Annotated in this window: 49 protein-coding genes and 5 pseudogenes; 32 read left to right on the top strand and 22 right to left on the bottom strand. The window is 65.1% G+C overall.

Features of this window, described 5'->3' with window-relative positions; all coding sequences use genetic code 11:
• Both eno and BLT64_RS20695 read left to right on the top strand, forming a co-directional pair.
• Positions 1 to 285: pseudogene (gene eno / locus BLT64_RS20700) on the top strand (phosphopyruvate hydratase); the annotation flags it as partial.
• A 79-nt stretch (positions 286 to 364) separates the two neighbouring features.
• Positions 365 to 1,743, top strand: a pseudogene (locus BLT64_RS20695) (aldehyde dehydrogenase family protein).
• A gap of 1,106 nt (positions 1,744 to 2,849) precedes the next feature.
• Here BLT64_RS20695 and BLT64_RS20685 read toward each other — a convergent pair.
• Positions 2,850 to 2,957, bottom strand: a pseudogene (locus tag BLT64_RS20685) (transposase); the annotation flags it as partial.
• Here BLT64_RS20685 and BLT64_RS27850 point away from each other — a divergent pair.
• Positions 2,905 to 3,165 carry an AMP-binding enzyme gene (locus tag BLT64_RS27850; protein ID WP_371862673.1) on the top strand — a complete coding sequence of 87 codons (261 nt, stop codon included), beginning with the start codon at positions 2,905 to 2,907 and terminating at the stop codon, positions 3,163 to 3,165. The pseudogene BLT64_RS20685 and the gene BLT64_RS27850 overlap by 53 nt on opposite strands.
• Positions 3,166 to 3,231: 66 nt before the next feature.
• On the opposite strand, the gene BLT64_RS20675 is transcribed toward BLT64_RS27850, so the two are convergent.
• On the bottom strand, positions 3,232 to 4,620 hold the full coding sequence (locus BLT64_RS20675; protein WP_011747386.1) for an amidohydrolase family protein: 1,389 nt from the start codon (positions 4,618 to 4,620) through the stop codon (positions 3,232 to 3,234).
• A gap of 112 nt (positions 4,621 to 4,732) precedes the next feature.
• Here BLT64_RS20675 and BLT64_RS20670 point away from each other — a divergent pair, with 112 nt between their 5' ends.
• Positions 4,733 to 5,599, top strand: coding sequence for a LysR family transcriptional regulator (locus BLT64_RS20670; RefSeq protein ID WP_011747387.1), 867 nt, complete (start codon positions 4,733 to 4,735; stop codon positions 5,597 to 5,599).
• A 359-nt stretch (positions 5,600 to 5,958) separates the two neighbouring features.
• On the opposite strand, the gene BLT64_RS20665 is transcribed toward BLT64_RS20670, so the two are convergent.
• The 4 genes from BLT64_RS20665 to BLT64_RS26550 form a co-directional block, all read right to left on the bottom strand.
• The gene (locus tag BLT64_RS20665; protein ID WP_011747389.1) at positions 5,959 to 6,954 is read right to left on the bottom strand and encodes a type I glyceraldehyde-3-phosphate dehydrogenase; all 996 of its coding nucleotides are present in this window, start codon (positions 6,952 to 6,954) and stop codon (positions 5,959 to 5,961) included.
• 63 nt (positions 6,955 to 7,017) lie between these two features.
• Positions 7,018 to 7,665, bottom strand: a complete 648-nt coding sequence (locus tag BLT64_RS20660; protein ID WP_164901603.1) for a (Fe-S)-binding protein — start codon at positions 7,663 to 7,665, stop codon at positions 7,018 to 7,020.
• Between the two features lie 316 nt (positions 7,666 to 7,981).
• The gene (locus tag BLT64_RS20655) at positions 7,982 to 8,524 is read right to left on the bottom strand and encodes a flavin reductase family protein (protein ID WP_011747391.1); all 543 of its coding nucleotides are present in this window, start codon (positions 8,522 to 8,524) and stop codon (positions 7,982 to 7,984) included.
• A gap of 228 nt (positions 8,525 to 8,752) precedes the next feature.
• Positions 8,753 to 9,061 (bottom strand): hypothetical protein, encoded by a 309-nt coding sequence (locus tag BLT64_RS26550; protein ID WP_139171648.1) that lies wholly within the window; start codon positions 9,059 to 9,061, stop codon positions 8,753 to 8,755.
• Positions 9,062 to 9,095: 34 nt separating this feature from the next.
• Here BLT64_RS26550 and BLT64_RS27670 point away from each other — a divergent pair, with 34 nt between their 5' ends.
• Positions 9,096 to 9,386 carry an aspartate/glutamate racemase family protein gene (locus BLT64_RS27670; RefSeq protein ID WP_081465056.1) on the top strand — a complete coding sequence of 97 codons (291 nt, stop codon included), beginning with the start codon at positions 9,096 to 9,098 and terminating at the stop codon, positions 9,384 to 9,386.
• Between the two features lie 32 nt (positions 9,387 to 9,418).
• Here BLT64_RS27670 and BLT64_RS20645 read toward each other — a convergent pair whose 3' ends face one another.
• Positions 9,419 to 10,294: an AraC family transcriptional regulator gene (locus tag BLT64_RS20645; protein WP_041529811.1), complete on the bottom strand. Its 876-nt coding sequence runs from the start codon at positions 10,292 to 10,294 to the stop codon at positions 9,419 to 9,421.
• Positions 10,295 to 10,466: 172 nt separating this feature from the next.
• On the opposite strand from BLT64_RS20645, the gene BLT64_RS20640 reads away from it, so the two are divergent.
• Positions 10,467 to 11,222 carry an SDR family NAD(P)-dependent oxidoreductase gene (locus BLT64_RS20640; protein WP_011747394.1) on the top strand — a complete coding sequence of 252 codons (756 nt, stop codon included), beginning with the start codon at positions 10,467 to 10,469 and terminating at the stop codon, positions 11,220 to 11,222.
• Positions 11,223 to 11,242: 20 nt separating this feature from the next.
• Here BLT64_RS20640 and BLT64_RS20635 read toward each other — a convergent pair whose 3' ends face one another.
• Together BLT64_RS20635 and BLT64_RS20630 are read right to left on the bottom strand one after the other, a co-directional pair.
• Positions 11,243 to 11,740: a hypothetical protein gene (locus tag BLT64_RS20635; protein ID WP_011747395.1), complete on the bottom strand. Its 498-nt coding sequence runs from the start codon at positions 11,738 to 11,740 to the stop codon at positions 11,243 to 11,245.
• A 140-nt stretch (positions 11,741 to 11,880) separates the two neighbouring features.
• A complete protein-coding gene (locus BLT64_RS20630; RefSeq protein WP_011747396.1) occupies positions 11,881 to 12,306 on the bottom strand; it encodes an organic hydroperoxide resistance protein in 426 nt (141 codons plus the stop codon).
• A 119-nt stretch (positions 12,307 to 12,425) separates the two neighbouring features.
• Here BLT64_RS20630 and BLT64_RS20625 point away from each other — a divergent pair, with 119 nt between their 5' ends.
• From BLT64_RS20625 to BLT64_RS20590, 8 genes and pseudogenes are all read left to right on the top strand, one after another.
• Positions 12,426 to 12,869 carry a MarR family winged helix-turn-helix transcriptional regulator gene (locus BLT64_RS20625; RefSeq protein ID WP_011747397.1) on the top strand — a complete coding sequence of 148 codons (444 nt, stop codon included), beginning with the start codon at positions 12,426 to 12,428 and terminating at the stop codon, positions 12,867 to 12,869.
• Positions 12,870 to 12,897: 28 nt separating this feature from the next.
• Positions 12,898 to 13,038: pseudogene (locus tag BLT64_RS27765) on the top strand (methyltransferase domain-containing protein); the annotation flags it as partial.
• A 230-nt stretch (positions 13,039 to 13,268) separates the two neighbouring features.
• Entirely contained in the window at positions 13,269 to 14,051 is a 783-nt protein-coding gene (locus BLT64_RS20615) for an IclR family transcriptional regulator (RefSeq protein WP_041530117.1), read from the top strand.
• 224 nt (positions 14,052 to 14,275) lie between these two features.
• Positions 14,276 to 15,424, top strand: coding sequence for an aminotransferase class V-fold PLP-dependent enzyme (locus BLT64_RS20610; protein ID WP_011747400.1), 1,149 nt, complete (start codon positions 14,276 to 14,278; stop codon positions 15,422 to 15,424).
• Positions 15,425 to 15,494: 70 nt separating this feature from the next.
• Positions 15,495 to 16,382: an amino acid ABC transporter substrate-binding protein gene (locus BLT64_RS20605; RefSeq protein WP_011747401.1), complete on the top strand. Its 888-nt coding sequence runs from the start codon at positions 15,495 to 15,497 to the stop codon at positions 16,380 to 16,382.
• Positions 16,383 to 16,438: 56 nt separating this feature from the next.
• A complete protein-coding gene (locus BLT64_RS20600) occupies positions 16,439 to 17,200 on the top strand; it encodes an amino acid ABC transporter permease (RefSeq protein WP_011747402.1) in 762 nt (253 codons plus the stop codon).
• The gene (locus BLT64_RS20595; protein ID WP_011747403.1) at positions 17,197 to 17,889 is read left to right on the top strand and encodes an amino acid ABC transporter permease; all 693 of its coding nucleotides are present in this window, start codon (positions 17,197 to 17,199) and stop codon (positions 17,887 to 17,889) included. The genes BLT64_RS20600 and BLT64_RS20595 overlap by 4 nt, the downstream gene beginning before the upstream one ends.
• A gap of 14 nt (positions 17,890 to 17,903) precedes the next feature.
• Positions 17,904 to 18,656, top strand: coding sequence for an amino acid ABC transporter ATP-binding protein (locus tag BLT64_RS20590; protein ID WP_011747404.1), 753 nt, complete (start codon positions 17,904 to 17,906; stop codon positions 18,654 to 18,656).
• Positions 18,657 to 18,796: 140 nt separating this feature from the next.
• Here the strand turns inward: BLT64_RS20590 and BLT64_RS20585 are convergent, their stop codons facing one another.
• The gene (locus BLT64_RS20585; protein ID WP_232290495.1) at positions 18,797 to 19,390 is read right to left on the bottom strand and encodes a DUF1697 domain-containing protein; all 594 of its coding nucleotides are present in this window, start codon (positions 19,388 to 19,390) and stop codon (positions 18,797 to 18,799) included.
• 84 nt (positions 19,391 to 19,474) lie between these two features.
• On the opposite strand from BLT64_RS20585, the gene BLT64_RS20580 reads away from it, so the two are divergent.
• From BLT64_RS20580 to BLT64_RS20545, 7 genes and pseudogenes are all read left to right on the top strand, one after another.
• The gene (locus BLT64_RS20580) at positions 19,475 to 20,623 is read left to right on the top strand and encodes an ABC transporter ATP-binding protein (RefSeq protein WP_011747406.1); all 1,149 of its coding nucleotides are present in this window, start codon (positions 19,475 to 19,477) and stop codon (positions 20,621 to 20,623) included.
• Positions 20,614 to 21,582 (top strand): ABC transporter substrate-binding protein, encoded by a 969-nt coding sequence (locus BLT64_RS20575; RefSeq protein WP_011747407.1) that lies wholly within the window; start codon positions 20,614 to 20,616, stop codon positions 21,580 to 21,582. The genes BLT64_RS20580 and BLT64_RS20575 overlap by 10 nt, the downstream gene beginning before the upstream one ends.
• 5 nt (positions 21,583 to 21,587) lie before the next feature.
• Positions 21,588 to 23,315 carry an ABC transporter permease gene (locus tag BLT64_RS20570; RefSeq protein WP_011747408.1) on the top strand — a complete coding sequence of 576 codons (1,728 nt, stop codon included), beginning with the start codon at positions 21,588 to 21,590 and terminating at the stop codon, positions 23,313 to 23,315.
• A complete protein-coding gene (locus tag BLT64_RS20565; protein ID WP_011747409.1) occupies positions 23,303 to 24,421 on the top strand; it encodes an MBL fold metallo-hydrolase in 1,119 nt (372 codons plus the stop codon). The genes BLT64_RS20570 and BLT64_RS20565 overlap by 13 nt, the downstream gene beginning before the upstream one ends.
• The gene (locus BLT64_RS20560) at positions 24,354 to 24,938 is read left to right on the top strand and encodes a protein-tyrosine phosphatase family protein (protein ID WP_041529813.1); all 585 of its coding nucleotides are present in this window, start codon (positions 24,354 to 24,356) and stop codon (positions 24,936 to 24,938) included. The genes BLT64_RS20565 and BLT64_RS20560 overlap by 68 nt, the downstream gene beginning before the upstream one ends.
• A 340-nt stretch (positions 24,939 to 25,278) precedes the next feature.
• Entirely contained in the window at positions 25,279 to 26,265 is a 987-nt protein-coding gene (locus BLT64_RS20550; RefSeq protein ID WP_011747412.1) for a serine hydrolase domain-containing protein, read from the top strand.
• A 174-nt stretch (positions 26,266 to 26,439) separates the two neighbouring features.
• A pseudogene (locus BLT64_RS20545) lies at positions 26,440 to 26,580 on the top strand (VirB8/TrbF family protein); the annotation flags it as partial.
• A 416-nt stretch (positions 26,581 to 26,996) separates the two neighbouring features.
• Here the strand turns inward: BLT64_RS20545 and BLT64_RS20540 are convergent.
• The 7 genes from BLT64_RS20540 to BLT64_RS20510 form a co-directional block, all read right to left on the bottom strand.
• Positions 26,997 to 28,502, bottom strand: coding sequence for a GMC family oxidoreductase (locus BLT64_RS20540; RefSeq protein ID WP_011747414.1), 1,506 nt, complete (start codon positions 28,500 to 28,502; stop codon positions 26,997 to 26,999).
• Positions 28,503 to 28,509: 7 nt separating this feature from the next.
• Positions 28,510 to 29,607, bottom strand: coding sequence for an ABC transporter ATP-binding protein (locus tag BLT64_RS20535; protein WP_011747415.1), 1,098 nt, complete (start codon positions 29,605 to 29,607; stop codon positions 28,510 to 28,512).
• Positions 29,608 to 29,612: 5 nt separating this feature from the next.
• Positions 29,613 to 30,491, bottom strand: a complete 879-nt coding sequence (locus tag BLT64_RS20530; RefSeq protein ID WP_011747416.1) for a carbohydrate ABC transporter permease — start codon at positions 30,489 to 30,491, stop codon at positions 29,613 to 29,615.
• Positions 30,481 to 31,377 carry a carbohydrate ABC transporter permease gene (locus tag BLT64_RS20525; protein ID WP_011747417.1) on the bottom strand — a complete coding sequence of 299 codons (897 nt, stop codon included), beginning with the start codon at positions 31,375 to 31,377 and terminating at the stop codon, positions 30,481 to 30,483. Before BLT64_RS20525 ends, BLT64_RS20530 begins: the two co-directional genes overlap by 11 nt.
• An 83-nt stretch (positions 31,378 to 31,460) precedes the next feature.
• Positions 31,461 to 32,714: an ABC transporter substrate-binding protein gene (locus BLT64_RS20520; protein WP_011747418.1), complete on the bottom strand. Its 1,254-nt coding sequence runs from the start codon at positions 32,712 to 32,714 to the stop codon at positions 31,461 to 31,463.
• Between the two features lie 68 nt (positions 32,715 to 32,782).
• Positions 32,783 to 34,090, bottom strand: coding sequence for a histidinol dehydrogenase (gene hisD / locus BLT64_RS20515; RefSeq protein WP_011747419.1), 1,308 nt, complete (start codon positions 34,088 to 34,090; stop codon positions 32,783 to 32,785).
• A gap of 113 nt (positions 34,091 to 34,203) precedes the next feature.
• Positions 34,204 to 36,006, bottom strand: a complete 1,803-nt coding sequence (locus BLT64_RS20510) for a thiamine pyrophosphate-binding protein (RefSeq protein WP_011747420.1) — start codon at positions 36,004 to 36,006, stop codon at positions 34,204 to 34,206.
• A gap of 152 nt (positions 36,007 to 36,158) precedes the next feature.
• Here BLT64_RS20510 and BLT64_RS20505 point away from each other — a divergent pair, with 152 nt between their 5' ends.
• The 4 genes from BLT64_RS20505 to BLT64_RS20490 all read left to right on the top strand — a co-directional run bounded on the left by BLT64_RS20505 (position 36,159) and on the right by BLT64_RS20490 (position 40,233).
• Positions 36,159 to 37,001 carry a helix-turn-helix domain-containing protein gene (locus tag BLT64_RS20505; RefSeq protein ID WP_011747421.1) on the top strand — a complete coding sequence of 281 codons (843 nt, stop codon included), beginning with the start codon at positions 36,159 to 36,161 and terminating at the stop codon, positions 36,999 to 37,001.
• Positions 37,002 to 37,124: 123 nt separating this feature from the next.
• Entirely contained in the window at positions 37,125 to 37,820 is a 696-nt protein-coding gene (locus BLT64_RS20500) for a hypothetical protein (protein WP_041529815.1), read from the top strand.
• Between the two features lie 19 nt (positions 37,821 to 37,839).
• Complete coding sequence (locus BLT64_RS20495; RefSeq protein ID WP_011747423.1) at positions 37,840 to 39,207, top strand: aspartate ammonia-lyase; 1,368 nt, start codon at positions 37,840 to 37,842, stop codon at positions 39,205 to 39,207.
• A gap of 24 nt (positions 39,208 to 39,231) precedes the next feature.
• Complete coding sequence (locus BLT64_RS20490) at positions 39,232 to 40,233, top strand: glycoside hydrolase family 3 N-terminal domain-containing protein (RefSeq protein WP_011747424.1); 1,002 nt, start codon at positions 39,232 to 39,234, stop codon at positions 40,231 to 40,233.
• 20 nt (positions 40,234 to 40,253) lie between these two features.
• On the opposite strand, the gene BLT64_RS20485 is transcribed toward BLT64_RS20490, so the two are convergent.
• Together BLT64_RS20485 and BLT64_RS20480 are read right to left on the bottom strand one after the other, a co-directional pair.
• On the bottom strand, positions 40,254 to 40,613 hold the full coding sequence (locus tag BLT64_RS20485; RefSeq protein ID WP_011747425.1) for a hypothetical protein: 360 nt from the start codon (positions 40,611 to 40,613) through the stop codon (positions 40,254 to 40,256).
• Between the two features lie 37 nt (positions 40,614 to 40,650).
• A complete protein-coding gene (locus BLT64_RS20480; protein ID WP_011747426.1) occupies positions 40,651 to 42,240 on the bottom strand; it encodes a GMC family oxidoreductase in 1,590 nt (529 codons plus the stop codon).
• 191 nt (positions 42,241 to 42,431) lie between these two features.
• Between BLT64_RS20480 and BLT64_RS20475 the strand changes: the two genes are divergently transcribed.
• Positions 42,432 to 43,313, top strand: a complete 882-nt coding sequence (locus BLT64_RS20475; RefSeq protein ID WP_011747427.1) for a sugar phosphate isomerase/epimerase family protein — start codon at positions 42,432 to 42,434, stop codon at positions 43,311 to 43,313.
• A gap of 25 nt (positions 43,314 to 43,338) precedes the next feature.
• Positions 43,339 to 44,499 carry an MFS transporter gene (locus BLT64_RS20470; protein WP_011747428.1) on the top strand — a complete coding sequence of 387 codons (1,161 nt, stop codon included), beginning with the start codon at positions 43,339 to 43,341 and terminating at the stop codon, positions 44,497 to 44,499.
• 117 nt (positions 44,500 to 44,616) lie between these two features.
• Here BLT64_RS20470 and BLT64_RS20465 read toward each other — a convergent pair whose 3' ends face one another.
• On the bottom strand, positions 44,617 to 45,054 hold the full coding sequence (locus BLT64_RS20465; RefSeq protein WP_011747429.1) for a MurR/RpiR family transcriptional regulator: 438 nt from the start codon (positions 45,052 to 45,054) through the stop codon (positions 44,617 to 44,619).
• Positions 45,055 to 45,173: 119 nt separating this feature from the next.
• Positions 45,174 to 46,076, bottom strand: a complete 903-nt coding sequence (locus BLT64_RS20460; protein ID WP_011747430.1) for a LysR family transcriptional regulator — start codon at positions 46,074 to 46,076, stop codon at positions 45,174 to 45,176.
• Between the two features lie 433 nt (positions 46,077 to 46,509).
• On the opposite strand from BLT64_RS20460, the gene BLT64_RS20455 reads away from it, so the two are divergent.
• The 5 genes from BLT64_RS20455 to BLT64_RS20435 all read left to right on the top strand — a co-directional run bounded on the left by BLT64_RS20455 (position 46,510) and on the right by BLT64_RS20435 (position 51,963).
• Complete coding sequence (locus BLT64_RS20455) at positions 46,510 to 47,868, top strand: MFS transporter (RefSeq protein ID WP_011747431.1); 1,359 nt, start codon at positions 46,510 to 46,512, stop codon at positions 47,866 to 47,868.
• A 79-nt stretch (positions 47,869 to 47,947) separates the two neighbouring features.
• Entirely contained in the window at positions 47,948 to 48,481 is a 534-nt protein-coding gene (locus BLT64_RS20450; RefSeq protein WP_011747432.1) for a 4-vinyl reductase, read from the top strand.
• Between the two features lie 69 nt (positions 48,482 to 48,550).
• Entirely contained in the window at positions 48,551 to 49,537 is a 987-nt protein-coding gene (locus tag BLT64_RS20445; RefSeq protein ID WP_041530121.1) for a dipeptidase, read from the top strand.
• Positions 49,538 to 50,215: 678 nt separating this feature from the next.
• Positions 50,216 to 50,971 (top strand): FadR/GntR family transcriptional regulator, encoded by a 756-nt coding sequence (locus BLT64_RS20440; protein WP_011747434.1) that lies wholly within the window; start codon positions 50,216 to 50,218, stop codon positions 50,969 to 50,971.
• Entirely contained in the window at positions 50,968 to 51,963 is a 996-nt protein-coding gene (locus BLT64_RS20435; RefSeq protein WP_011747435.1) for an MDR family oxidoreductase, read from the top strand. The genes BLT64_RS20440 and BLT64_RS20435 overlap by 4 nt, the downstream gene beginning before the upstream one ends.
• Positions 51,964 to 52,016: 53 nt before the next feature.
• On the opposite strand, the gene BLT64_RS20430 is transcribed toward BLT64_RS20435, so the two are convergent.
• Positions 52,017 to 52,262: AMP-binding enzyme (locus tag BLT64_RS20430; RefSeq protein WP_437438288.1), on the bottom strand; the 246-nt coding region annotated here is incomplete at its 5' end.

Below are 52,262 nucleotides of genomic sequence, written 5' to 3'. Positions count from 1 at the left end.
GCGGGCGCCCGCGTGCTGCCGGTGCCGATGATGAACATCATCAACGGCGGCGAACATGCCGACAACCCGATCGACATCCAGGAATTCATGATCATGCCGGTGGCGGCGGAGAACATCCGCGAAGCCGTGCGCATGGGCTCGGAAGTGTTCCACACGCTGAAGAAGGAGCTGTCCTCGGCGGGTCTGGCGACGGGCGTCGGCGACGAGGGCGGCTTCGCCCCGAACCTCAGCAGCACCCGCGATGCGCTGGACTTCATCCTCAAGGCCATCGAGAAGGCCGGCTACATCCGCCATCGCATCGCTGGATCGACTGGCGTTCGATCGCATTGCAGCTTGAATCCAGCAGGAGAAAATCATGAAAGACATGAACGAAATCCAAGGCAACCTGATTGGTGGCGAATGGCTGTTGGAGGGTGAGTGCCGCCCCAACGTGAACCCGTCCGATACGCGCGACATCATCGGGCGTTTTGTCTGCGCGGGCCGCTGGTCCGCAGGCCCGGCATGACTTGCTTGATGCCGTCGGCACCGAATTGCTGGCGCGCAAGGAGGAGATCGGCCGCCTTCCTGCACGGGAGGAGGGCAAGACCCTGCCCGAGGCGATGGGCGAGACCATCCGCGCGGGCCAGGTCTTCAAGTTCTTTGCCGGAGAGGCGCTGCGCGTCACCGGTGATTGCCCAGCAGTCGGTCCGCCCCGGCATCGACGTCGCCGTCACCAGAGAGCCTGTGGGCGTCGTCGCCCTGATCACGCCATGGAACTTTCCGATCGCCATCCCGGCCTGGAAGATCGCGCCCGCGCTTGCCTATGGCAATTGCGTAGTGTTGAAGCCCGCCGAACTGACGCCGGGCTGCGCCCATGTGATCGCGCAGCTTCTGCACAAGCATGGCTGCCCGGCCGGTGTCTTCAACCTGGTGATGGGGCCGGGATCGATCGTGGGCGACGCCCTCGTGTCGCATCCGGGCATCGACGCGGTGTCCTTCACCGGCTCGGCCGCGACCGGACCGCGCATCGCCGCGACATGCGGCACCCTGCGCCGGAAGGTGCAGCTCGAGATGGGCGGCAAGAATCCGATGGTCGTGATGGACGATGCCGACCTGCAGACCGCGGTGCAGGCCTGCCTGAATGGCGCCTTCTTCTCGACCGGACAGCGCTGCACGGCGTCTTCGCGGCTGATCGTGCGGAAAGGCATCCACGATGCCTTTGTCGAGAGGCTTGGCCGCGAAATGCGGGCCCTGCGCGTCGGGGATGCCCTCCAGACGGATACCCAGATCGGGCCGGTGGTCGATCAGCGCCAGCTTGATTCCAACCTTGCCTATGTCGAGCTGGCCCGAAGCGAAGCTGCCGAGGTGCTTGGCGGCGAGCGGCTGGAACTGGACAAGCCCGGCTTCTACCAGGCTCCGGCCTTGTTCCTGAAAACGACGAATGACGCCCGCATCAACCGGGAGGAAATCTTTGGTCCCTGTGCCTCCGTCATCCGGGTCGAGGATTTCGACGAGGCCCTGACCACCGCCAACGACACGGAGTTCGGCCTTTCAGCCGGGATCTGCACTGGCAGCCTGAAGCACGCCTCGGAGTTTCGCCGCAGGGTCGAGGCGGGGATGGTCATGGTGAACCTTCCAACCGCAGGCGTCGACTATCATGTGCCGTTCGGAGGGCGTAAGGGCTCGTCCTTCGGTCCGCGGGAACAGGGTCGCTATGCTGCCGAGTTCTACACGGTGATGAAGACAGCTTATCAGCTCGCCTAGATGCCGTAATGGGCCCGCGCTCCTCTGGTGGCCAAATAGGGGCAGATTGTTCTTGAGACAAAGGTGGTGAGTGAGCCGGAGGCATTGTCCCGGCAATTTGCCGAACTCGGGCAGCCGATCATCAGGCCCGGCCTCGCGGCGGGGGCCCTACGGAGCAAGGCCAATGGGGCCCTGCTCCTTGAGGTCCAGTCGCTGGGACGAGAGCCTGACAAGGTTGGAAGTAGTGCTGTGAACGCTACGGCAAATCACGCTGCCTGGATTGACCTGTCGGCTCTGGATCTGATGGCATGATGTGGCAGCCCACATGCTGACTACGGACAGCAGCATGATCCTGACGGCGAGATGATCACTCGAAGGGACTTGACGAACAAAGGCCCATTGCAGAAGCACCAACTCGCACATCGAGCCGTAGTGCATCGTCGTCGTCCCCGAGGCGCGGGTCGAAGCCATGCCGGCCAGCGTCTCATGCGCGCCCAGATTGACCGGGAAGAACAGCCCCGAGGCGCGCAGTTCAGCGCCATGCGGATGTTGGGATTGACGAACAGCGAATCGCCGCTTCGCCCCGGGTCTCGATCTCCGGCAGGCCGAGGGCCTTGCCGCTCTGTCACCTGGGTTCGACCATTGGGTTTGTCGCTATTCCGGCAATGTAATGCTCATGTGGCCAAGGATCCCGTAGGCTGCCAGCCACCCTGATGCAAAGGCAAGTATTTCTGGAATCTTGCCCCGCAGCCACCGCTGCCGTAGGTTTCTGAATATTCTATTGTAATCAAATTGTTAGCATGAAGAAAGCGGCCTTGCTTATCTTGAAGCATGCAGAATATCGGCCGTTCGCCTGCCAGATCAGCTCATGTGACGGCGGATTGTATGGCGAGCGGGTACCCTTTTTTGCAAAGCGGCCATAGGCGGTTCGGTCCAGATGCCGCAGCAACGGCAATCGGGAAGTTCGGGCGCACCGGCCACGAACACATGCTCAGCCGGTTGGTCCACGGCTGCATCGACAGTATCGCTGACGGTTCAGTATTCTCGGCCGCGATGCCGGGAGGCCCGCTGGTATGTGGAACGCGGCAGGGTATGTTGACAACCAGCGCCTTCAGGTGGCGGCCTCATGTGCCGAAACCGGTCGCAGCCCAGTCCAGCCCGACAAGCCGCAGGAGGCTCTCGATGAACCCGGTCGTTTGCCGGATCTCCATGCCAAAGAGCACCTGTATTGAGAGGCGCGTGGGCGAGGGGGTGACGGCGGTTGTCGTCCCGACCGGCCGCTTCGCCCTGACCCGGACCGATGTGCTGGCCCCGCTGGAAGGGCGGCTGGTGAGGTTCAAGCAACCCAAGCGCGTGCTGTTCGTGGACGAGTTACCGCGCAGCGCCATGGGCAAGGTGCAGAAGAACCTGCTGCGCGACCGCTTCGCCGGGCTTTGCGACTAGGGGGCCGGTCGTGCAGGCGGGCAGGAAATGGGGCAGGGCGGCGATGGCCGCCCCGCCTGTCGCGGGTCAGGCTTGGGCGACGCCGCCGTAGACCAGCCGGCCCTTGTGGAAGGTAGCGCTGCGGGCCGAGCGCCGGGCTACCGCCTCGGCCGAGCAACTGGCCTCGGCCAGCGCGAATTCCGCCGCATCGCCGGGTTTCGGCCAGGCGCGGTCGCCCGCATCGTCCAGCGGCAGCACGTCGCCGGTGGCGATGGCCATGGCGCGGGTCAGGCCGAACTCGTCGCGCACGCCGTAAAGCTGTGCGCAGAGATTGGCCTTTTCCAGCATGTCGCCGGTGCCGAAGGGCGACCAGTGGTCGATCACGCTGTCGGTGCCGGTCATCAGAGCCACGCCCTTTTCGCGCAGGCGCGGCAGGGGCATGGTCAGCGCCCCGATGGGCACGGTCGAGATCACCGTGACGCCCTGCTCCGCCATGCGCTCGGCCAGCGCGTCCAGTTCGGCCTCGGGCAGCGTTCCCAGCGCGAAGGCGTGGCTCAGGTTCAGCCGGCCCTTGAGTTGCGGGGTGCGCTCGACCGTCTCGACCATGTAGTTGATCGCGGCGGTGCCGGAGGGGCCGGTTTCGTGCAGGTGGATGTCCACCGCCTTGTCGTGGTCCAGCGCGATCTGGAACATCGCGTCCAGCGACTGCTCCATCGCGCCGTCCACGTTGGTCGGGTCCAGCCCGCCGACGAATTGCACGCCCATGGCCATCGCCTCGCGCATCAGCCCGTCCACCTTGGAATGCAACAGGCCGTGCTGCGGGAAGGCCACGATTTCGCATTCGAAGCGGTCGCGGTGCTTTTCCAGCGCAAGTTGCAGATGCTCCAAGCTTTTCAGCCCGCTGACCGGGTCGATGTTGCAATGGCTGCGCGCCACGGTCGTGCCTTGCGACAGCAGCAGATCGATCAGCGCCTCGGCCCGCTGCTGCGAGGTGGGCAACAGCTTCGGCAGCAGGATTTCCTCGCGCGCGATCATGTCCATGATCGTCTTGCCCTGCCGGGGCAGCGGCGCCTGCCACGGCCCGCCATAGAAGGTCTTGTCCAGGTGGATATGCATGTCGCGAAAGGCCGGCAGCGCCAGCTTGCCCCCGGCCGAATAGCGCGGGACGTCCGGCGTCAGCGCGGCGCCTTCCTCCAGGATCGCCTGGATGCTGCCGTCGCGGATTTCCAGCGTATGCAGCGCGGTGCGAGTGGCGGTGATGTATTCGCCCTCGCGCTCGAAGCCGTTTTCAAGCCGGACCTCGGTCAGGTAGTAATGCGTCTCGGCGATCTCGCCGGTCAGCGCCAGTTCCTCGGCGGCCCCGGCGGCGGCTCCTGCGGCGCTGGCGGCTCCCATGCCCATCACGGCCGATGCGGTCATCAGCCCCCCGGTGCCGCACAGGAAGGCGCGGCGGCTGTGGCGGTGCTCGGTGTGCAAATGCGTTTCCTCCCGAATGTCGTCTGTCCTGCGTTCTGGATAAGCGCGACCGGGATCATCTGGAAATTAAATGTTCAGATGATAAACATCGTGAAATCGAATGGAGTCCGGGATGCTCGATCCGCGCCTGCTGCGCGCCTTTGTCGCCATCGTCGATAGCGGCAGCTTCACCCGCGCCGCGGAACGGCTGCACATGACGCAATCCACCATCAGCCAGCAACTGGCCCGGCTGGAGGATGCCGCGGGCCATGCCCTGATCGACCGTGCCGCGCGCCCGGTGCTGCCGACCCCGCAGGGCGAGCGGCTTCTGGGCTATGCCCGGCGCATCCTGGCCCTGCAGCAAGAGGCGGCGGCGGCGCTTGGCGATCCCAGCGGCACCAGTTCGATCCGGCTGGGCCTGCCCGAGGACATCTTCAACCCCGAGATGTGCGGGATCTTTCGCGACTTCACCCGGCAGTTCCCGCAGATCCGGCTGGACGTGACCGTCGGCCTCAGCCGCGAGTTGATGCGCCGCTATCGCGCGGCCGAGCTGGACATCGTCGTGGTCAAGGAGCCCGCTCCCGACAGCGATTGCCGGGCGCATTTTACCGAGGCGATGGCCTGGTTCGAAAGCGCCCTCCTGCCGCGCGACTGGCAAGACCCGGTGCCGCTGGTGGTGTTCCCGCCCGGCGGGCTTTACCGCGACGCCATGTTCGCGCGGATCGAACGCGAGCGGCGGCGCTGGTATGTCGCCTTTTCCGGCAGCAGCCTGCCCAGCGTCATCCTGGGCGTCGAGGGCGGGCTGGGCATCACGCTTCTGCCGGTCGCGGCGGTCTCGGGCGCGCGGCTGCGGCGCTGTGACAGTTTCGGCGGCGAGCCGGCCATGGTGGTGTCGATCTATTCCTGGGAAAGCGCCGGTTCCATCGGCCGGCTGATCGGCGAGATGACCGGCCTGCTGTCCGAGCGGCATCGCCGCAGCCTGGCGGCGGCCGGCAGGTGATCGCCGGTCAGCCGGTGCCCCCGCATCCGCCACCCCGCCTGCCGCGCCATCGCCGAAATATTGCCGCCGCATTTCCCGAGCAGCCAGCGCAGCGCGGCGTTTCGTCGGAGAGGGGCGGGCGATCTCGTCCGGCAGGTCAACTGCTGGCCGATGGCATCCGCAATGCCTTGCCCGGCATCGCTCATATCCTCGGTGACGCTCGTAGCGTCAGTCCGAAGATCTGATCCATGGGGCAAGGTTTCACGCAGCAATTGCGCGCCGACGTTTGCCGACTGCATTCAAGGTGCGATAGCGGATACGCGACAATGGGCAAGCGGGCGGAGTGCGTGAACTCCGCCTGTTGTGTCCTTCCGCTCATGTCAGCGGTGGCCCATCAACCGAGCCACGTCGAGCATCCGGTTGGAAAAGCCCCATTCGTTGTCATACCAGCCGAACACCCGCGTCAGCCCGCCCGCCACCGAGGTCTCGCGCCCCGAGACGACGATGGATTCCGGCCGCGCCCGCAGGTCGCTGGAGACCAGCGGCCTTTCCGTCCAGCCGAAGACCGGCGAGCCCTCGGCCGCGGCCCTCAGCGCCGCGTTCACCCCGGCCACATCGGTCGGGCGCGCGCTGGCGAAGGTCAGGTCGATGCATGAGACGCTGGCGGTGGGCACCCGGATCGCCCGTGCCGCCACCCGTCCGGCCAGATGCGGCAGCACCGTGCCGATCAGCCGCCCGGCGCTGGTCGTGGTCGGCACCATGGACAGCGCTGCCGCCCGCGAGCGCGCCGGATCGCCGCGCGGCTTGTCCACCGTGGGCTGGCTGCCGGTATAGCAATGCACCGTGGTCATCTGCCCCGAAACCACGCCGAAAGCCTCGTCCAGCACCCGCAGCAACGGCGCCAGCGCATTGGTCGTGCACGAGGCGTTCGAGACGATGCGCTGGCCGTCCAGCTGTTCCTCGTTGGCGCCGATCACCACGGTGATGTCGGCCTCGTCCGAGGGGCCAGAGATCAGTACCGCGCCGGCCCCGGCCTCGAGCCCGCGTTCGACCACCGCGCGCGAGCCGGTCATGCCGGTGCATTCCAGCACGATGTCGACACCCGACAGGTCGAGTTGGCGCAGGTCCGGTGCGGAATGAAAGGGGATCGCCCGGCCATCGACGACCAGCGCTTTCTCGGCCGTGCCGACCTGTCCGCGCCAGGGGCCGAAGACGCTGTCATATTCGAACAGATAGGCGCAGTTTTCGAGCGCCTCGATATCGTTGATTAGCACGAGGTCCAGATCCTCGTATCCCCCCTGCGCCCAGATCCGCAGGATCGAGCGCCCGATGCGCCCGAAGCCATTCAACGCCAGCCTGATTTTCTGCCCGGTCATCGCGTCCTCCCAGATCATCCGGCCGCCTGAAGCTTTTTCCCGACGGCCTGTCTGCGCCACTCCTTACGATTTGTGCAATGCCTGATCCAGAACCCGCGCGACGTGGACGTCCTCGCGTCCGACGCCGTCATGGATCTGATGGCGGCAACTGGTGCCATCCGCAACGAGCAGATCATCGGCTTGCGCTTTCTGGACAGCCGGCAGCAACGACAGTTCGGCCATTTTCCTCGACACTTCAATGTTTTCAGCGGCATAGCCGGACGCGCCCGACATGCCGCAGCAAGAGCTTTCGATCACTTTCAGCTCCAGTCCCGGCACGCTGCGCAGCACGGTCTCGACCGGGCCCATCGCGGCAAAGGCTTTCTGATGGCAATGGCCGTGCAGATGGGCGATCTTTCCACCTTGGTCGGCCAGCGGCAGATGGACCTTGCCTTCCTTGAGGTTTGTGGCAAGAAATTCATTGAATATCAATGTATTGCCTTGAGTGAATTCCGTATCCGCGGCGGGCGGAAGCACCGTCATTTCGTCCCGGAAGCTGATGATGCATGACGGTTCAAGACCCACAACCCGGGCGCCCCGTTCAACGAACGGCCGCAATGCGTCCAGAGAACGTTTCGCCTCGGCGCGCGCAGACTCGGTCTGGCCGGATGCCAGGTAGGTCCGGCCGCAGCACATTGGGCGACTGCCGCCAGCGGGCTGGATCCGGTGCAAACGGGTAGCCTGCCGCGATCAGGACCCGTTCGGCGGCTTCTCCGCGCAGAGTCAGGTATGATATTGCCGCGTGGATCGACAATCTGATGGCCTACCAGAAGGAGTGCTCGGTACTCGTGACGATCGAGCGGAATTAATTGGGGGGCAGAGGCGCTTTCATGTCTGCCAGGCACTCAGAATGGGCTGAAATCTCCGAAACCAACGTCTAACGGGTGGCCCGCTCAATACGCCGTGCCCTTGTGGAATGGCCGCTCGACAGGAGCGGTCACCGCCGCTTGACCGGCAGAAATGAGCCGCTGTCTCCGCAAGGCTCTGTCTATATCCCATCGGGCAGCTTCGATCGCATCGCCTCTCTTCGGTCGAGCCTGTCTCCGTCGATGACGAAGGTGCCGTCGCCCACCGCATGCAGGGTCCGCGTCTCCGTGCGGTTGCCGTCGAACCAGGCCGCCACTCCGTCCAGAACGACGATGCCATGACGTTCGACGATATCGACCACGCGGCATTCGATATTGGCGAGGCAGTCGCGGATCAGCGGTGCGCGGACATGCGTTGCGGGCAGACGCGCCAGACCGAACCGCTGGAACTTGTCCACCTCGGCGCCCGAGCAGGTTCCGATGCCGATCACCGTGTCGATCATGTCCAGTGTCGGGATGGCGATCACGCATTCCCCGGTCTCGCTGAGCGCGGTCCAGGAATGGTTCCATGGCCCGGTGGTAATGGCGAAACGGGGCGTGAAATCCATCACCATGGTCCAGGTGATGGTCATCACGTTGTCCCTTGCACCGTCATGGGTGGTGACCAAGGTGACCGGTCCCGGCTCGATCAGGGTGAAGGCGCGACTCAGCGGCAGTTCCTTCATGACGCTTCCCTTCCTGCTTCGCTCATCTGTCTTCCGTTCGATCCAAGGCATGAGAATGGCGACGATACGGGGGGCCGACGCACGAGCATGGCGCCCATCCTGCCGACGGCACCATATTGCGGTGCGGACGTCATCCACCCCTCCTGTCATGCGCATCTGCTCTCACTCTGGCACGGCCGATGCGGGCTGCCAATCGCGCATCGGCCGCAGCCCCTGTGGCGAAAGCCGTCAGGCCGGGCACTTGGGCGAGGTGCGGCGCGGTGCAAGCAAGGCACGCTTTGTATCGCCCCGAGGAAAGACCACGGGCAAGCTATGACCCGCCTCCGCCGACCAGCCCTCGAAACGGATGCCGAGAGCGGGCAGATAGTCCTTCGCAAACGGCGACCAGCGCTCTGGCGGATTGCCGGCCTCGGGTGTGAATGTCTCCAGAACATCGAGCAATTGCACCAAGGTCGGGTCTGTGAACCGGTATGGAAAACTGACCCCGTAACGGGGTGGTCGGCTTCCAAAACTGACCCCCCTTACACTGATGTTCATGATGCCCCTGAGGTCATTGGGGGCGCGGTGCGGGATTCTGGTTGTGGAGACGATTGCGAAGATCCGTCTGGCGTATTTCCAGGAGCAGAAGACGATCAAGCAGATCTGCCGGGAGTTGCGGGTTTCTCGGAACACGGTGCGGAAGGTGAGCCGGGCCGTTTTCATGGCCATCGCACAGCGCCTCGTGGACCGCGGAGCGGATTGCCTGATCCTTGGCTGCACCGAGGTGGGAATGCTCCTTGATCAGGGCGATGTCCCGGTGCCGGTATTCGATATCACGCAGGTGCATTGTGAAGCGGCCTTTGCCGCGGCCCTGAATGCTTGAATGCCCGCCGGGTTTCCGGAATGCGCGAGGCCTCAGGCGCTGAGCCTTGCCTCGCGCATGTCGCGGCCGGGCGGCATTCCGAACAGGCGGGCATAGTCGCGGGTGAATTGCGGCACGCTTTCATAGCCCACAGCATGCGCGGCATGGGTGATGCCCACGCCGTCCGCCAGCATTTGCCGCCGTGCCTCGATCAGCCGTAGCTGCTTTTGGAATTGCAGCGGCGACAGCGTGGTGATCGTGCGGAAATGCTGGTGAAAGGAGGATTCGCTCATCCCCGCGACGGCCGCCAGATCTCCGATCCGCAGCGTGCGGGCATAGTCCTGCCGGATCAGCGCCACCGCGCGGGCAATGCGATGGGCATGGCTGTCCACCACGCCAAGCCCCCGGATCGCGGCGCCGTGGCGGCCGGTCAGCAGCCAGTAGTGCATCTCGCGCAAGAGCGATTCACCCAGCACCGGCAGCGCGGCGGGCCGGCCCAGCAGGCGCATCAGCCGCCACGCGGCGTCGGTCACATCCGGGTCGGCCGGCTCGATCCGGACCGGGGCGGCACCGGCGGGGCGCAGATCGGCCTCGACGGAAAGCCTGCGCAGAAGCGCCGGGTCCAGCTCCAGCGCCAGGGCGTAATAGGGCGCGGCGGGGCTGGCATCGAGGATCTGGCTGGTGGTCGGCACATCGGCGGTGATCACCAGCGCTTCGCCCGCGCCATAGTCGAAGCTGGTGGTTCCCATCGTCACGCGCTTGCGGCCCTGAAGGCAGATCGCGATCAGCGGCTTTTGCACCGCCACCTGCAATTCGCCGGGACGCATCACGCGCACGACGCCCAGTCCGGGAAAGGGTGTCGGCGCAAGGCCGAAACGGTCGGCATGGGCATCGGCATGGCGGCGGACAAGATCCAGAAGGCTGCGCATCGGTTGGGTCCAGACAAGTGGGCTTGCGGTATCAGGCAAGGAAACCGGGCCCCTATGCAAGCCGCATCCGCAGGTTTCGCGGAAACAGGCAAGATTGCGCGAGGAACGGGCAACCAAGGCCGGGCGTGCTGCGCCATGTTCTCCTCATCCGCTCAACATGAGGAACGAAAACATGAGCAAGATCGCTTTGATCACCGGCGCCAACCGTGGGCTGGGCCGCAATACCGCGCTTTCCATCGCCCGCCACGGCGGTGATGTCGTCGTGGCCTATCGCGGCAACGCAGCGCAAGCCGCCGAGGTCGTCACGGAAATCGAGGCTTTGGGCCGCAAGGCGGTGGCGCTGCAACTGGATGTCTCGCGAGTGGCAGACTTCCCCGCCTTTGCCGACGCTCTGCGCGACAGCTTGCGGAATGCCTGGGGCCGCGACAGCTTCGACCACCTGGTCAACAACGCCGGTCATGGCGAATTCGCCCCGATCGGCGAGACGACCGAGGCACAGTTCGACGGGTTGTTCGACGTGCATGTGAAGGGCGTGTTCTTCCTGACCCAGGCGCTGTTGCCGCTGATCGTCGATGGCGGGCGGATCGTGAACTTCTCGACCGGGCTGACGCGGTTTTCCCATGCCGGCTTTGCGGCCTATGCGGCGGCGAAGGGCGCAGTCGAGGTGCTGACCCGTTACATGGCGCAGGAGTTCGGGCCGCGCGGCATTGCGGTGAACACGGTTGCGCCGGGTGCCATCGAGACCGATTTCGGCGGCGGCACCGTGCGCGACAACCCGGATGTAAACGCCAAGTTCGCCGGGCTGACCGCGCTTGGCCGGGTGGGCTTGCCCGACGATATCGGCCCGATGGTGGCAAGCCTCTTGTCCGACGACAACCGCTGGGTCACAGCGCAACGGATCGAGGTCTCGGGCGGCCAGGCGATCTGAACCGGCAGGGTCAGGGCAGGTCAGGCCCTCGGGGTGCTGACCTGCCTTGTCGTCCTGCGCAGATACAGGATCTGCGCGGTCAGTCCCAGGATCAGCATGACGGTGAGCGTGCCAAGCGCGCCCAGCAGGATCGGGGAGCCGGGATCCGCTGCAATCGGATTGCCGTCCGGGACGCGTCTCAGCGTTTCGGACACCGATGGCACCAGCAGCAGAAAGACCGTAACGGTCAGGAAGATGGTTTCAAAATAGCGGGCTGCACGCCCCAGCACCGATATGCGGCCCACGGCAAAGCCAGCAACAAGCAGCGCCAGCGTTGCGGCTGCGATGACGTTGCTCACCGGCTGTTTCGCAACCAGGAACACGGTCAGGCCACCGATCAGCATGAAGACGAAATAAGCCGCGCCGGCTTTGGACTGGGGCACGATCCGCCCATGGCGCACAAGCATCCAGATCGCGAGGGGAATGGCTGGCAGGCTTCCAAGCGTATGCAGCCAGCCCAGGGGAGAGATCCCGAACATGGTCGTTTCCTTTGGTGATAGCGATGAACGTCTGGCGGGTTTCCCGCCCCCGGGGGCACTTCTCGAAGGCCCGGCTCCGACGACGGCCTGTCAAGGCCGCCGCGATCCGGTCATGACAGGCCGGGCCTGCGGAGCCTGTCTCAGATTACCGTCAGGCCGACCGCGACGTTGTTGCGGGTGGCATTCGAATAGGGGCAGGTCTGATGCGCCGCCTCGACCAGTCTCAGCGCCTCCTCGCGCGCGATGCCCGGCAGGCTGATCGCAAGATCGGCCGTGATGCCGAAACCGCCCTCGGCGCGCGGCCCGATACCCACGGTCGCGGTGATCGCGGCATCAGCGGGGAGCTTCACTTTTTGCTGCTGGGCGACAAGCTTGAGCGCGCCAAGAAAGCACGCGGCATAGCCGGCCGCGAAGAGCTGTTCGGGATTGGTGCCGGCGCCGCCCGCGCCGCCCAGTTCCTTCGGGGTGGAGAGCGCGACCTCCAGACGGCCGTCTGCACTGCGGGCCTGGCCTTCGCGGCCTCCGGTTGCAGTGGCCTGGGTGCGGTAGAGAACCTGGACCGACATGATCATTTCCCTTTCTTTTCGTCATAATAATTATCGCAACAATATATTTACTACAGCGCGCATCACCGCATGTCCAGCTTTTTATTGTCGCGATAACAAATCCCGTGATAAGAAGCCTTATGGCCAAGGAACCGACCCTCGAAGATCAGCTGTGCTTCTCGCTCTATGCGACCTCCATGGCGATCAACCGCCTCTACAAGCCGCTGCTGGACCAGCTGGGCATCACCTATCCGCAATACCTGGTGCTGAACGTGCTGTGGGAGAAAGACGGGCGCAGCATCAGCGCGATTGCCACCCGGCTGGACCTGGAGCCGAGCACGATCACGCCGCTGGTCAAACGGCTGGAGGCAGCCGGGCTGGTCACGAGAACCCGGCGCCAGGATGACGAGCGGGGCGTGGTGGTCGCATTGACCGCGCGCGGTCTGGATCTCAGGACGGAAAGCCGCAGCCTTGGTGAGGCCCTCTTCGCCCGGGCCGGCATGACGGCGGAAGAGATGATCGCCCTCAACCGCGAGGTCCGGCGCCTGCATCAGGCCCTGACAGGCAAGGAAAGCACATCGTAAAGGCGACCGGCAGACAGAGGGCCGCAAGGCGCTGAACCTGCGCTTCGAGGTCGGCCGGGCGCAGGACTTCGACGGGCGCGACCTCGACCTGATCACCTGCTTCGACTGCCTGCACGACATGGGCGATCCCGAGACCGCAGCGGCTCATATCAAGCGGGCGCTGAAGGACGGCGGCACATGGATGGTGGTCGAGCCGATGGCCGGGGATACGCTTGCGGACAATCTCAACCCGGTCGGCCTGCGATTCCAGCGCCCGGCGGCTCATCTTCGATTGTCCAAGAAGCGTGAAGCACCTTGCAGACCTCTGCCCATCCGTGCTGAGGGCCGCATTCTTCTTGCCCAATGCCTCGTTTTTCGAAAAAACAGTTCTCGCTTGCCGAGAATCATTGGTTTGATCACATGCCCCTTGAAACGCCCTCCGACGGCCCGCTGGATCGTGCCCTTGCGATCCTGGATTTCGTCGCCAGCCAGCGAAAGCCGGTCACCACGGTCGAGATCGCCCAGGAACTGGGCCTGCCGGTGCCGACGGCGCATCGGTTGATCAGCAATCTCGAGGCGCGGCAGATGGTGCAGAAGGCCCCCGGGACCAAGCGGTTCTGGGTCGGCAATCGCCTTGTGGTGCTGGCGGGCAAGACCATCAGCAACGCCTTCCGCACCGCCCGGCGCCATGCCGTCCTGACCGCCGTGGCCGGCGAGATCGGCGAGCAATGCGAGATCGGCATCGTCCGCAACAACCGCGTCGTCTATGTGGACAGCGTGCGCGTCGCGCCCTCGCAGGGCCTGCAATTCGATCCGGGCACCGATGCGCCCCTTTACTGCACCTCGACCGGCAAGATCTATCTCAGCCGGATGCCCGGCGCGGCGCGCGACAAGCTGGTCAGGACGCTGCCGATGCAGCAGCACACGCCGAACACCATCACCGATCCCGACGCGCTGCTTGCCGTGCTGGCCGAGGTCCGGCGCAAGGGCTGGGCCAGCACCAACGAGGAATATGTGCAGGGCGTCGTGGGCTGCGCGGTGCCGATTACCGCCCCCGACGGCACGCTGATCGCCTGTCTCGGGGTGTCGGTGCCGACGGCGCGGGTGCGCTATGACGAACTGGGGGCCTTCATCGAGCCATTGCAGCGCGCCGCGCATCTGCTGGCGCAGACGATTCTGGACGGCGAGGACGAGGACGGCTGACCGTCAAAGGGTGACAGCCTCATTCTTTGGAACCAGAGCAGCTGCCGGAATTCACTAATTTATCAATTTTCGGAATAATTGAATCCGAAAAGAGAAATTTTATCGTGACAGGATCGGCATCCCCTCGCATCCTGATTTTCGAAATCATTGATCTCGGAAATTGATCAACAGGAGGGCTTGCCTTGCTGAAGGTCGGTCCTCGGGGTGCAGCAGGAGAGCGATCCATGTCCTATGACGTTGCCGCGGTGCGGCGACTTTTCCCGGCGGTAGAGCGGATGACCTATCTGGATGCGGGCTTTCAGTCGCCGCTATCCGTGCCGGTGAAAGAGCGGCTCGAGGCGTTCATCGCCTCTTCCTTCGACACTGCCGGCCCCAAGTCCGAATGGCTTTCGGGCATGGAGGCGGTGCGCGGCCAGTTGGCCGCATTCGTGAACGCCGCACCCGAAGAGATCGCCTTTACCAAGAACACCTCGGAGGCGATGAACATCGCCGCCAACGCCCTGCCGCTGGAAGCCGGGGACGAGGTGCTGATGCTGGAGGGCGATCATCCGAACAACGCCTATGCCTTCCTGAACCTGGCCCGCAAGGGCGTCGAGACGCGCTTCCTGCCGATGCCCGAGGTCGTGGACGGTGCATTCTTCGAGCGGCACCTGGGCGAGCGGACACGCGCCATCTCGATGTCGCTGGTGACTTTCCATGCCGGGCATCTGTTCGATGTCGAAAGCGTCGGCCGCCTGTGCCGGGAACGCGGGCTTTTCTTCGTCGTGGACGTGATGCAGGGCATCGGCGTGGTGCCGGTGGACGTCAAGAAGATCGGTGCCACCTTCGTCGGCTCGGGCACCCACAAGGGGCTGTTGCTGCCGCAGGGGCTGGGCTTTCTGTACTGGAACCGCAAGGCGGTCGATGCCCAGCCCAGCTACATGGCCGCGATCACCCTGGAAAACCCGCCCGCCGACCTGATCGCGCGGCATGACAACATGACCGTCGCCAGCACCGCCCGCCGGTTCGAGATCGGCAACTTCAACCTGCCCGCCGTGCTGGGGCTGGGCGGGGCGCTGGAGCTGCTGGACGCCATCGGCGTCGCCGAGATCCAGGAGCATTGCCATGCCCTGGGCGACCGGCTGATCGCCGGGCTGGACCGGCTGGGCGTCGGGCTTGTCGGCCCGCGGGCGCGGGCGCATCGCGCGCCGCATATCTATGTCGCCGCGCTGCCCGCCGCGGAATGGCTGCCCTATTTCGCCGAGCAGAACATCCGTCTTTCGCCCGAACGGGACGGGGTCCGCATCTCGCTGGGCCTGTTCAGCACCGAGGCGGACATCGACCGTTTCCTCGACGCGGTCGAGGCCCGGCTGCGCGCAAGCGCCGCCGCCTGAGCAAGATGCGCCGGACCTGACCAGCAGGTCCGGCGCAATAAGAAACGAACCGACCAACAAGGGAACCAACATGAACAGCATCAAAAGCCTTGGCCTGTGCGGCGTTCTCGCCTGTGCGGCCCTTGCCGCCCCCGCTCATGCCGACAGCGTGACGCTGGAGCGCATCGCCTCGAACGAAGCGATCACCATCGGCTATCGTGAAGCCTCGATTCCGTTTTCCTATCTCGGCGCCGACCAGCAGCCGATCGGCTTCTCGCTGGACCTGTGCGCGCGGATCGTGGACAGCATCGAGGCAAAGCTCGGCAAGGAGATCCGGGTGAACTACGTCCCGGTCAATTCCTCGAACCGCATCCCGCTGATCCAGAACGGCACCGTGGACATCGAATGCGGCGGCACGGCGAACAACAAGACCCGGCAGGAGCAGGTCTCGTTCAGCGTCGCGACCTTCGTCAGCCAGCCGCGCTGGCTGGTGCTGGCCAGGAATGACCTCAAGGGCGCCGATGATCTGAAAGGCAAGACCGTCGTCGCCACGCAGGGCTCGAACGCGGTGGGCTTCGCGCAGGCGCTATCGGCCCAAGGGATGGACCTGAACATCGCCCAGGCCAAGGATCACGCGGAATCCTTCCTGATGCTGACATCGGGTCGCGCCGTGGCCTTCATGGAGGACGACATCCTGCTGGCCGGACTCCGTGCCGCGGCGCCTGATCCTGCGGCGCTGGCCTTCCTGCCCGAGGCTTATGACCGGATCTATTACGGGCTGATGTTCACCAAGGACGATGCCGAGTTCAAGGCGGTGGTGGACGACACGCTGAAGGGGCTGATGGCTTCGGGCGAGTTTACCGCGATCTATGACCAGTGGTTCACGCAACCGATCCCGCCGCGGAACGAGAACCTCGATTTCGCGATGGGCGAGGCGCTGAAGGAACGCGTCGCCAATCCAAGCGACGCCGTCGAGTGACAGCAACCCCGGCCGGGTGGCGGCTCGCGGCCCGGCCCCAAGCAAAGGTCATCGGCATGTTCGACGTGCTTTTTCAACCTGCGATAGACGGGCAGCTTTACATCCAGTGGCTGCTGTCGGGCTTGATGTGGACGCTGCTTCTGGCTGTCGGCGGCTGGTGGATCGCCTTTGCCATCGGCGTGCTGGTGGGCGTCGGGCGCACCAGCCGCAACCGCGCCGTCGCCCTGGCCGCGCGGCTTTATGTCGAGGTCTTTCGCAACATCCCGGTGCTGGTGCAGATGTTCCTGTGGTATTTCGTGCTGCCCGAGCTTCTGCCCACGGGCCTGGGCGACCGGATCAAGCAGATGCCGCCGCCCTGGGGCGCCTTTTTCCCGGCGCTGGCCTGTCTCGGCCTCTATACCGCGGCGCGCATCGCCGAGCAGGTGCGGGCGGGCATCGAGGCGCTGCCGGCCGGCCAGGACGAGGCTGCCGCCGCGCTGGGGCTTTCGCCTTGGGCCGCCCGGCGCCACATCATCGTGCCGCAGGCTCTGCGGCTGATCGTTCCCAGCCTGACCAGCGAGGTGATGGGGATCTACAAGAACACCTCGGTCGCCCTGACCATCGGCCTGTTGGAGTTGACTGCGCAGGCGCGGCAGATCTCCGAGGCGACCTTCCAGACCTTCGGCGCCTTCGCGGCGGCGACGATCATCTACCTGCTGCTGGCGCTGGTCGCCTATCGGCTGATGCTGTGGATCGACCGCCGCTTCCAGATCCCCGGCAGCGCGCCGGCCCGCAAGGCGCGCCGTCTTCCCATCCTGCGTCGCGGAGGTGCGCTATGAACGCGCTTGATTTCTCGGTCGTCGTCGATGCCCTGCCTTTCCTGTGGAAGGGGCTGCAATTCTCACTGCTGCTGACCGCCGTCGCCTTTGTCGCCGGGCTGGTGCTGGGAACCGGGCTGGCGCTGGTCCAGCATCTGCAGGTGCCGGTGCTGGCGCAGCTCGCCAAGGGCTATGTGGCGCTGATCCGCTCGATCCCGCTGATCATGGTGCTGTTCTGGTTCTTCTTCCTGGTGCCCTTGATCGCGGGCTGGATGTTCAACAACGGCCGGCCGATGCCGGTGGGCGGGGTGCTGACGGCCTTTCTGACCTTCTCGCTGTTCGAGGCGGCCTATTATTCCGAGATCATCCGCGTCGGCCTGCGCTCGGTTGGCAAGGGTCAATACGAGGCCGCCGACGCGCTGTCGCTTTCGACCTTGCAGACCTATCGGCACATCATCCTGCCGCAGGTGTTCCGGGTGACCTCGCCGATCATCCTCAGCCAGACCATCATCCTGTTCCAGGATACTTCGCTGGTCTACGTCCTGTCGCTGACCGACCTGGTGGGCGCGGCCTCCAAGGTGGCGCAGCTGAACGGCCGGCTGGTCGAAATGTATCTGACCGTGGCGGCGGTCTATCTGGTGATCTGCACCTCCGCCTCGCAACTGGTCGCGGTCCTGCGCAAGCGCACCCGCATCGCCACCAACCGCTAGAAAGGTTCCCGGCCATGAACAGCCCCGTTCCCACGGACCCCGTCATCAGGCTGACCGAGGTCAACAAGCATTACGGCAATTTCCACGCGCTGCGCGATGTGAGCCTTGAGGTCGCGAAGGGCGAAAAGATCATCATCTGCGGCCCCTCGGGTTCGGGAAAGTCGACGCTGATCCGCTGCATCAACCGCATCGAGCGGCACGACAGCGGCGAAATCCTGGTCGACGGCCACCGCCTGACCGGGGACACCAAGGATGTCGCCGCCATTCGCCGCGAGGTCGGCATGGTTTTTCAGAGCTTCAACCTGTTCCCGCATATGACCATCCTGGAAAACTGCACCATCGCCCCGCGCAAGTCGCGCGGCCTGGGCAAGGCCGAGGCGGAAGAGCGCGCCATGCATTACCTGACCAAGGTGCGCATTCCCGACCAGGCCGGAAAATATCCCGGCCAGCTTTCCGGCGGCCAGCAGCAGCGCGTCGCCATCGCGCGGGCGCTGTGCATGCAGCCGCGGGTGATGCTTTTCGACGAGCCGACCTCGGCGCTGGACCCCGAGATGGTCAAGGAGGTGCTCGACACCATGGTGGAACTGGCCGAAGAGGGCATGACCATGCTTTGCGTCACGCATGAGATGGGCTTTGCGCGGCAGGTCGCCGACCGGGTGATCTTCATGGATCGCGGTGAAAAGATCGAGGAAGCGGCGCCCGGCGCTTTCTTCACCAACCCGCAAAGCCCGCGCGCGCGTGAGTTCCTGCAACAGGTCATTCACTGACCTGAGCGATCACTGCCGATCTGCGCCTTCGCGATCGGCCCCGAGGCGACGACGTGCAGGCATCGGCCGCCCCCGGCACCGGAAAGCGGCGGACAGGGAGGCCCGAGCTTGTTCCGTCGTTGGCGGCTGGTCCGGGCATCTTATATCGAGGCCGCGAGCTCGGCGAGTTTTGCGATGGTATTCATGTTGCGAGCGGTGCCATCCGCGGCTGCGGGAATCGCCAGCTTCGAGCGGCCCATGCCCGCCGCGCCATAAGCCACATAGATTTCCCGCTTGCCCAGCCGAACCTCTTCGTCCTTCCGGTGCTTCATCGTTTCGAGCGTGTCGGCGGGTGGCGGGCTGTCCAGAAATATGGCGACAGTCCCGCTGGGCGGGGCGTCAGGAAACGGGTTCGCGTTGAGAACGTCCGCCATCTCTTTCGCGGTGCGCAGGATGACGCCGACCGGCTTGCCGGCATGGTCTTCCAGACGTTTCTCAAGCGCCCGCTTGACCTCCAACGCGGGCTGGTCGGACGAGAATACGACATTGCCGCTGGCGATATAGGTGCGGACCTTGCCGAAACCCTCGGCGGCGCACATCGCCTTCAACTCCGTCATCGGCAGCTTGCCTGTTCCGCCGACATTCACGGCGCGCAGCAGTGCAACGTATGAGACCATTCGATCTTCTCCCCAGCGTCGGCAAGGCAGTGGCTGGCTGAATGCGCCAGCATCGTGCATCCGAACCGCAAGGTTCATCAAGATTTTACAGAACGGCCACGCTCATGTCATGCCGCCGCGGCATCAGTCGCGCCGGAAATGACAGGAAAGGGACAGCGCGGCATGACGGGTTTGCGGCTGTCGAACATCGGCAAGAGCTATGGCGAGACCAGAGTCCTGTCGGGTATCGACCTCGACATCGCGGTGGGCGAATTCGTGGCCGTGCTTGGCCCCTCGGGCTGCGGCAAGACCACGCTGCTGCGGCTGGTTGCAGGCTTTGACCGTCCCGATGAAGGCACGATCACCCTGGGCGACCGGCAGGTGGCGGGTGGAAATGTCATGGTGCCGCCCGAAGGGCGCGGCATCGGCATCGTGTTCCAGAACTACGCGCTGTGGCCGCATATGTCGGTGGCGGAAAATGTCGGCTATGCGCTGAAGGTGGCGCGCCTGCCCCGGGCCGAACGCGAGGCCAGGGTGGCCCGGGCGCTGGACACCGTCAACCTGGCGCCCTTTGCCGGCCGTCGCCCGGCTGATCTGTCGGGCGGGCAACGCCAGCGGGTCGCGCTGGCCCGCTGCCTGGCCGCCGGTTCGGATCTGGTGCTGCTGGATGAGCCGCTGGCCAACCTGGATGTGCATCTGCGCGCCACGATGGAAGACGAGTTCCACCGCTTCCACCGCGAAAGCGGGGCGACGCTGGTCTATATCACCCATGACCAATCCGAGGCGATGGCCCTGGCCGACCGCATCGCGGTGATGGACAAGGGCCGCCTGCTGCAATGCGCCAGCCCCCGGCAACTATATCGCGAACCTGCCGACGCCACGGTGGCCGGTTTCATAGGGGGCGGGCTGGTGCTGCCGGTCGAGGGCCTGCGCCCCATGGGGAACGGGCTTGCCATGGCCGATCTTCTGGGAACGCGCGTCCGGCTGCGCTGCCATGCCGGGGAAACCGCCCGGCCATTGGCCATGGCCTCGACCCATCCCGCCGATATCCAGCCCGTCCATCCGGGCGAGGCCGGCATCCCCGCCCGTGTCACCGCCCGCACCTATCGCGGCGGCAGCTGGTCCTATGAGCTGCGCCCCGAGACGGATCCGTCCCTCCGGCTGCCCATGGTGCTGCCCGACACGGCCACGCCGCCCGAACCGGGCGCGCGCCTTGACCTGGCGTTCCGCGACCTCTGGGCCATCCCGCTTTCCGGCACCTCCGCTCCCGGCGCGGCGCCGATCCCTTCCTCCTCCTCTTCGCATCTTACGGAGCAATTCCAATGCGCCTGACTGTCACCACCCTTGCCCTGATGCTGTCCGCGACTGCGGTGTCGGCGCAGACCACGCTGACGCTCTACACCTCGCAATCGCCGGAAATCGCGCAGCAGACCGTCGATGCCTTCATGGCCAGGCATCCCGACATCACCGTGGAATGGATGCGCAACGGCACCTCGCAGCTGATGAACATCCTGACCGCCGAGCAGGAAGCCGGCGGCATCAAGGCCGACGTGTTGCTGGTCGCCGACAGCATCAATCTGGGCACGCTGAAAAGCCAGGGCCTGCTGCTGGCCTGGCCCGAAGCGCCGCTCGAAGGTATCGACCCGCTGATGTATGATGCCGACAAGACCTTCTTCGGCACCAAGATCTCGTCCACCGGCATCGTCTACAACACCCGGATCGCCGCGCCCGTCACGGGCTGGGCCGATCTGTTCCAGGACGCCAATGCAGGCCAGATCGTCGCCCCGAGCCCGCTTTATTCCGGCGCGGCGCTGATCCACATGCATTCGCTGCTGCAGGACGCCGCCCAGGGCTGGGACTATTACGAGCGTCTGAACGCGCTTGGCGTGGTGCCCGAGGGCGGCAATGGTCCGGTGCTCAAGGCCGTGGCCGGGGGCCAGGTGAAGTATGGCGTCAACATCGATGCCGATGTGCTGCGCGCCAAAAGGGCAGGCTCGCCGGTGGAATTCGTCTATCCGGCCGAAGGCGCCACCTTCTTTACCGAGCCGGTGGCGATCCTCGCCGGCACCGATCAGGTGGAAGCGGCCCGGACCTTCGTCAGCTTCGTGCTGTCGGAAGAGGGCCAGAAACTGGCGGCCGAACAGGGCTACATGCCGGTCGATCCCAAGGTCGCGTCGCCCGAGGGGATGCCTGCGCTGTCCGAGATCAAACTGATGCCGCTGGATGCCGACCGTGCGGTGGCCGAGGATGTCGAGGCGCGCGCCAGGTTCACCGAAATCTTCGGCGGCTGATCGGGATGACCTCCATCCCGAACAGCGCAGGGGCGCCGCGCGCGCCCCTTTTCCGGCTTTCCTCCGAAAGGATCGTTCTGGCCCTGCTGGCCGTGCTGATCCTGTCGGTTTCCGTCGCGCCGATGTTGCGGCTGGCGCAGGCGGCCCTTTTCGACGATGGCGGTCTGGCGATCGAGCGGCTGGCAAAGCTGTTCTCGCGCCCGCAGACCGGGGCGGCGATCTGGAACACCATCCATATTTCGCTGGCCTCGACCCTTGTTTCCGTGCTGGTCGGCACGATCTTCGCGGTGATCATGGTGCAGACCGACCTGAGCGGCAAATCGGCGCTGGTCTTTGCCTTCGTGCTGCCCCTGATGATCCCCCCGCAGGTGACCGCCATGGCCTGGATCCAGGCCCTCTCACCCTCCGGCCCGGTGCTGGGCTTCCTCGGCCTGTCGATGGAGGCGGGCACGCGGCATCCCTTGTATTCCAAAACCGGGATCATCCTGCTTCTGGGCATCTACAACGCACCGCTGGTCTATCTTGCGATGCAGGCCAGCCTGCGCCGCATTCCGCTGGATCTGGCCGAGGCGGCACGCGCCGCCGGCGCCGGTCCGGGCCGGGTGCTGCTGACCGTGATCCTGCCTTTGGCACGCGGCGGCATGATGGCGGCGGCCAGCCTCGCCTTCGTCTCGGCCATTGGGAATTTCGGCATTCAGGCCATGCTGGGCATTCCCGCACGCGTGCCGACGCTGATCACCCAGATCTATCAGCAGATCAATGGGCTGGGGCCAGGTGCCCTGCCGAACATGGCCGCGTTGTCCTTGGTGCTGACCGCCCTGACCGTGGCGGGCGTGCTGCTGGCCGCGCGCGCGGGCGATCGCAGCGATACCCGCGTCGATCTGGGCAGCCGTCCGCTGATGCTTCCGCTGGGTCGGGCCGGGGTCGTGGTCGCGGCGCTGCTCTGGGGCTATCTCATCGTCTCGCTGCTGCTGCCGCTGTCGGCGCTGCTCCAGACTTCGCTGGTCACCGCATACGGCCTGCCGCTGACGGCGGAGACGATGACGCTGAAGAACTACGTCTCGGCGCTGTTCCAGCAAGTGTCGCTGCGCGATGCCTTCGTCACCTCGCTGTGGCTGACCCTGTTCACCATGGGCTTTCTGATGCTGGCTTCGGTTTTCCTTGGCTATTTCCTGACATGGCGGCGCGGGCCCTTGGTGCGGCTGCTCCATTTCGGTTCCGAGGCCGCCTATACCCTGCCGGGCATCACGCTGGGCGTCGCGATGATCCTGCTGTTCCTGCGGCCCTTGCCGGGGGTCGGGGTGTCGATCTATGGCACGCCCTGGATCATCCTGGCCGCCTATGTCGCGGGTTTCTTCGCGCTGGCGCTGCGCCCGGTGCTGTCGGGCTATGCCCAGATCGACCGCGCGCTGGAAGAGGCCGCACAGGTCGCGGGTGCGGGTTTCCTGCGCCGGATGCGCGACGTGATCTGGCCGCTGATCGCGCCCACCGCCATCGCCGCCGCCGTGATCGTCTTCATGACCGCGATCAACGAGATCCAGACCTCGATCCTGCTGATCTCCTCGGGCACCCGCACCATCGGGCCGATGATCATCTTCCTCGAGGAAGGCGGGGCCTCGACCCTCGCCGCCGCCGTTGGCTGCCTGATGATCCTGGGCGTGCTGGCGCTGATGCTGCTGTCGACGGCCCTGTCGCGCTTTCTGCCGAAAGGCGTGTTGCCATGGCAGTTCTGACGGCATTCAGCGGCCTGGGCGGCAAATCCCCGGCAGCCTTCCTGCTGGAGATTGCCGGGCGGCGGATCCTGATGGATCTGGGCGAGGGGCCGACACCGGGCCAGCGCCCGGATCTGGACGGCATCGGACGGGTCGATGCGATCTTCCTGTCCCATGCGCATATCGACCATGTCGGGGCCATCGACCTGTGGCCCCGGCTGGGCTGTCCGTCGGTCTTTGCCAGCCGCACCACCTTCGACGCGCTGCCGCTGCTGGGCCTGCATCTGCCGCCCGAAGCCTGCCACGCCCTGCCGCTGCAAGGCTCTGCGCAACTGCTGAGCCTGCCTGTCCTGGTCGGGCGCAGCGGACATGCCATGGGCGGCATCTGGCTGCATCTGCCGCAAGAGGGCGGCGCGCTTTACATGGGCGACTGGAGCCGGGAATCCGGGCTTCTGCCCTTCGATCCCCCGCCCCGGGCAGGTCTGGTGATCACCGATCTTTCCTATGGCGACCGCGATCAGGCGTTGGCCGAGCAGGCGCCGGCGCTGGCGGACAGCATCGTCCCCGGCACGGTGCTGCCGGTCCCTATCCTCGGGCGCGGCGCGGATATGGCGCTGCGACTGTCCGCCCTTGGCCTGTCGCCGGTTGTCTGCCCGCAGGTCCGGGCCGAGTTGCAGGGGGCGTTGCCCGATCTGCGCAGCGTCACCACCCCGTCGGAGGCTCGCGACGGCGATGTGATCATCGCCGCAGATACCGAGCGCCCCGGCGATCTGGTGTCACGCCTGATCGCCGATGCACGAGGCTGGCGCTTCATCTTCACCGGCCATGTCGCCCCCGGCAGCGCGGCGGCGGGGCTGATCGCTGCGGGTCGCGCCAGCCGGAATCCCTGGAACGTGCATCCCCGCGCCCGCGACCAGATCTGGCTGGCCGAAATCACCGGCGCCAGGCATCTGGTTCCCGCCTTCGGGGCATTGGACGATGCCCCTGAACTCGCGCTGGCCCTGGCCCCGATCTGGCGACCGGACCGGATCTGCCCCCCGACAGAAGAAAGCCCAATCCATGCTGATCAAGGAAACCACCCGCGAGCGGGCCGAGAACGACACCACGATCCTTGTCCCGGTCCATGACCTGATCCTGCCCCAGGGCCGGATCTGCCGCCTTTACGTCGGCAACCTGACCGGCGCCAGCGACGGCGCCGCGCTGCTGGCGGCGGGCATCACCTCTTCGCTGAATGTGTCGCTGAACATCGACGTCGCGCCCCTGCAACTGCCCGACGGCACCCATATGCGCCGTGCCAAGGTGGGGCTGATCGACGGGGCGGGCAATACGCCCGCCCATCTCGCCGCCGCCGTGCTGGCGCTGGAAGGGTTGGTCACGCAGGCCAGCCCCGGCAAGCCGAACTATCCCGCCCATCGCGCCGGGCATGTGCTGGTGAATTGCCGGGGCGGGCGGTCGCGATCGGTCGTCGTGCTGGCGATCTATCTGCACCTGCGCGCGCCTGGCACGTTTCCGACGCTGGACAGTGCGGTATCCCATATCCGTAGGGCGCGCGGCAATTCGGACACCTATCCACTGCCGCCGATGCTGGATCTGGCGCGTGCGGTTCTGGCTAGCGGCAGCCTGCCCGCCCTGCTGCGCGGTTAGTCTTTCTCGTCTGAGATCATTGCCGCAGTTTAGGGGCGGTTGGTGGTTCCCTGCGACTGGACGCTGGACCGGCTGCATCCGGCCCTGCAGGCGGCGTTCATCTGCACGAATTCCGCATCGGCGGGTTGCGCTATGGCGATCCGGCCCTGCTGGACGATGGTTTCGCCGGACCCTGCACATTCGGCTATACTGAGGTCCGGTTGCAGGATTCGTCGGGCGCAACGACAGTTTCAACCATGTCTACGATTTCGGAGACGACTGGCAGCGGCTGATCCGGATCGAGATGGCTGGCGCTCGATCCGCCTGACACCTGCACGGTAAACGCGAGGGACGATTGCCAATGCTGAGCCGACGGGCCTTTTCGACCGCTCTTCTGACCACACTGGCCGCCCCGCTCGTCAGTCGGGCGGCCGCTCAGACCGCAAGCGATATGGGTTCGCTCGCCGGAGAGCTGCCTCAGCTGCATGCGATCATGGTGCAGCGGGGCGAGGATATCGTCCTTGCGGAGGCCTTTCGCGGCCCCGGCCTCGACCGGGTCGCGAATATCAAGTCATGCTCGAAAAGCATCGTTGCGCTGCTTGCCGGCAGTGCTATCTCGCAAGGAGCGATTGCCGGCGTGGATGCGACGCTGGGTGCGGTCGCGCCCTCGATCATTCCGTCGGATGCGACCCCCGGTGCCGCGGACCTGACCATCGAGGATCTGGTCACGTTGCGCGCCGGCCTTGAGGGGACATCGGGCGGCAATTACGGCGCCTGGGTCAATTCCGGCAATTGGGTTGCCTTCGCCCTGCGCCGGCCGATGGTCGCCGCGCCGGGCGGGCGCATGATCTATTCCACCGGCACCACCCATATCCTTGGCGCGGCCCTTGCGGTTGCGACGGGCGACAGCCTGCTCGAGCAGGCGCGCGCGGTTCTCGGCCGCCCGCTTGGCATTGAGATCCCCGCCTGGACCCGTGATCCGCAAGGCTTCTATTTCGGTGGCAACGAGATGGCGCTGACGCCGCGCGCCATGCTGCGCATCGCCGTTCTCCTGCGTGACGGCGGACGGTTCGAGGGCCGGCAGGTCGTTTCGACCGACTGGATGCGAGCCTCGGTCCGGCCCCGTACCCGTTCACCCTGGTCAGGGCTCGACTACGGCTATGGTTGGTTCCTGAGCGAGAGCGGGTTCATCATCGCCCGCGGCTATGGCGGCCAGATTATCGCCGCACATCCCGAACGCGACCTGGCTGTCGCCATCACCTCGGACCCGAATGCGCCTGCCCGGTCGGACGGGCATTTCGGGCGTCTGATGGAGCTGCTCGAGGGACCGCTGCTTGCAGCGCCCTGACCGACGGTTGACGAGGGAAGCGCTCGCGGTGAGGCCGTGCGAGGCATTGAGACGGGCTTGATCCGGAGGAGCCGGGGACGCGACCCCGACAATTGTCAGGACTGACGGAAACGTCACTGCGAGTGTTCCGGTGGAAGATTCAATGTGCCTGCGGGTATCCGACTGCTTGTTGTCGGCCCGCTGTCTGCGACGGAACGCTGGACCGCCATCCTGACCGTGATGCTGCAGACGTCCCGCAGCGCCGAGGCCCTGCGCGCCAATCCGCTCGGCATCTACGTCAATGCGATCTCATGGTCGCGGGAGACAAGCCAATGACCGTTGTTCTCTTCGCAGGAATGATCGGCAACCCGGCGAGAAGCTTGCCCGATCCATGCTGGCCGTTGTCCTGCTATCGGTCATCGTGCTGGCGGGCTGTGCCACTAAGAACGCGCCGTAGTTCAGCTATGACGACCATGTGCCGCCGCTGCCCTCGCCTCCCGCTGCCGTCACCGAGCCGGAGCCAAAGCCGCTGCATGTGCCGCCGGACTGGATGCCGGCGACGGGCGGCAATGCCGCGCAGAGCTGCAACCCTCTGCCATTCCCTATTCTATTGTTTCCTATACATATCCTTACTTTACCCGGACGCAATAAAGCTCATAGCTTGCCGGGGCCAGAGCCTGCACCAGAATGCGCTAAGTTGCGATAAACGCAGCATGGAGCAACGCTTCGTTTGCATATCCGCAGCACGCTGATCAGATTAACTCATTCTTCATCGCCTCGCCTGCCTTGAGGGCTAGCGCGGCGATCGTCAGGGCCGGGTTTACCGCGGCCGAAGTGGGAAGGATCGAGGCGTCGGTGATCCATAGATTGGGAATGTCATGGCTCCGGCAGTCCAGATCGACAACCGACTTGTGCGGATCGACACCGAGGCGCGCGGTGCCGCATTGATGCGAGGTGGTCTTGTTGCCGAATATCCGCACCATCACCACCGGGAATCCCGCGCGTTTCATCACCTGCCTGGCGCGCTTGATCAACAGGTGATGCGCATCCATGTTGGAGCGCTGCCAGTCCATGACGATATTCTCGCCCCGAACCAGAACACGACTGTTCGGATTGGGCAGGTCCTCGCTGGTCAGAAACCAGCCGAAGGCGCGGTCGGCCATCAGCCTTGCCAGGAAACGCGGCATGGCCGGCACCTGCGCCTTGAGGATGTTGCCTGTGATCCGTCCCAAAAGCTGCACATTGCCAAGCGGCGCATGAACCTGGGGATCGTCGTTGTAGAAATCGTTGAAGAACAGCGTTTTCTGATAGACCGAGTCATTCCGCAGAAACGGGTTCAGCGTGATCATCGCGCTGGTGTTGTGGTTCATGAAGTTCCGGCCAAGCTGGTCCGAGCGGTTGCCCAAGCCGGTCGGATGCGCTGCGTTGGCCGAGCGCAGCAGCAGCGCCGCCGATTGCACCGCCCCCGCCGCCACGGCGAAATGCCGCGCGGTCAGGCGCTCTTCGCGCCCGTTGCGGCGAAGGACCGCCGCGACCACCTCGTGCCCGTCCGCACCGGTTTCCAACCGCATCACCTGCGCGCCGGTCATCAGCCGAACGTTGGGATGCTTCAGCGCATCGGCCAGCGGTCCGGCCTCGGCATCGATCTTGCCGGCGCCGCCGGTGTTGGGGAAAGCGTCCCAACCCGTCCGACCACGCTTCAGCCAGGCATCGATGTCGATGGCCAGCGGCAGGCTTGCGGGATGGACGCCCGCCCGCTTCAGCCGCTCGCGTACCAGCTGCAGCGCCGGCTCGTCCGGGACCGGCGGAAAAGGAAACGGACCCGACCGGGGAGGCTCGGTCAGGTCCTGCCCGGTCGCGCCGCGCACCTTGAACAGCGCCTCCGCCCGGGCATACCACGGCTCCATGTCGTCATAGGACATATCCCAGCCGGGCGAGGTGCCCTGCAGATGCGGGCGTGCCCTGAAATCCTCGACGCGGTAGCGATACATCACCGCGCCGTAGAATTTCGAGTTGCCGCCGACGTAGTAATAGTTCCCCGGCAGGAATTTCTTGCCGTCGGAGCCGATCCATTCCTCGTCCGAGCGATAGAAGCCCCGCTCGAAGATCGCCATATCGTCGCGCGCCTCGGGCGTGTCGGCCAGATGCTCGCCGCGTTCCAGGATCAGGATCCGCGCACCCGAAGGAGCCAGCTCCGAGGCGAGCGTGGCGCCCCCGATGCCCGAACCGATGATGACGACATCGCTGTCCGTGCTCATGGTTACCTCAGTCGATGCGGATTTCGGTCTGCGGATCGAACAGAACCACCTTGGCCATCTCGACCGCAAGCCGGGCGGTCTGGCCCGCATGCGCGGTGCGCGGTGCAAGCCGGGCGATCACCTCGACGCCGCCCAGGGTGAACATGGCAAGCGTATCGGGACCGGTGGGCTCGACCACCTCGATGGCGGCCTGCACGGCCTGCTGGCCCGGCTCGGCGACGGAAAAACCCTCGGGACGGATGCCGACCAGCACCGGCTTGCCGGCATATTGCCGTCGTGCGTCCTCGCTGACCGCCACGCCGGAAATGCGCGACTTGCCGCCATCGGGCTGGTCCATCTCCAGCTCCGGCCCCGCGGCACCCTCGATCAGGCGGCCCGGGATGATGTTCATCGCCGGCGAGCCTACGAAACGCGCCACATAGACATTGGCCGGCCGGTCATAGACCACCTGCGGCTCGTCCAGATGCTGCACGATGCCGTCCTTCATCACCGCGACGCGGGTGGCCAGCGTCATCGCCTCGATCTGGTCATGCGTCACATAGACGATGGTGGTGCCCAGCCGCTGGTGCAGGCGCTTGATCTCGGTGCGCATGTCCACGCGCAGCTTGGCGTCCAGGTTCGACAGCGGCTCGTCGAACAGGAACAGCTTGGGATGACGGACCAGCGCGCGGCCCATGGCGACCCGCTGTCGCTGCCCGCCCGACAGTTGCGAGGGGCGGCGATCCAGCAGATGCGCCATCTGCAAAAGCTCGGCCGCCTCGCGGGTGGCCTTGTCGCGCTCGGCCGGCGGCACGCCGCGGATCTTCATGCCGAACTCGATGTTCTGGCGCACCGTCATGGTCGGGTAGAGCGCATAGGACTGGAACACCATGGCGATGTCGCGGTCCTTGGGCGAGAGGTCGTTCACCACATCGCCGTCGATGCGGATCTGGCCGGCGGTGATGCCCTCAAGGCCCGCGATCATGTTGAGCAGCGTGGACTTGCCGCAGCCCGAGGGGCCGAGCAGCACCAGGAAGTCCCCGCTGCCGATCGAGATGCTGACCTCCTTGAGCACCTCCATGTTGCCATAGGCCTTGCGGACGCGATCGATTTCAAGAGTAGCCATATCGGTCAGCCTTTCACTGCGCCGGCGGTCAGCCCACGGACGAAATAGCGGCCCGCGACGACATAGACGACAAGGGTGGGAAGAGCGGCGATCATGGCGGCGGCCATGTCGACGTTATACTGTTTGCGACCCATGGTGACGTTCACCACGTTGTTCAGCGCCACGGTGACGGGCGAGGATTCCCCGGCGGTGAAGGACACGCCGAACAGGAAATCGTTCCAGATCTGGGTGAACTGCCAGATGCACGAGACGACCATGATCGGCAGCGCCGCCGGCAGCATGATCGAGAAGAAGATGCGGAAGAAGCCCGCACCGTCGATCTGCGCCGCCTTGGTCAGCTCGTCCGGGATGGTGACGAAATAGTTGCGGAAGAACAGCGTGGTAAAGCAGATGCCATAGACGGTATGCACCAGCACTAGGCCCGGGATCGTGCCCGACAGCCCCAGCTTGCCCAGCACCTGCGCCATCGGCAGCAAGACCGCCTGGAACGGCAGGAAGCAGCCGAACAGGATCAACCCGAAGACCAGGTTGGCGCCGCGAAAGCGCCATTTCGTCAGCACATAGCCGTTCAGCGCCCCGATGCCCGTGGACAGCAGGACCGCCGGGACGACCATCATCAGCGAGTTGATGAAATAGGGCTTCAACCCGGTGCAGGCGGTGCCGATGCAGGCCTGGCTCCAGGCCTTGCCCCAGGCCTCGAACGTAACCGCCTGCGGCAGGCCGATGAAGGAGCCGCCATAGATCTCGTCCAGCGATTTCAGCGAGGTGGTGATCATCACCCAGAGCGGCATCAGGTAAAGGGCGGCCAACAGCACCAGGCTGCCATAGATGAAGGCCCGCCCGATCATGCGCGAGCGCGCGGCAGAGCCGTATTCACTGGCCATCGCGGCTCTCCTTCAACTCGGAATAGAGATAGGGGATGATGATCGCGGCGACCGTCATCAGCATCATCATGGCGCTGGCCGCGCCGACGCCCATCTGGTTGCGCCGGAACGTGGCCGAGAACATGAAGGTCGAGGGCACCTCGGTCGCATTGCCCGGCCCGCCGTTGGTCATGGCCAGCACCAGGTCGAAGTTCTTGATGGCGATATAGCTCAGCAGCACGGTCACCGACAGGAAGGCGGGGCGCAGCATCGGCACGATGATGCTGGCATAGATGCGGGGCAGGGTGGCCCCCTCGATCTGCGCAGCCTTGATCACCGAATTGTCGATACCGCGCAGCCCGGCCAGGAAAATGGCCATGGCGAAGCCCGAGGATTGCCAGACCGCGGCGATGACGATGGTGTAGATGGCGAATTTCGGCTGGGTGATCCAGTTGAAGACGAAGCTTTCCCAGCCAAGCCCGTTGACCACCTTCTGGATGCCGAGGTCCGGGTTCAGGATCCATTTCCAGGCCGTGCCGGTGACGATGAACGAGAGCGCCATCGGGTAGAGATAGACGGCGCGCAACGCGCCCTCGGCCCGGATGTTCTGGTCCAGCAGGATCGCCATGACCAGCCCGACCCCGATGGTCACGGCCAGAAACAGCGCCGAAAAGATGAACAGGTTCGCCACCGCCGTATGCCAGCGCGGCGTGGCCCACAGCCGGTAATACTGCTCCAGCCCGACGAAATCGTATTGCGGTACCATTCTGGACGAGGACAGCGAGATCCAGCCGGTCCAGGCGATGAACAGATAGACACCGACAAGGATCACCAGCAGGCTTGGCGCCATGACCAGGCGCGGCAGCCAGTCGGCCAACCGGTCGGAGAAGCTTTTCTTTCGGGTCATGACGATCCTCTCCAGAAAAAGGGGACAATGCGGAAGGGCCTGCCGGGGTGGCGGTCACCGGCAGGTCCAGGCGGCAGGTGGGATCAGCGGGCGTTGTCGATTCCGCTGACCAGCATCTGCACGGCGTCTTCCGAGGCCATGTCGTTGACGAAGAACTGCGCCACGACATCCCCGAACACGGTGGCGAACTGGGGCTGGCTGGCGAAGCCATGCGTCGAGGCCCCGAGCATGGCGCCGTTCTCGATCGCGATGGCGCGATCCTCGAAGCCCTTCTTCGCGCAATCGTCGAAATCGTCCACCGGCAGGTCGGTGCGGGCCGGGATCGAGCCCTTGATCAGGTTGAAGTCATGCTGGACCTTGGGGCCCATGACCACTTCGGCCAGGGCGTCCTGCGCCTTGGTCACCTCGGGATCGGTCACCTTGAACATGCCGAAACTGTCGATCAGCCATTGGAAGGACGGGGTTTCCGATGGCGTCGCGAAGCACAGGAAATCCTCGCCCGGCTTCAGGCCCTTGGCCAGGAATTCGCCCTTGGCCCAGTCGCCCATGATCTGCATCCCGGCCTGGCCGTTGATGACCATGCCCGAGGCCACGGCCCAGTCGCGGCCGGTGAAACCGTCGTCGACCAGCCCCCGCACTTGGCGCAGCGTGTCGAAGACCTGTTTCATGGTGTCCGAGGACAGCGCCTCGGGGTCCAGTTCGACCAGCGCCTTGTTGTAGAATTCCGGCCCGCCGATATCCGCGACGAGCGCGTCGAATATCACCTGGATCTGCCAGGGCTCGTCGCCCATGGCCAGCGGGATGACGCCGACCTCCCTCAGCTTCGCCCCGTCCTCGATCAGTTCGGCCCAGGTGCCGGGCTGCTCGATGCCGGCCTTGTCGAAGGCGGCCTTGTTCGCCCAGACCCAGTTCTGGCGATGCATGTTGATGGGCGCCGCGATCAGGTCGTCGCCGTTCTTGACGAAGGGCAGCACCTGCGGCGCAATGGCGGCCTCCCAGCCATTCGCCTCGTCAAGCGCGTTGAGCTCGCGCATCACGCCCTCGGCCGACCAGTCGATCCCCTCCCAGCCGATGAACTGCATGGCGCCGGGCGGGTTGCCAGAGGCCAGGCGCGAGCGCAACGCCTGCTGCATGTTGCCGCCGGACTGTCCGCCCACGGCGCTGTCCTGCCAGCCGTAGCCTTTGGCAGCCAGTGCTTCCCGGACGACGTTGAGCGCGGCGGCTTCGCTTTCGGCCACCCAGTGATGCATGACCTCGAGCTGTACCTCGGCCTGAGCGGGCATCGCGGCGATCAGCGATGCCGAGCTGGCGAGAAGGGCGGGAAATAGGTTCTTCATGGGGATACTCCCTGTTGTCGGTGGGGTGAAGGCTCGGTGGCGTGCCGCTCGTCTCGGGCCGGTCGGTTTCAGGCCTGGACGGCGGCGCCGTATTCCACGTTTCGGCCGCCAAAACGGCGGACACGGATATTGGCTTGTTCGGCATGGCCGACGAAGCCTTCCATGTGGCACAGGCGCGACGCATAGGCGCCGATCATGGCCGAGGCTTCGTCGGTAAGGATCTTCTGATAGGTGCAGGTCTTGAGGAACTTCCCGACCCACAGCCCGCCGGTATAGCGCGCGGCCCGCAATGTCGGCAGCGTGTGGTTGGTGCCGATCACCTTGTCCCCGAAGGCGACATTGGTGCGCGCGCCAAGGAACAGCGCGCCATAGTTCGTCATGTTGTTCAGGAAATGGTCGGGATCGGCGGTCATCACCTGCACATGTTCCGAGGCCAGGCGATCACCCTCGGCCACCATCTCGTCCAGCGTGTCGCACAGGATGATTTCGCCGTAATCCACCCATGCCTTGCGGGCGATCTCTGCGGTGGGCAACAGTTGCAGCAGCCGCTCGATCTCGCGCAGCGTGTCGCGGGCCAGCTTTTCCGAATTGGTGATCATCACCGCCGGCGAGTTCGGGCCGTGCTCGGCCTGGCCCAGCAGGTCGGTGGCGCAGATCTCGCCGTCCACGCTGTCGTCGGCGATGACCAGCGTCTCGGTCGGGCCGGCGAACAGGTCGATGCCGACCTTGCCGAAGAGCAATCGCTTGGCCTCGGCGACATAGGCGTTGCCGGGACCGGCCAGCATGTCCACCGGGGCGATGGTCTCGGTGCCGTAGCCCATGGCGGCGATGGCCTGCACGCCGCCTAGACAATAGATCTCGTCCGCGCCGGCCAGCGCCTGGGCGGCCACGATCTTGTCGGCGATCCTGCCCTTGAAGGGCGGGGCGCAGGTGATGACGCGCTGGCAGCCCGCGACCTTGGCGGTCAGCACGGTCATATGCGCCGAGGCCAGCAGCGGATATTTCCCGCCCGGGACATAGCAGCCGACATTCTGGATCGGCACGTTCCTGTGGCCCAGGATGACGCCCGGCAGCGGCTCGACCTCAAGGTCCAGCATGGTGTCGCGCTGCGCCTGCGTGAAATTGCGGATCTGTTCCTGTGCGAAGTCCAGGTCGTGGCGTTCCTGCGCGCTCAGCCCGTCGATGCAGGCGGCGATCTCGGCCTCGGTCAGCCGATAGCTGTCGCGGTCGAGCCCGTCGAACCTGACGCTGAGCTCGCGCACGGCCTTGTCGCCACCCTCGGCGACCTGCGCCAGCAGCTTCTCGACGGCTTCGGTGACGGCGGGGTCGGTCTGGTCGCCCTGCTGCAGGCGCGGGGTCTTCACATGCCGGATCATGGCAAATCTACCTCTGGGGGTGAAGCCTCGCGGCCACCCGTGCTGGTTTCGGAAAAAGGGGTGAGGGCAGGAAAGGTGGGATGCGGGGGCGGCGTGCCTCCCCCGCCGCGCGTTCAGAGCATCTGCTCTTTCGCGCGCATCTCGGCATAGGCTTCCTGCTCTTTTTCGTAATAGGCGGGCGAGGGGAAATCCCACCAGCCGGTGGCGAAGGGGCCGGCGGCGTCGCGCGACACGATCACCTCGACCAGCGTCGGGCCGTCGGTGTTCAGCGCTTTTTCCAGCGTCGATTCCAGATCTTCGTCCTTCTCCACTTTCCAGGCCTCCAGGCCAAAGGCCTTGGCGGTGGCGGTAAGATCGGCAGAATAAGGCTCGCCGTTACCGGCATGGCGATTGAACTCGGACGCGATGTGACGACCCATGAACTTCCGCTGGCCGCCGCGGATCGACATGTAGCCCTGGTTGTTCAGCACCAGGAACACCACATTGATGCCGTTCATCACGGCGGTGCCCATTTCCGGCAAGGACATCATGAAGTCGCCGTCGCCGACGATGGCCACGACCTTCTTTTCCGGACAGGCCAGCTTGGCGCCCATGGCCGCCGGCACCGCCCAGCCCATCGGCGAATAGGAACCCGAGGTCAGATGCGTGCGCGGCTCATAGACCGGGAAGCTCTGCTTGACCGAGCCTTGGGTGTTGCCCGAGCCGACCACGACGATCCCGTCGCGCGGCAGCACCTTGCGCAGCGCGACCAGCGGCCGCTGCGAGGTAAAGGGGGTCTCGCGGCTGCTTTCGCGCGGTTCGACCTGTGCGCGCCAATCTGCCTTGGCCTTGTGCACATCGGCGTGGAAATCGGCGTTGCGGTCGCGCAGTGCAGCAGCGTCGGCATCGCCGATCGCCTCCAGCAGCTGGCCAAGCGCGATCTTCGCGTCCGAGACGATGCCGACCTCGGTCGGATAGGTCTTGCCGATCTCGCGCGGGTCCAGGTCGATATGGATCAGCTTGCCGGGCGGGAAGCTGAAGGACACGCCCTTGGCATAGGACGAGGCCGACCAGTCGGTGAAGCGGCAGCCCACCGAGACCACCACATCGGCCGAGGCGGTGATCTGGTTGCCGCAGGTGGTGCCGGTCTGGCCGACGGCGCCGATGAACAACTCGTTGTCCTCGGCGATGGCCCCCTTGCCGTTCCAGGTGATCGACACGGCCGCGCCCAGCTTTTCGGCCAGCGCGGTCAACTCTTGCGTGGCGTTTGCCGTGATCGCCCCGCCGCCGGCGACGATCACCGGGCGGCGGGCCGACAACAGCACCTTGGCGGCCGCCTCGATCGCCTTGGGATCGGGATAAGCGACGCCGACGGGCAGGCGCTTGTCCAGCGGATGGATGGTGACCTCCTCGGCCTCGACCTGAACGTCCATCGGGACCTCGACATGAACCGGGCCGGGGCGGCCGGTCAGCATTTCGCTGAAGGCGCGGTGCATGATCGAGGGCAGCGTCCTGACCGAATGGGCCTGCCAGGCGCGCTTGGTCACCTGTTCGGTGATGCGCGGGAAGGCGTTGTCCTGCCGACGCTCGATCTCCTGCATGGTGCCGTGGCCCTGCATGTAGGTCTGGGGCGAGCCGGAGACATAGAACACCGCCGTCGAATCGGTATAGGCGGTCGCCAGGCCGATGATCGTGTTCGCCGCCCCCGGCCCGACCGAGGTCGAGCAGGCCATCGGCTTGCCGCAGGCGCGGAAATAACCATCCGCCATATGGACGGCACTCTGCTCGTGCATGACCTGGATGAAGGGGATCTCGGAGCCTTCCTGCAGGAAGGCGTCGAACAGCGACCAGATGCCGTGGCCCGGCACGCCCGCGACATATTCGACGCCGTATTCCCTGAGCGCACGCGCTACGACTTGTCCACCGGTAAGCTTCATGAGATTCCCCGTCTGGTTGCTGCACCCTTGGCATGGCGGTGCAAATCTGCGTTCAACTGCCAGCATGCTGCGGCCTTGACGAGTTTGTCGCAATTTCGCATTCATTCGTTTCATGACGCAGACTGACGCACGGTCTGCGCAAGGATCTGGAGATGACCCGGTCAGACCTTACCCACGACCCCGCCGGCCGCATGGCGAATTTCGCCGCAAACCTGCGCCTGCTTTGCGACCGGCAGGGCTCGATCTCGCAGATCTGCCGCAAGCTCGGCATCAATCGGCAGCAGTTCAACAAATACCTGTCGGGCCGCCACATGCCCTCGTCGGGCAACACACGCCTGATCGCGAATTTCTTCGGCCTCGGCCCCGACATCCTGTTCAGCGAACATGAGCGTTTCCGCGCTCTGGTCGACGGCAACTTCTTCGACGTGCTGGACCATCTGCGCCGGGCGCCGCAGGTCGCGCGCTTTCTCGATACGGTGGCGGTCTCGACCAAGATCGACATGGGGGAATATGTCGGCTGCTATGACCGCTACCAGTATTCCTCGATCTACGCGCGCAAGATCCTGCGCTCGGCCTTCTGCATCTTCCAAAGCGGAGATTTCCTGAACCACTATTACGTCGAGCGTTTTCCCAGCTACGACGACCCGTCGCGCACCGAATACATCTTCAAGTATCACGGCTTCACCTTCCCGGTAGAGGACCGCGTCTTCACCATCGACTTCGAGACGGTGCAGCGCAACGAATTCACCTTTGGCATCTTCTCGACCGTGCAGCGCAGCGCCAAGCGCTTCATGTTCGGCATCGTCAGCGGTGTCGCGGCGACGATGTTTCGCCAGCCCTTCTCGACCCGCGCGGTGCTGCATTACCGCCGCCCCGGTTTGCTGAGCCGGGCGGAACTGCAGGCGACCACGACGCTGGACATGAACGACGCCTCGATCCCCCGCGAGGCGCGCGAATATCTGGGCGAAAGCCCCGACATGATCAAGCCGGTCTGAACCGACGCACGCGATGCCCGGAACTGCGCCAGTCTGCGTCAGTTTTGCGGTGGTCGCGCAATGGTCTGGAAGGTCTTTCCGTGCTGTCCTTGCGCCATATCCAACATCCTCGGGGACATCACCATGCACAACCAGATCCGCGACCTTGCCTTTGCCGACGAGTTCATCAAGGCGCAGCTTATTGAAAGCCCTAAGGATTACCTGGTCGAGGACGCCGTCGTCGTCAACCTGTCGCCCGAACCGCTGGTGACCGGCACCGATCACCCCGGCATCGTCCCGGCGTGGAAGTCGACCTGGCTCAGGGGCGGGACGATTCGCTCGGGCGAGCGGGCAGCGATCATCAAGGTGCTCAAGCCCACAAACCTTGGTGGCTGCATGTTCCGCGGCTGGGACTGGCTCGGCAACCGGATCAAGAGCTTTCCGCGCGACACGCCGCTGTTCATCTCGGCCCAGGACAGCATCGGCCTGGTCACGACCGACCCCCATGTCTTTACCAACGAACGCCGCACGGCCGAGGAACCGCAGGAGTTCGAGCTGAAGCTGAACCTGTGGTGGTCGCCGGGCGATACGGATTGCTTCATCCATAACGAGCATCCCTTTCTTGAGGTGCATACCCAGATCCACGGCCTCGGCCGGATGCAGAAATTCGCCGAACGCGACGAGAATACCCTCTACGAGGATGTGATCATGCCGACCGGCTATTCGCATGATCCGTTCTGCCGGGTGACCGGCCCGAACCAATGGACCTATCCATGGCACCGCTACTACGCCGACACCGATTCCGTCTGGCTGGCGGTCGAACTGCACCCCAAGGGCTGACAGGCACCAAGAAGGCGCAATGATTTCCGGCGAATCCTGGACCCGCATCGAAAGCGATGAACTGGGCAGCCGCCGGCTGCCGGGCGAGGCGCTCTATGGCATCAACACGCTGCGCGCGGCCGAGAACTTCCCGGTCTCGGGCATGAAGATCGGGTCGCTGGCGCCGCTGATCCGCGCCATGGCGCTGACGAAAAAGGCGGCAGCAGCGGCGAATTACCGGCTGGGCAAGCTGTCGGCGCGCAAGGCCGAGGTGATCGGCCGGGTCTGCGACGAGTTGATGGCCGGCCAGCATGCCGGTCATTTCGTCATCGACGTGTTCCAGGGCGGCGGCGGCACCTCCAGCCACATGAACCTGAACGAGGTGATCGCCAATCGCGGGCTGGAGCTGATGGGCCGCGCCTGCGGCCAGTATGAGCACCTGCACCCGATCCGCGACGTCAACCGCTCGCAATCCACCACCGACGTGCATGCGACGGCGCTGCGCATCGCGCTGATGCAGGGTGCGCCGGGGCTGGAACGGGCTCTGCTGGCGCTGGCCGAAGCCTTTGCCGGAAAGGCGCAGGAGTTCGGCGGCATCCTCAAGCTGGCGCGCACCCATCTGCAGGACGCGGCGCCGATGACCCTGGGCGAAGAATTCCACGCCTTCTCGACCGCGCTGCGGCACGAGGCGGCACGGATCTGGCCGGCCTCGCAAGGCCTGGCGGGGCTGAACCTGGGCGGCACCATGGTCGGCACCGGCCTGGCCGCGCAGCCGGATTTCGCCGAGACGGTGATCGCCGAGTTGCAGCGCCTGACCGAACTGCCCCTGCGCCGCGACGACGATCTGGTCTGTGCGGCCTGGAACAGCGCTGGCCTGGTGCAGTTCTCATCGCTCTTGCGCGGCATCGCGGTGACGCTTTCCAAGATCGCCAACGACCTGCGCCTGCTGTCCAGCGGCCCGCGCGGCGGCATCGGCGAGATCTCCCTTCCCGCCGTCCAGCCCGGGTCGCCGCTGATCGCGGGCAAGGTCAATCCCGTGATCCCGGAAATGGTCAGCCAGGTTGCCTTTCACGTTGCCGGGGCCGATGTCGCCGTTGGTATGGCGGCCGAGGCCGGGCAGTTGCAGCGCAACGCCTTCGAGCCGCTGATGGCGCATTGCCTGCTGACCAGCCTGGGCATGATCGAGAGCGCCGCCCGCATCTTTGCCGAACGCTGCGTGCAGGACATTCGGGCAGCGCCCGAGGCATGCGCCGGCAATCTGTCGGCACCCGGCACCCTTGCCGCCGGGCTGGTGCCCCTGGTCGGGCGCGCCGCCGCCGCCGATATCTCCGAGGCGGTCGCTAGGGGCGAGGATCTGGGCGCGCTCTTGCGCGGACAGGGCCTTGCCTCGGGCGATCCGGCCGACTGACCCCAACTCGCAAAGGAACCTGACATGAGCCTCAAGGCCGATGCCTATGCCGTGCTGCTGCCGGCGATCGACGATCTGGTGCTGACCGATCCGCTGGCGCGTTTCCTGGATCAGGGCGGCCGCGCCCTTCTGATGGGCGAAACGCGGGCGGAATATGTCGCGCGCAGCATGTCGGACGCCCGCCGCCGGGGCGAAAGCGCCGACAAGTTGCGCGCACTGACCGGCCGGATCACCGGCCTTGCCGGCCCGGCGCTGGTGGCGCTGGATCAGGAGCCCTCGGGCATCCGCCGGCTGCACGGGCTGGTGCCGCAACTGCCCGACAACGAGGCGCTGCACGCCATGGCCTCGGAAGAGATCGAGCGGGTCGCGTTCCGCATGGCCCAGGCGGCGCGCGGAATGGGCGTGACCATGTTTCTGTCGCCGGTCATCGACGTGGTGACCGGGCACAATCCCTGGCTGCAGGGCCGGACATTGGGCACCGATGCGGTCGAGGTGGCGCGGATCGGCTGCGCCTTTATCCGCGGCGTCGAGGCGGCGGGCGTCGTCGCCACCGCCAAGCATTTCCCCGGCCATCACGACATCGACGGGGATCCGGCGGTGGATGCGGCCACGGTCAGCGGCGGGGCCGACGCGCTGGCGCCCGGCATGGTCCCCTTTCGCGCGGCCATCGCCGCGGGTGCGCGCGCGGTGATGACCGGACCGGCGCTGGTGCCGGGGATGGACGCCACGATGCCCTCGTCGCTTTCTGCCACCACCATCGCCGCGCTGCGGGGGCTGGGTTTCACCGGGCTGGTGGTCAGCGACGACCTCGACGCCGCCGGCACCCTGCGCGGCCAGCGCGACGTCCCGACGGCGGCGGTCGAGGCCTTGCGCGCAGGGTCCGACCTGCTGCTTTTGTCGGCGGCGAACGATCTGGAACAGGTCCGCACCCGCATCCTGTCGGCCGTCGCCGAAGGCAGCCTGCCCGATGAGCGCCTGACGGAAGCCGCCGCCCGCGTCCGCGCGCTTGCCGACAGCATGGGTTAAAGGCTGGATGCGCCGGCGGGTTACAGGCTGTTTCTGAACCATTCGACGGTTTCTGGAGCCAGTTCCTTCTCTGCCAGGCCGGTCGAGGTGCCGGCACCGAAATCGTGGTCGGGTTCCAGCACCATCAGATCCTTGGTTCCCTCGCGATATTGCAGCAACTGGTTGCCGGAGATGGGCTGCGGGGTGACGATGGTTTCCTTCGGGCCCATGATGACGCGCAACGGCCCCGGGTAGGAGGCAATGGCCCCTGCCGCCGACATCAGTGGCAGTTCGTGAAAGAAGCCGCCGTTCAGCGTGGTCTGGCCGCCCCAGGAAAGATCGGCAATGATCGCCTCGTCCTTGCCCGTGGCCAGGTCGGCGAGGTTGCCGGTTTTGGCCATGTATCTCTCCTCAGGGAGGCGCCGAGAAACGCCGCCGTCAGCTGCGCCGCATCATGTCCGACAGCTTCTCGCCGATCATGATGCAGACCGCGTTCGGGTTGCCCGAGATCAGCGTCGGCATGATCGAGGCATCGGCGACCCTCAGCCCCTCGATGCCATGGACGCGCAATTGCGGATCGACGACCGCCATGTCATCCACTCCGGCCCGGCAGGTGCCCGCCGGGTGCAAAGCCGCATGGGCCGTGGTCTGGCAGAAGCGCCGGATCTGATCGCGGGTGACGGGCCCGGCCTCGGGCAATTGGCGGCGCTCGACATAGCGGCTGATCGCGGATTGCTCCATCACCTCCAGCGCGAACATGGCGCCGTCGGTGATGGTTTCCAGATCATGGGGATCGCTGAAATAATTCGGGATCACGCGGGGGAAGGCGGCGGGATCCGCGCTGGTCAGCCGCACTTCGCCGCGCGAGCGCGGGCGGATCTGGCCAAGGTTGATCGTGCAGCCATTGCCGCCTGGCACGGCTTCGACCCCTTCCTCGACCCCCGCGCCGACGACCATGAAATATTGCACATCGGGACGCTTTTCCGCCCGGTCGGCCCACCAGAAGGCGCCGCCCTCGATCAGGTTGGAGGAAGCCGGGCCACCCTTGAACAGCAGGTAGTTCAGCCCCGCCAGCGCCTTCCAGTGCAGCTTCTTGTACTTGTCGTAGCTGTGCGGACCATTGAGCTGATAGATCAGCGAAATCTCGATATGGTCCTGAAGGTTCTGCCCGACGCCCGGCAGGTCGTGGACGACTTCGATTCCATGGCGGCGCAGTTCGTCCGCCGGACCGATGCCGGACAGCATCAGGAGCTTGGGCGTATTGATTCCGCCCGCCGACAGGATGACCTCGCGCCGGGCGCGGATCGTCCGGGTCCGACCCTTGGCGACATATTCGACACCCGTAGCGCGACCGTTCTCGACCAGCACGCGCAGCACCCGCGCCCCGGTGCGCACCGAGAGGTTCCTGCGTTTGCGCGCGGGCTTCAGATAGGCGACTGCCGCGCTGCTGCGGCGTCCGTTCCGCGCGGTGATCTGGTAGAGCCCGCAGCCGGCCTGATCGCCCGAGTTGAAATCCGGGTTCAGCGGCAGTCCCTTTTGCTGGCAAGCTTGCAGCCAGGCGCGGGTCAGCGGATGGATATGGTCGATGTCCGAGACCCCCAGGGGCCCGTCGATGCCGTGGGCCTCGTTGCAGAAGCGGTTGTTGTTCTCGGCCTTGCGGAAATAGGGCAGGACGTCCTGATAACCCCAGCCGGACGCCCCCAGGTTTTCCCATGTCGCGTAATCGTCTGGATTGCCCCGGACATAGATCATCGCATTGACCGAAGAGCCGCCGCCCAACACGCTGGCCTGCACCATCGTCGGCTGCTCCGTGCGATTCTGCCCATCCGTCGGCTCCCAGGGGAAGCGCTTGAGCAACGGACCCTGCGCGGTTTTGTAATAGGCGCCGGGGATGTGGATATAGGGGTTCCGGTCGCGCGGGCCTCCCTCCAGCAGGACGACCTGGGTATCGGCGTCCTCGCTGAGACGCGACGCCATGACGCAGCCAGTCGATCCTCCGCCGACGATGACGTAATCCGCCCAGTCCATCCCGTATCTCCTTCCGGCCTGTCGATGCAGTAAGCCGAGCGGCGGTGGGGTTGGCAATTTCGCAAGCGTGATGCAGGTGACGCAACAGCGCGTGGCGATTGCGTCAGGTTGCGCAAGAATTCATGGGACTGCGCAATTGCCGTGGCGACGGCTCGCGCGGAAACTCCGTATATCCCAGGAAAGGAAAACCCATGTCCGTCGAACGCCAGACAATCGTCCTCCATTCCCTGATCGCCAAGGACGCACCCATGGCGATGGACCTGAAGATCGCCGCCGATCTGGGTTATGACGGCATCGAGATCTCGGCCGCCAAGATGCGCGCCTTCCTTGCCGCCGGATGGACCGAGGCCGACTTGGTCGAGCGCCTGCGCGGTTACGACATTCCGGGCACCGGCTTCCTGATGGATATCGAGCGGCACGGCGGGGCCGAAGAGTCGCTGTGGCGGGATGCCGGCGAACTTTTCCATCTGGCGCAGATCGCGGGGGCGAAGGCCGTGCAGGCGATTACGGGCCCGGTCTCGGTCGCCACGGTCAGGGCGCATGCCGCGGGCCGGCCGGTGACCGGCTATTCCGGCGTCCTTGGCCTGCCTCGCGACGAGCAGATGCGGATCACCGCCCGCAACCTGGCCCGGCTGGCCGACATGGCCGCCGAGAGGGGGCTGATCCTTTATTTTGAAGCGCTTGGCTGGTGCCCGCTAAACACCGTCTCGGACCAGCTGGAACTGATCGACCGGGCGGGACGGTCCAATGTGAAGATGGTGGTGGATTTCTGGCACTGCTATGTCTCGGGGGATACGCCCGAGCGGATCGCACGGATCGACAGGAATGCGATCTATGGCGTGCATGTCTGCGATTCGCTGCGCCACGACGGCGGCATCCCGGACGAGGCGGTGCTGCGCGACGTGCCCACCGGCGGCGGTGTGCTGAACCTTCAGGAATGGGTGGATGCGGTGAAGGCGACGGGCTATGTCGGCTGGTGGAGCGGCGAGTTGTTCTGCCGCAGGCAGCATCAGGACGACAGTTTCAGGGTCGCGGCAGGGATGAAGGCGCTTATGGAGCGCCTTGTCCTTTAGGGTCTCCGGGCCAGAGGGTGGCACAATGGCGGGCACAGATTTTCCGCAGCGCGAGCGGATCACCCTGTTGGCGTGCTTTCTTGCGGGTGGCCTTGGCATCGGCAGTTGGGGCGCCAACCTGCCGGCGTTGGGTCGGCGGGCAGGGTTGGATGAAGGTGCGCTGGGGCTGGTTCTGCTATCCTTCGCGGCCGGCGCTATCCTGGCGATGACCAAGGCGCCGCCGGTGATCGCCAGGATCGGGGCCGAGCGGCTTTCGGTAATCGCCGCCGGATTGTTCGGGCTGGGTATCATTGGCATCGGCTGGGTGACGCAGATGGCCGCCGCGGTGATCCTGGCAAGCCTTGCCGGTCTCGTCTTTGGTGCGCTGGACGTGGCGATGAACAGCCAGGCGTCCTATCTTGAACGGCGCGCAAGGCGGCCAGTCATGTCCTCGTTTCACGCCATGTTCAGCGCTGGCACGCTGATCGGCGCACTGACCTATGCGGCGCTGGCGCATCGCGGCGTCGGGAACGGTTCGATCCTGTCGCTGTCGGGCAGCGTGATCGTGGTGATCGCGGTTGCCGCGTTCACCCGCACGACTGTTGCCGTGGCAGAGCCGGCGAACGATGCCACGACCGCCAGAAGCCGTGCCAGGCCAGGAATTGCGGTGCTGGTGCTGGGTACGCTGGCCTTCGTGATTTTCCTGGCCGAAGGCGCGATCATGGATTGGGCTGCCGTCTATCTGGTGCGGGTCATCGGCACATCGGAAAGCATCGGTGCGGCCGGATATGCGATCTTTGCGGGCATGATGCTGTTGGGCCGGCTGCTGGGGGACCGGGCCAACCGCGCTTTAGGCCCATCGCGATTGTTTCGGATCTCGGTCGCCGCGGTGGCGCTATCCATGGCGGCGTTCTTGCTTTCTGGTTCGGTCTATCTGGCCTTTGCGGCGCTTGCCTGCAGCGGACTGGCGATGGCGAATGTCATCCCGCTGATCTTCTCGGCCGCGGGTATGCTTGGCGCGAGGGACGGTGGGCGTTCGCTGTCTCGGGTGATTTCGATGGGTTATGCCGGAATCCTGTTGGGTCCGGCACTGATTGGTTTCCTGGCCCAGGCGGTTTCCCTGACGGCGAGCCTTTCACTGGTTCTGGTGGGTCTCGCGGCGGTGGCATTCTTCGGCCGGCATTTCAAGGAGGGGATATTGTCCTAGGTGCTGCGAGGTCGGTCTCTAACCACTCGGCAAAAATCACTGCTGGCAGAAACCGTTCCCGCACTGAGACAATTGCACGGTGAGCGTAACGCACCCGTCAGCTGCGGTAATTTTCGGTTATTGTCGCCTGGGAATCGCGCTGGAATAGGTATTCAGGGCCAGCAGGTGGCGGTCGGCCTTTTGCAGGGCTTCGAGCGCGGCGGCACGGTCGCGGTTCGCCAGCAATCCGCACAGCACCTCGGACACCGCCAGCGCCGGCGCGAGGGTGTGAAAGAAGGTCGGGCTTTCCGTCGCGCAAAGAATCACCTCGTCGGCAACGCCGTTCAGCGGCGAGACCTCGCTGTCGGTGATGGCGACGACGCCCATGCCCTTTTCCCGCGCGAGCTGGGCCAGTTCCAGGCTGTGCCGCGCATAGGGGTTGATCGAGATCGCCAGCAGCACATCCTCGGCCCCCGCGCGCATCAGCCCGGCGACCTTTGTTGATGCCGACAGCGGCGACTGGCGTTTAGGAAACGCGACACATTCCTTGGTGTCGGCGCACCCCCCGCTGGTCAAGTGCTTTCCTTGGAGGCCGACGAGGCGGCTTCGCGACCAGCGAATTGGCCAATACGGCGCGTGAGCAAGGACTTATCAATCTGCTGGTCGAGGCGCTGACATCAGAGCCCAGGAATAGATCATCCGCTTTTGGCCAGGGGTCGAAATCGGCGCAGGAACCTTAGAAAGACGGTTAACTCTTCCGAAGCATTGCCGCGTTCCCAGACCGCGGTGATCGGCAGCTTGGCGGGCATGTCGGTCAATTGGCGGATCGCGATGCCTTGCCGGGGCATGTTGCCGATCGCGCTGGAATAGATCGCGACACCGGCCCCGGCGATGACAAGGCCGAAGATGCCGTCGCTGTTGGTCGCCTCGAGCGATATTTCGGGCAGGAACCCACGCGCCCGGCATTCTGCAAACACCTGGTTGCGAAAGATCATCCAGCTGTCGCCCGTTCCGAATACGAACTTCTCGGCCTTCAGGTCGCTCAGCGCCAGTTGATCGCGCTTCGCGAGATGGTGGTTCACGGGCAGGATGGCAACGTAATCGTTCTCGTCAAAAGGCAGGCTGTTGATCGGCTGCTGGTCCGAGACCCCGTAAAGAAAGCCGATGTCGATCCGATGGCGCAGGATCGCCTCGTGTTGATGGATCGTCGACATGAAGATCAGATCAAGGTAGATGTCGGGATGCGCCTCGTTGAAGGTGCGCAGGAAATGCGGCAATGCGCCATTGATCGCGAAATCGGTATAGGCAATGCGCAACTCGCCCCGGACGCCACGCGCCGCCTTGCGGGCGCGCTCGACCGCCCGGTCAATCCGCGCCGTCACATCCGCGATCTCGGCCAGAAAGACCCGGCCAGCCTCGGTCAGCTCGACCCGGCGCGTCGAGCGCACCAGAAGCGGCGTGCCGACATGGTCCTCCAGCTGCTGGATTGTCTTGGTCAGCGCGGGCTGCGCCACGCGCAGGCTTTCCGAGGCGCGGCGAAAATGCAGCTCCTGTCCAAGCATGGCGAAGGCCCGCAGATGTCGAAGATCAAGGCTCATGTGGCGCCCGGATTAATTCTCATTGGTTATCAATAATGCCGAATTCGATATTTTACAACGACGGCTCGGCCATGGATCATCCAGGTATCGCAGGCGACAGAACCTGCGGGAAAACCAGTTCAACAGCTTCAGGGAGTGCACGAATGACAGGCGATCACATATCGCTGCATGTCCGGCGCAAGTTATCGGATGTCTGCGCGCGACAAGCTGAGGCAAGCTAGAGACGATCCGAAAGGTCCCCCTTTCGGTCATAAGCCGCGGGCAGAACGTCGACCGCTGTCTCGGGCACGGATGCCATTTCTCGCAAAGGCAAGCCGATCCGCTCCATGGCCTGGGGCGGCAGGGGCGCCGGCATGCGCATCCGCATCTGCACCAGCCGTCACTGCCCCGCGATGCCTTCCGTCCTTGTTTCTCGAATGAAGAAAGGTCAGACATGACAGCACGATTTCAGGATCAGACATCGGCGCCGGCGCTGCGCAAGGTCATCGGCGCTGCCGCGATGGGCAATTTCGTCGAATGGTTCGACTTTGCCGTCTATGGATTCCTGGCGACGATCATCGCCAGCCAGTTCTTTCCCAGCGAAAGCGTCAGCCTGGGGCTGCTCAAGACTTTCGGGGTCTTTGCGGTGGCCTTTGCCATGCGCCCGCTGGGAGGGATCTTCTTCGGCGTCCTGGGTGACCGGCTGGGCCGCAAGGGGGTCCTGTCGCTGACGATCCTGCTGATGGCCGGGGCCACGACCTTGATCGGCCTTCTGCCGGTCCATGCAAGCTGGGGCATGGCGGCACCTGTCCTGCTGACCGTCCTGCGCTGCCTGCAGGGCTTTTCGGCGGGCGGCGAATACGCCGGTTCAATCGCATATGTGATGGAACACGCGCCGAACGACAGGCGCGGCTGGTATGGCAGCTTCATCCCGGTATCGACCTTCCTGGCCTTTGCCTCGGCCGCGCTGCTGGTCTTTGCCCTGGAAAGCAGCCTGACCGCCGAGGCGATGACCGCCTGGGGCTGGCGCGTGCCTTTCCTGCTTGCTGCGCCCCTGGGGCTGGTCGGCCTTTATCTGCGCTGGCGCATGGAGGAAACGCCCGCCTTCAAGGCAATGGCCGCCGAGGACAACACCCATGCCCATTCGCCCCTTCGCGAAACCCTGAAAAGCCAAAGCCAGTCGATGCTGCGGCTGGGGACGTTCATCTCGCTGACAGCGCTGTCCTTCTACATGTTCACCACCTACTTCTCGACCTATCTGCAGGTGGAGGGCGGGTTCACGCGACCGCGTGCCTTGCTGGTGACGATGATCGCCCTGGTCTTTGCCGCGCTGTTCTGTCCGGTCGCGGGGCGCATCTCTGACCGGATCGGCCGGCGCAACACGATCCGCTTCGTCTGCGCATGGCTGTTCGTCATGGTGGTTCCGGCCTATCTGCTGGCCAGCTCTGGCGCGCTGTGGAAGGCCATCCCGGGTGTCCTGCTGCTTGCGACTGGTGCGCTGACGGCCAATGTGGTGACGGCGACGCTGCTGTCCGAGACCTTTCCCACGCGGACCCGCTATACCGCCTCGACCTTTACCTACAATGTCTCATATACGATCTTCGGCGGCACCGCCCCGCTGATGGCGACCTGGCTGATCGACACGACCGGCAACAACCTTGCCCCGGCCCTTTACCTGATGGTCATTGCGGTTCTGGCGGGCCTCGGCGGGCTGGCCCTGCGCGAAACCTCGCGGATCTCGCTGATGGACGATGCCGCGCTCCAGCCGGATGCCGAACTGTCCCTTTACCCCGCCCAGCAAGCCGCAAGATGACCCGGCCGGCCCCCTTGGTCCTGGTCCGGGGGGCCGCCCTTTTCCAAAGCCAACCCTCCCTGATCCAAGGATGAATGATATGCAGCCCGCTGTTCAGATCGACGTGGACGAAGCCAGTGGTATCTGGCGCACCGACGGCCTGCCCATGGTCTATGTTCCGCGTCATTTCATGGTGAACATGCACAAGGAAATCGAAAAGACCCTGGGACGCGATGCCTATGAGGCGATGCTGGACCGCTCTGGCGCGAAGTCGGCCTTTTTCTGGTGCAAGCGCCAATCCGAACTGCTGGGTGCATCCGAGCGCGATGTCTTTGCGCTTTATCTGCGGCGGCTTTCGGAACGTGGTTGGGGCCGCTTTTCCATCGAGCAACTGGACCTGGACCAACTGGCGGCCCAGGTCACGCTGAGGGATTCGATCTATGTGCTCGAGTCGGAAGGGCAGGCGGCCGCGCCCACCTGCTATATGTTCGAGGGCTTCCTGATCGGCGCCATGCAGTTTGTCTGCGCCATGCGCGGCATCGATCCGCAGGCGATCACCTGTCGCGAGGTGCAATGCGCGGCCATGGGCGCCGCCGAATGCCGCTTTGAGGTCTCCTGCGTCCTGACGGACTGAACGCGCTCCTTGGGCTGCCCAAAAAGCGATGCAGCCCGATCATCATATCTTATCGAAATGGAAAACGTCATGAAGGACAAGGCCAGCACGATCTATGAGAATGCAGTCGTCATCGACGGTCTCATCATCTCGAAATGGGGCGGGGATCTGTTCAGAGAAATGCAGCAATCGGGGCTGACGGCCGCGAACTGCACCTGCAGCGTCTGGGAGAATTTCAGCGATACCGTCAACAATATCGTGCAATGGAACCGCTGGTTTCGTGAATTTGGCGACCATATCGTCAAGGCGGAAAGCGTTGCGGATATTCGCCGCGCGAAGGCTTCTGGAAAGACGGCGATCGTTCTGGGCATGCAGAACACCTCGGCTTTCGAAGACAGGATCGGCTATGTCGAGATCCTCAAGACCCTTGGTGTCGGCATCGCGCAGATGACGTACAATACCCAGAACTGGGTCGGCAGCGGCTGCTATGAAAGCCGCGACAGCGGCCTGTCGGATTTCGGGCGCGAGGTCGTGGCCGAGATGAACCGAGTCGGAATGCTGTGTGATCTCAGCCATGTAGGGCCGAAGACGTCGAGAGAGGTGATCGACACCTCGACGGTGCCGGTTGCCTATTCGCATTGTCTGCCCGCGGGGCTGAAGGCGCATCCCCGCAACAAGTCGGACGAGGAACTGCGCTATATCGTCGACAAGGGTGGTTTTGTCGGCGTGACGATGTTCCCGCCCTTTCTGGCCAATGGCGTCAATTCGACCATTGCCGATTACATCGCTGCAATGGATTACGTCATCAATATCGTGGGCGAGGATGCTGTCGGCATCGGCACCGATTTCACACAGGGCTATGACCGCCCGTTCTTCGACTGGATCACGCATGACAAGGGATTTGGCCGCCGCCTGACCAGCTTTGGCGAGATCATCAACCCGGCCGGCTTCCGCGAGATTCGGGATTTTCCGAATATCGCGGATGCCATGGCCGATGCCGGCTGGACCGAGGCACGGATCGAAAAGATCCTGGGTTTGAACTGGTTGAACCTGCTGCAAACGGTCTGGGGAAAGTAAGAACGAACAGCACGAATACGGGATCACGCATCGGGATAATCCTTGCCGCCGAAATGCGGCACCCGGCCCACCAACAGAAGGCACCGCCCTTGCTTCGGACAAGGGCGGTGCGACCCTATTCCAGTACGCACAGAGAGTTATAAGAGTGTGTGTAGGTTGGCGCGCAATGCAGGCAGGCTCCCGCCTGATATCTGTCGCGCTGCATATGATCGCGGGTCTGTGCGAACAGGTTTTGGCGCTGCATGGGCGGATAAATTAATATGGCCGCAAACGGGCGGCGTCGGCAGGATTTGACGCCGTATCGGTTTATTTCAGGCATCCCGAGAGCAGACGGCTCACTACGTCGGCGGTCATCGCGAGGTTCGGTAGCGCATGGCAGTTCCAAGGAACGATTTGCTCTCTGATTCGCAGAGTTGTTGGGGCGAAAGCCGGCTAAGCTTGCAGTGGTCGCGATGGCGAACAAAGGGCGAGGACGAAGCAGCCGTTGCCGGATGCTCAAGGGCGGCAAGCTGGGTTGCCTCTTCCAAGGTGACCGGGCAGCGTTCGAACGCACCGTTCCACGCCTCATTCTCAATCGTCTCCCCTCTGTTGCGGCGAAGGGGAAGCTCATTGTTGTATTTGTCAGACCTTTTATGTTTTTTGCCGCCCTGCTACCCTGCGCCAAACGGGAGGGTGTCGATGAGCCTGCAATATGACGAGATCGTGCGCGGCGGACTGGCCCGCCAGGTGGCCGACCTGATCCGCACCGCCATCCTTGAGGGCCGGCTTGCCGTGGACGAACGCCTGCCGACCGAAGAGGAACTGGCACGCCGCTTCGCCATCTCTCGCCCCACGGTGCGCGAGGCGCTGAAGGTGCTGGCGGCTCAGAACCTGATTCGCTCGCGCCGCGGTCCTGCGGGCGGCACCTTCGTCAACCGTCCGGATGCCGATGGCGCTGCGCGCAGCATCACCGACACGGCGACGCTGCTGGTCGGCATGGGCCGTTTCGACATCGACGAGATCGTGACGGCGCGGATGCAGACCGAGGCGCTGTGCTGCCGCCTTGCCGCGCAGAACCGCAGCGATGCCGATCTTGCGGCGATGGCCGCCGAGATCGCCTTGCAGCGGGACGAGGCCCTGTCGGACGAGGATTTCTGCGCCTCGGACGTCCGCTTTCATCGCGCCGTGGTGCAGGCCACGGGCAACGGCCCCTTGCAACTGATGATGCACGCGATGATCGAAAGCTTCATCCCGATCACCAACATGCTGATCTATCGCGATCACGAGCGCCGCCGCACCGTCGCCGCGCATGAGCGTATCCGCGCAGCCATCGCCGCCCGCGATGCCGAGACGGCCGCGCAACTGATGCGGGACCATGTCGAGGGCATGCGCGCCCTGCTGGACCAGGCGCTGGCCCGCCGCAATGCCGACAAACCCCGAGGAGGAACCCCATGACCGAAACATTCCGCGCGCTTATGATCGAGGACCGGGACGGCAAGCCCGTGGCCGGCTTTCGCGACCTGACCCGCGACGCGCTGCCCGACCATGAGGTGTTGGTCGAGGTCGCCTATTCGACCCTGAACTACAAGGACGGGCTGGCAGTCACCGGCAAGGGCCGCATCGCCCGCCGCCTGCCGATGGTGGCGGGGATCGATCTTGCCGGCACGGTGGTCGAAAGCCGCTCGGACCGCTGGCAGCCGGGCGACAAGGTGATCGTGAACGGCTGGGGATTGTCGGAAACCGAATGGGGCGGCTACAGCCGGTTCCAGCGCCTCAAGCCCGAATGGTTGACCCGCCTGCCCGAGGGGTTTTCGTTGCAGGATGCCATGGCCATCGGCACGGCCGGCTATACTGCCGCGCTTTGCGTCGATGCGCTGGAGGACTGGGGCGCGATCCAGCCCGGTGGCCCCGAGGTTCTGGTGACGGGCGCCGCCGGCGGCGTCGGCTCGACGGCGATCAGCCTGCTGGCGGCCAAGGGCTATACCGTCACCGCCGCCACCGGCCGGCCCGAGACGCATGACTATCTGGCCGGACTGGGTGCCACGGGTTTCGTGGATCGCGCTACGCTGGCCGGAAAGGGCGGCCCGCTGCAAAAGGAACGCTGGGCGGGGGCGGTGGACAGCGTGGGCTCCACCACGCTGGCCAATGTGCTGGCGCAGACCAATTACGGCGGCGCGGTCGCGGCCTGCGGGCTGGCAGGCGGCTTTGACCTTCCGGCGACGGTCATGCCGCATATCCTGCGCGGGGTGGCGCTCCTGGGAATCGACAGCGTGATGGCGCCGCAGGCGAGGCGCGACCGGGCCTGGGCGACGCTGGCCGCGCATCTGGACAAGGCGCATCTGGCCAGCATCGCCCGGGTCGAACCGATGTCGCAGTTGCCTGCGCTTGCGGCGGACATCGTTGGGGGCCGGATCCGGGGCCGGGTGGTCATCGACGTGGCCGGATAGCGCCGGGGCGGGGACCGGCAGGGCCCGGATCCGGCCCTTCAGGTCCCCGCCCTTCAGGTCATTGCCCGCGCCAGTTCCGCCGCCCGCGCACGCAGGGCGAACTTCTGGATCTTGCCGGTCGAGGTCTTGGGCAGCGGCCCGAACACCACCCGCGACGGGCATTTGTAGCCCGCAAGCCCGGCGCGGCAATGCGCGATCAGGCCGGGCTCGGTCTCCTCGCCGCCCTCGCGCAGCTCCACGAAGGCGCAGGGGGTCTCGCCCCATTTCTCGCTGGGCATGGCGACCACGGCGCAAAGCGC

This window comes from Paracoccus denitrificans, from assembly GCF_900100045.1.
In the GTDB taxonomy this organism is placed as follows: domain Bacteria; phylum Pseudomonadota; class Alphaproteobacteria; order Rhodobacterales; family Rhodobacteraceae; genus Paracoccus; species Paracoccus denitrificans.
This window is presented reverse-complemented; position numbering and strand designations above follow the sequence as displayed.

Coding starts and splice junctions, on each gene's coding strand:
- BLT64_RS27850 (WP_371862673.1), top strand. CDS start 2,905: ATGAACCCGGTCGTTTGCCGGATCTCCATGCCAAAGAGCACCTGTATT.
- BLT64_RS20670 (WP_011747387.1), top strand. CDS start 4,733: ATGCTCGATCCGCGCCTGCTGCGCGCCTTTGTCGCCATCGTCGATAGC.
- BLT64_RS20665 (WP_011747389.1), bottom strand. CDS start 6,954: ATGACCGGGCAGAAAATCAGGCTGGCGTTGAATGGCTTCGGGCGCATC.
- BLT64_RS20655 (WP_011747391.1), bottom strand. CDS start 8,524: ATGAAGGAACTGCCGCTGAGTCGCGCCTTCACCCTGATCGAGCCGGGA.
- BLT64_RS26550 (WP_139171648.1), bottom strand. CDS start 9,061: ATGAACATCAGTGTAAGGGGGGTCAGTTTTGGAAGCCGACCACCCCGT.
- BLT64_RS20645 (WP_041529811.1), bottom strand. CDS start 10,294: ATGCGCAGCCTTCTGGATCTTGTCCGCCGCCATGCCGATGCCCATGCC.
- BLT64_RS20640 (WP_011747394.1), top strand. CDS start 10,467: ATGAGCAAGATCGCTTTGATCACCGGCGCCAACCGTGGGCTGGGCCGC.
- BLT64_RS20635 (WP_011747395.1), bottom strand. CDS start 11,740: ATGTTCGGGATCTCTCCCCTGGGCTGGCTGCATACGCTTGGAAGCCTG.
- BLT64_RS20630 (WP_011747396.1), bottom strand. CDS start 12,306: ATGTCGGTCCAGGTTCTCTACCGCACCCAGGCCACTGCAACCGGAGGC.
- BLT64_RS20625 (WP_011747397.1), top strand. CDS start 12,426: ATGGCCAAGGAACCGACCCTCGAAGATCAGCTGTGCTTCTCGCTCTAT.
- BLT64_RS20615 (WP_041530117.1), top strand. CDS start 13,269: ATGCCCCTTGAAACGCCCTCCGACGGCCCGCTGGATCGTGCCCTTGCG.
- BLT64_RS20610 (WP_011747400.1), top strand. CDS start 14,276: ATGTCCTATGACGTTGCCGCGGTGCGGCGACTTTTCCCGGCGGTAGAG.
- BLT64_RS20605 (WP_011747401.1), top strand. CDS start 15,495: ATGAACAGCATCAAAAGCCTTGGCCTGTGCGGCGTTCTCGCCTGTGCG.
- BLT64_RS20600 (WP_011747402.1), top strand. CDS start 16,439: ATGTTCGACGTGCTTTTTCAACCTGCGATAGACGGGCAGCTTTACATC.
- BLT64_RS20595 (WP_011747403.1), top strand. CDS start 17,197: ATGAACGCGCTTGATTTCTCGGTCGTCGTCGATGCCCTGCCTTTCCTG.
- BLT64_RS20590 (WP_011747404.1), top strand. CDS start 17,904: ATGAACAGCCCCGTTCCCACGGACCCCGTCATCAGGCTGACCGAGGTC.
- BLT64_RS20585 (WP_232290495.1), bottom strand. CDS start 19,390: ATGAACCTTGCGGTTCGGATGCACGATGCTGGCGCATTCAGCCAGCCA.
- BLT64_RS20580 (WP_011747406.1), top strand. CDS start 19,475: ATGACGGGTTTGCGGCTGTCGAACATCGGCAAGAGCTATGGCGAGACC.
- BLT64_RS20575 (WP_011747407.1), top strand. CDS start 20,614: ATGCGCCTGACTGTCACCACCCTTGCCCTGATGCTGTCCGCGACTGCG.
- BLT64_RS20570 (WP_011747408.1), top strand. CDS start 21,588: ATGACCTCCATCCCGAACAGCGCAGGGGCGCCGCGCGCGCCCCTTTTC.
- BLT64_RS20565 (WP_011747409.1), top strand. CDS start 23,303: ATGGCAGTTCTGACGGCATTCAGCGGCCTGGGCGGCAAATCCCCGGCA.
- BLT64_RS20560 (WP_041529813.1), top strand. CDS start 24,354: ATGCTGATCAAGGAAACCACCCGCGAGCGGGCCGAGAACGACACCACG.
- BLT64_RS20550 (WP_011747412.1), top strand. CDS start 25,279: ATGCTGAGCCGACGGGCCTTTTCGACCGCTCTTCTGACCACACTGGCC.
- BLT64_RS20540 (WP_011747414.1), bottom strand. CDS start 28,502: ATGAGCACGGACAGCGATGTCGTCATCATCGGTTCGGGCATCGGGGGC.
- BLT64_RS20535 (WP_011747415.1), bottom strand. CDS start 29,607: ATGGCTACTCTTGAAATCGATCGCGTCCGCAAGGCCTATGGCAACATG.
- BLT64_RS20530 (WP_011747416.1), bottom strand. CDS start 30,491: ATGGCCAGTGAATACGGCTCTGCCGCGCGCTCGCGCATGATCGGGCGG.
- BLT64_RS20525 (WP_011747417.1), bottom strand. CDS start 31,377: ATGACCCGAAAGAAAAGCTTCTCCGACCGGTTGGCCGACTGGCTGCCG.
- BLT64_RS20520 (WP_011747418.1), bottom strand. CDS start 32,714: ATGAAGAACCTATTTCCCGCCCTTCTCGCCAGCTCGGCATCGCTGATC.
- hisD (WP_011747419.1), bottom strand. CDS start 34,090: ATGATCCGGCATGTGAAGACCCCGCGCCTGCAGCAGGGCGACCAGACC.
- BLT64_RS20510 (WP_011747420.1), bottom strand. CDS start 36,006: ATGAAGCTTACCGGTGGACAAGTCGTAGCGCGTGCGCTCAGGGAATAC.
- BLT64_RS20505 (WP_011747421.1), top strand. CDS start 36,159: ATGACCCGGTCAGACCTTACCCACGACCCCGCCGGCCGCATGGCGAAT.
- BLT64_RS20500 (WP_041529815.1), top strand. CDS start 37,125: ATGCACAACCAGATCCGCGACCTTGCCTTTGCCGACGAGTTCATCAAG.
- BLT64_RS20495 (WP_011747423.1), top strand. CDS start 37,840: ATGATTTCCGGCGAATCCTGGACCCGCATCGAAAGCGATGAACTGGGC.
- BLT64_RS20490 (WP_011747424.1), top strand. CDS start 39,232: ATGAGCCTCAAGGCCGATGCCTATGCCGTGCTGCTGCCGGCGATCGAC.
- BLT64_RS20485 (WP_011747425.1), bottom strand. CDS start 40,613: ATGGCCAAAACCGGCAACCTCGCCGACCTGGCCACGGGCAAGGACGAG.
- BLT64_RS20480 (WP_011747426.1), bottom strand. CDS start 42,240: ATGGACTGGGCGGATTACGTCATCGTCGGCGGAGGATCGACTGGCTGC.
- BLT64_RS20475 (WP_011747427.1), top strand. CDS start 42,432: ATGTCCGTCGAACGCCAGACAATCGTCCTCCATTCCCTGATCGCCAAG.
- BLT64_RS20470 (WP_011747428.1), top strand. CDS start 43,339: ATGGCGGGCACAGATTTTCCGCAGCGCGAGCGGATCACCCTGTTGGCG.
- BLT64_RS20460 (WP_011747430.1), bottom strand. CDS start 46,076: ATGAGCCTTGATCTTCGACATCTGCGGGCCTTCGCCATGCTTGGACAG.
- BLT64_RS20455 (WP_011747431.1), top strand. CDS start 46,510: ATGACAGCACGATTTCAGGATCAGACATCGGCGCCGGCGCTGCGCAAG.
- BLT64_RS20450 (WP_011747432.1), top strand. CDS start 47,948: ATGCAGCCCGCTGTTCAGATCGACGTGGACGAAGCCAGTGGTATCTGG.
- BLT64_RS20445 (WP_041530121.1), top strand. CDS start 48,551: ATGAAGGACAAGGCCAGCACGATCTATGAGAATGCAGTCGTCATCGAC.
- BLT64_RS20440 (WP_011747434.1), top strand. CDS start 50,216: ATGAGCCTGCAATATGACGAGATCGTGCGCGGCGGACTGGCCCGCCAG.
- BLT64_RS20435 (WP_011747435.1), top strand. CDS start 50,968: ATGACCGAAACATTCCGCGCGCTTATGATCGAGGACCGGGACGGCAAG.